Origin of the sequence: Allomuricauda sp. d1, assembly GCF_039592695.1 — a bacterium.
GTDB lineage: Bacteria > Bacteroidota > Bacteroidia > Flavobacteriales > Flavobacteriaceae > Flagellimonas_A.
Genome location: NZ_JBBUTK010000004.1, coordinates 1 through 55,344, shown reverse-complemented (window position 1 = coordinate 55,344; position 55,344 = coordinate 1). Strand labels below are relative to the sequence as shown.

At 42.9% G+C, this 55,344-nt stretch carries 63 protein-coding genes and 2 tRNA genes; 30 read left to right on the top strand and 35 right to left on the bottom strand.

Features of this window, described 5'->3' with window-relative positions; all coding sequences use genetic code 11:
• Positions 1-7 precede the first annotated feature (7 nt).
• The 3 genes from AAAH86_RS14775 (at position 8) to AAAH86_RS14765 (ending at position 2,296) form a co-directional block, all read left to right on the top strand.
• Positions 8-1,015 carry a beta-ketoacyl-ACP synthase III gene (locus tag AAAH86_RS14775; RefSeq protein ID WP_343488438.1) on the top strand — a complete coding sequence of 336 codons (1,008 nt, stop codon included), beginning with the start codon at positions 8-10 and terminating at the stop codon, positions 1,013-1,015.
• A complete protein-coding gene (locus AAAH86_RS14770; RefSeq protein ID WP_343488437.1) occupies positions 1,016-1,567 on the top strand; it encodes a pyridoxamine 5'-phosphate oxidase family protein in 552 nt (183 codons plus the stop codon). It begins immediately after the preceding gene.
• Positions 1,568-1,936: 369 nt separating this feature from the next.
• Positions 1,937-2,296 carry a CoA-binding protein gene (locus tag AAAH86_RS14765; RefSeq protein WP_343488436.1) on the top strand — a complete coding sequence of 120 codons (360 nt, stop codon included), beginning with the start codon at positions 1,937-1,939 and terminating at the stop codon, positions 2,294-2,296.
• 26 nt (positions 2,297-2,322) lie between these two features.
• Here the strand turns inward: AAAH86_RS14765 and AAAH86_RS14760 are convergent, their stop codons facing one another.
• The 7 genes from AAAH86_RS14760 to AAAH86_RS14730 form a co-directional block, all read right to left on the bottom strand.
• On the bottom strand, positions 2,323-2,949 hold the full coding sequence (locus AAAH86_RS14760) for an MBL fold metallo-hydrolase (protein WP_343488435.1): 627 nt from the start codon (positions 2,947-2,949) through the stop codon (positions 2,323-2,325).
• Positions 2,950-3,143: 194 nt separating this feature from the next.
• Positions 3,144-3,614: an SRPBCC domain-containing protein gene (locus AAAH86_RS14755; protein ID WP_343488434.1), complete on the bottom strand. Its 471-nt coding sequence runs from the start codon at positions 3,612-3,614 to the stop codon at positions 3,144-3,146.
• A gap of 39 nt (positions 3,615-3,653) precedes the next feature.
• Entirely contained in the window at positions 3,654-3,992 is a 339-nt protein-coding gene (locus AAAH86_RS14750) for a DUF1801 domain-containing protein (RefSeq protein ID WP_343488433.1), read from the bottom strand.
• Positions 3,989-4,555 (bottom strand): DUF4199 domain-containing protein, encoded by a 567-nt coding sequence (locus AAAH86_RS14745; protein ID WP_343488432.1) that lies wholly within the window; start codon positions 4,553-4,555, stop codon positions 3,989-3,991. The genes AAAH86_RS14750 and AAAH86_RS14745 overlap by 4 nt, the downstream gene beginning before the upstream one ends.
• A gap of 43 nt (positions 4,556-4,598) precedes the next feature.
• Positions 4,599-5,024 (bottom strand): helix-turn-helix transcriptional regulator, encoded by a 426-nt coding sequence (locus tag AAAH86_RS14740; RefSeq protein ID WP_343488431.1) that lies wholly within the window; start codon positions 5,022-5,024, stop codon positions 4,599-4,601.
• Positions 5,025-5,027: 3 nt separating this feature from the next.
• Entirely contained in the window at positions 5,028-5,384 is a 357-nt protein-coding gene (locus tag AAAH86_RS14735; protein WP_343488430.1) for a DoxX family protein, read from the bottom strand.
• A gap of 1 nt (position 5,385) precedes the next feature.
• Entirely contained in the window at positions 5,386-6,852 is a 1,467-nt protein-coding gene (locus tag AAAH86_RS14730; protein WP_343488429.1) for a sodium:solute symporter, read from the bottom strand.
• A 67-nt stretch (positions 6,853-6,919) separates the two neighbouring features.
• Here AAAH86_RS14730 and recR point away from each other — a divergent pair, with 67 nt between their 5' ends.
• From recR to rimO, 14 genes are all read left to right on the top strand, one after another.
• Positions 6,920-7,540, top strand: coding sequence for a recombination mediator RecR (gene recR / locus AAAH86_RS14725; protein WP_343488428.1), 621 nt, complete (start codon positions 6,920-6,922; stop codon positions 7,538-7,540).
• A 79-nt stretch (positions 7,541-7,619) separates the two neighbouring features.
• Positions 7,620-8,975, top strand: a complete 1,356-nt coding sequence (locus AAAH86_RS14720; RefSeq protein ID WP_343488427.1) for a dihydrolipoamide acetyltransferase family protein — start codon at positions 7,620-7,622, stop codon at positions 8,973-8,975.
• Positions 8,976-9,062: 87 nt separating this feature from the next.
• On the top strand, positions 9,063-9,806 hold the full coding sequence (locus AAAH86_RS14715) for an alpha/beta hydrolase-fold protein (RefSeq protein WP_343488426.1): 744 nt from the start codon (positions 9,063-9,065) through the stop codon (positions 9,804-9,806).
• A gap of 9 nt (positions 9,807-9,815) precedes the next feature.
• Complete coding sequence (locus tag AAAH86_RS14710) at positions 9,816-10,592, top strand: exonuclease domain-containing protein (protein ID WP_343488425.1); 777 nt, start codon at positions 9,816-9,818, stop codon at positions 10,590-10,592.
• A 304-nt stretch (positions 10,593-10,896) separates the two neighbouring features.
• Positions 10,897-11,508, top strand: a complete 612-nt coding sequence (locus AAAH86_RS14705) for a fumarylacetoacetate hydrolase family protein (RefSeq protein WP_343488424.1) — start codon at positions 10,897-10,899, stop codon at positions 11,506-11,508.
• Positions 11,508-11,846, top strand: coding sequence for an Hpt domain-containing protein (locus AAAH86_RS14700; RefSeq protein ID WP_343488423.1), 339 nt, complete (start codon positions 11,508-11,510; stop codon positions 11,844-11,846). The genes AAAH86_RS14705 and AAAH86_RS14700 overlap by 1 nt, the downstream gene beginning before the upstream one ends.
• 63 nt (positions 11,847-11,909) lie before the next feature.
• Positions 11,910-13,157 (top strand): competence/damage-inducible protein A, encoded by a 1,248-nt coding sequence (locus tag AAAH86_RS14695; protein WP_343488421.1) that lies wholly within the window; start codon positions 11,910-11,912, stop codon positions 13,155-13,157.
• 74 nt (positions 13,158-13,231) lie between these two features.
• On the top strand, positions 13,232-13,468 hold the full coding sequence (gene rpmB / locus AAAH86_RS14690; protein ID WP_343488420.1) for a 50S ribosomal protein L28: 237 nt from the start codon (positions 13,232-13,234) through the stop codon (positions 13,466-13,468).
• A gap of 107 nt (positions 13,469-13,575) precedes the next feature.
• Entirely contained in the window at positions 13,576-13,758 is a 183-nt protein-coding gene (rpmG, locus tag AAAH86_RS14685) for a 50S ribosomal protein L33 (RefSeq protein ID WP_343488419.1), read from the top strand.
• 37 nt (positions 13,759-13,795) lie between these two features.
• On the top strand, positions 13,796-13,945 hold the full coding sequence (locus tag AAAH86_RS14680) for a DUF4295 domain-containing protein (RefSeq protein WP_343488417.1): 150 nt from the start codon (positions 13,796-13,798) through the stop codon (positions 13,943-13,945).
• A gap of 176 nt (positions 13,946-14,121) precedes the next feature.
• Complete coding sequence (gene ftsY / locus AAAH86_RS14675; RefSeq protein WP_343488416.1) at positions 14,122-15,084, top strand: signal recognition particle-docking protein FtsY; 963 nt, start codon at positions 14,122-14,124, stop codon at positions 15,082-15,084.
• Positions 15,081-15,962 carry a DUF2911 domain-containing protein gene (locus AAAH86_RS14670; protein ID WP_343488414.1) on the top strand — a complete coding sequence of 294 codons (882 nt, stop codon included), beginning with the start codon at positions 15,081-15,083 and terminating at the stop codon, positions 15,960-15,962. The genes ftsY and AAAH86_RS14670 overlap by 4 nt, the downstream gene beginning before the upstream one ends.
• Positions 15,963-16,132: 170 nt before the next feature.
• Positions 16,133-17,794, top strand: a complete 1,662-nt coding sequence (locus tag AAAH86_RS14665; RefSeq protein WP_343488413.1) for an amidase family protein — start codon at positions 16,133-16,135, stop codon at positions 17,792-17,794.
• A 180-nt stretch (positions 17,795-17,974) separates the two neighbouring features.
• A complete protein-coding gene (gene rimO / locus AAAH86_RS14660) occupies positions 17,975-19,285 on the top strand; it encodes a 30S ribosomal protein S12 methylthiotransferase RimO (RefSeq protein WP_343488412.1) in 1,311 nt (436 codons plus the stop codon).
• A gap of 55 nt (positions 19,286-19,340) precedes the next feature.
• Here the strand turns inward: rimO and AAAH86_RS14655 are convergent, their stop codons facing one another.
• The 5 genes from AAAH86_RS14655 to AAAH86_RS14635 form a co-directional block, all read right to left on the bottom strand.
• Positions 19,341-19,985, bottom strand: a complete 645-nt coding sequence (locus AAAH86_RS14655) for an intradiol ring-cleavage dioxygenase (protein WP_343488411.1) — start codon at positions 19,983-19,985, stop codon at positions 19,341-19,343.
• 130 nt (positions 19,986-20,115) lie between these two features.
• On the bottom strand, positions 20,116-20,634 hold the full coding sequence (locus AAAH86_RS14650) for an SRPBCC domain-containing protein (protein ID WP_343488410.1): 519 nt from the start codon (positions 20,632-20,634) through the stop codon (positions 20,116-20,118).
• Positions 20,631-21,776, bottom strand: a complete 1,146-nt coding sequence (locus AAAH86_RS14645) for a serine hydrolase (RefSeq protein WP_343488409.1) — start codon at positions 21,774-21,776, stop codon at positions 20,631-20,633. The genes AAAH86_RS14650 and AAAH86_RS14645 overlap by 4 nt, the downstream gene beginning before the upstream one ends.
• The gene (locus AAAH86_RS14640; protein WP_343488408.1) at positions 21,763-22,005 is read right to left on the bottom strand and encodes a hypothetical protein; all 243 of its coding nucleotides are present in this window, start codon (positions 22,003-22,005) and stop codon (positions 21,763-21,765) included. The genes AAAH86_RS14645 and AAAH86_RS14640 overlap by 14 nt, the downstream gene beginning before the upstream one ends.
• Positions 22,006-22,017: 12 nt before the next feature.
• The gene (locus tag AAAH86_RS14635) at positions 22,018-22,473 is read right to left on the bottom strand and encodes an SRPBCC family protein (RefSeq protein ID WP_343488407.1); all 456 of its coding nucleotides are present in this window, start codon (positions 22,471-22,473) and stop codon (positions 22,018-22,020) included.
• A gap of 118 nt (positions 22,474-22,591) precedes the next feature.
• Here AAAH86_RS14635 and AAAH86_RS14630 point away from each other — a divergent pair, with 118 nt between their 5' ends.
• The 5 genes from AAAH86_RS14630 to AAAH86_RS14610 all read left to right on the top strand — a co-directional run bounded on the left by AAAH86_RS14630 (position 22,592) and on the right by AAAH86_RS14610 (position 28,846).
• Positions 22,592-23,476 carry a peptidyl-prolyl cis-trans isomerase gene (locus AAAH86_RS14630; protein WP_343488406.1) on the top strand — a complete coding sequence of 295 codons (885 nt, stop codon included), beginning with the start codon at positions 22,592-22,594 and terminating at the stop codon, positions 23,474-23,476.
• On the top strand, positions 23,460-24,890 hold the full coding sequence (locus tag AAAH86_RS14625; protein WP_343488405.1) for a peptidylprolyl isomerase: 1,431 nt from the start codon (positions 23,460-23,462) through the stop codon (positions 24,888-24,890). Before AAAH86_RS14630 ends, AAAH86_RS14625 begins: the two co-directional genes overlap by 17 nt.
• 4 nt (positions 24,891-24,894) lie before the next feature.
• Positions 24,895-25,848, top strand: a complete 954-nt coding sequence (locus AAAH86_RS14620) for a MoxR family ATPase (RefSeq protein WP_343488404.1) — start codon at positions 24,895-24,897, stop codon at positions 25,846-25,848.
• Between the two features lie 97 nt (positions 25,849-25,945).
• Positions 25,946-28,216 carry an aconitate hydratase gene (locus AAAH86_RS14615; protein WP_343488403.1) on the top strand — a complete coding sequence of 757 codons (2,271 nt, stop codon included), beginning with the start codon at positions 25,946-25,948 and terminating at the stop codon, positions 28,214-28,216.
• A gap of 69 nt (positions 28,217-28,285) precedes the next feature.
• Positions 28,286-28,846 carry a TlpA disulfide reductase family protein gene (locus tag AAAH86_RS14610; RefSeq protein WP_343488402.1) on the top strand — a complete coding sequence of 187 codons (561 nt, stop codon included), beginning with the start codon at positions 28,286-28,288 and terminating at the stop codon, positions 28,844-28,846.
• 8 nt (positions 28,847-28,854) lie between these two features.
• On the opposite strand, the gene AAAH86_RS14605 is transcribed toward AAAH86_RS14610, so the two are convergent.
• The 10 genes from AAAH86_RS14605 to AAAH86_RS14560 all read right to left on the bottom strand — a co-directional run bounded on the left by AAAH86_RS14605 (position 28,855) and on the right by AAAH86_RS14560 (position 37,147).
• Positions 28,855-29,304, bottom strand: a complete 450-nt coding sequence (locus AAAH86_RS14605; protein WP_343488401.1) for a beta-carotene hydroxylase — start codon at positions 29,302-29,304, stop codon at positions 28,855-28,857.
• Between the two features lies 1 nt (position 29,305).
• Positions 29,306-30,145 carry a phytoene/squalene synthase family protein gene (locus AAAH86_RS14600; protein WP_343488400.1) on the bottom strand — a complete coding sequence of 280 codons (840 nt, stop codon included), beginning with the start codon at positions 30,143-30,145 and terminating at the stop codon, positions 29,306-29,308.
• Entirely contained in the window at positions 30,142-31,605 is a 1,464-nt protein-coding gene (crtI, locus tag AAAH86_RS14595; RefSeq protein ID WP_343488399.1) for a phytoene desaturase family protein, read from the bottom strand. Before crtI ends, AAAH86_RS14600 begins: the two co-directional genes overlap by 4 nt.
• Before the next feature lie 7 nt (positions 31,606-31,612).
• Positions 31,613-32,509: a MerR family transcriptional regulator gene (locus AAAH86_RS14590; protein WP_343488398.1), complete on the bottom strand. Its 897-nt coding sequence runs from the start codon at positions 32,507-32,509 to the stop codon at positions 31,613-31,615.
• A gap of 135 nt (positions 32,510-32,644) precedes the next feature.
• Positions 32,645-32,728: transfer RNA gene (locus tag AAAH86_RS14585), tRNA-Leu, on the bottom strand.
• 184 nt (positions 32,729-32,912) lie between these two features.
• Positions 32,913-33,515, bottom strand: coding sequence for an SIMPL domain-containing protein (locus tag AAAH86_RS14580; RefSeq protein WP_343488397.1), 603 nt, complete (start codon positions 33,513-33,515; stop codon positions 32,913-32,915).
• A 12-nt stretch (positions 33,516-33,527) separates the two neighbouring features.
• Positions 33,528-34,157 (bottom strand): hypothetical protein, encoded by a 630-nt coding sequence (locus AAAH86_RS14575; protein WP_343488396.1) that lies wholly within the window; start codon positions 34,155-34,157, stop codon positions 33,528-33,530.
• Positions 34,141-34,794 carry a response regulator transcription factor gene (locus AAAH86_RS14570; protein WP_343488395.1) on the bottom strand — a complete coding sequence of 218 codons (654 nt, stop codon included), beginning with the start codon at positions 34,792-34,794 and terminating at the stop codon, positions 34,141-34,143. The genes AAAH86_RS14575 and AAAH86_RS14570 overlap by 17 nt, the downstream gene beginning before the upstream one ends.
• Positions 34,784-36,667 (bottom strand): ATP-binding protein, encoded by a 1,884-nt coding sequence (locus AAAH86_RS14565; RefSeq protein ID WP_343488394.1) that lies wholly within the window; start codon positions 36,665-36,667, stop codon positions 34,784-34,786. The genes AAAH86_RS14570 and AAAH86_RS14565 overlap by 11 nt, the downstream gene beginning before the upstream one ends.
• A 407-nt stretch (positions 36,668-37,074) precedes the next feature.
• Positions 37,075-37,147 (bottom strand) — tRNA-Lys (locus AAAH86_RS14560).
• 106 nt (positions 37,148-37,253) lie between these two features.
• On the opposite strand from AAAH86_RS14560, the gene AAAH86_RS14555 reads away from it, so the two are divergent.
• On the top strand, positions 37,254-37,808 hold the full coding sequence (locus tag AAAH86_RS14555; protein ID WP_343488393.1) for a shikimate kinase: 555 nt from the start codon (positions 37,254-37,256) through the stop codon (positions 37,806-37,808).
• Here AAAH86_RS14555 and AAAH86_RS14550 read toward each other — a convergent pair.
• The gene (locus tag AAAH86_RS14550; RefSeq protein WP_343488392.1) at positions 37,800-38,294 is read right to left on the bottom strand and encodes a phosphoribosyltransferase family protein; all 495 of its coding nucleotides are present in this window, start codon (positions 38,292-38,294) and stop codon (positions 37,800-37,802) included. The two genes, AAAH86_RS14555 and AAAH86_RS14550, sit on opposite strands and share 9 nt — an antisense overlap.
• A 30-nt stretch (positions 38,295-38,324) precedes the next feature.
• Positions 38,325-38,696: an RNA-binding S4 domain-containing protein gene (locus AAAH86_RS14545; protein ID WP_343488391.1), complete on the bottom strand. Its 372-nt coding sequence runs from the start codon at positions 38,694-38,696 to the stop codon at positions 38,325-38,327.
• 78 nt (positions 38,697-38,774) lie between these two features.
• Here AAAH86_RS14545 and AAAH86_RS14540 point away from each other — a divergent pair, with 78 nt between their 5' ends.
• A complete protein-coding gene (locus AAAH86_RS14540) occupies positions 38,775-39,755 on the top strand; it encodes a hypothetical protein (protein WP_343488390.1) in 981 nt (326 codons plus the stop codon).
• A gap of 74 nt (positions 39,756-39,829) precedes the next feature.
• On the opposite strand, the gene AAAH86_RS14535 is transcribed toward AAAH86_RS14540, so the two are convergent.
• From AAAH86_RS14535 to AAAH86_RS14525, 3 genes are all read right to left on the bottom strand, one after another.
• The gene (locus AAAH86_RS14535) at positions 39,830-40,417 is read right to left on the bottom strand and encodes a porin family protein (protein ID WP_343488389.1); all 588 of its coding nucleotides are present in this window, start codon (positions 40,415-40,417) and stop codon (positions 39,830-39,832) included.
• Positions 40,418-40,565: 148 nt separating this feature from the next.
• The gene (locus tag AAAH86_RS14530; RefSeq protein WP_343488388.1) at positions 40,566-41,519 is read right to left on the bottom strand and encodes a transketolase family protein; all 954 of its coding nucleotides are present in this window, start codon (positions 41,517-41,519) and stop codon (positions 40,566-40,568) included.
• A gap of 74 nt (positions 41,520-41,593) precedes the next feature.
• A complete protein-coding gene (locus AAAH86_RS14525) occupies positions 41,594-42,439 on the bottom strand; it encodes a transketolase (RefSeq protein ID WP_343488387.1) in 846 nt (281 codons plus the stop codon).
• A 166-nt stretch (positions 42,440-42,605) separates the two neighbouring features.
• Between AAAH86_RS14525 and tgt the strand changes: the two genes are divergently transcribed.
• The 5 genes from tgt to AAAH86_RS14500 all read left to right on the top strand — a co-directional run bounded on the left by tgt (position 42,606) and on the right by AAAH86_RS14500 (position 49,051).
• The gene (gene tgt / locus AAAH86_RS14520; protein WP_343488386.1) at positions 42,606-43,736 is read left to right on the top strand and encodes a tRNA guanosine(34) transglycosylase Tgt; all 1,131 of its coding nucleotides are present in this window, start codon (positions 42,606-42,608) and stop codon (positions 43,734-43,736) included.
• Positions 43,736-44,818 carry an LptF/LptG family permease gene (locus AAAH86_RS14515; RefSeq protein ID WP_343488385.1) on the top strand — a complete coding sequence of 361 codons (1,083 nt, stop codon included), beginning with the start codon at positions 43,736-43,738 and terminating at the stop codon, positions 44,816-44,818. Before tgt ends, AAAH86_RS14515 begins: the two co-directional genes overlap by 1 nt.
• A 183-nt stretch (positions 44,819-45,001) precedes the next feature.
• Positions 45,002-45,955: an acetyl-CoA carboxylase carboxyltransferase subunit alpha gene (locus AAAH86_RS14510; protein ID WP_343488384.1), complete on the top strand. Its 954-nt coding sequence runs from the start codon at positions 45,002-45,004 to the stop codon at positions 45,953-45,955.
• A 167-nt stretch (positions 45,956-46,122) separates the two neighbouring features.
• Positions 46,123-47,673, top strand: a complete 1,551-nt coding sequence (dnaB, locus tag AAAH86_RS14505; RefSeq protein WP_343488383.1) for a replicative DNA helicase — start codon at positions 46,123-46,125, stop codon at positions 47,671-47,673.
• 124 nt (positions 47,674-47,797) lie between these two features.
• The gene (locus AAAH86_RS14500; RefSeq protein WP_343488382.1) at positions 47,798-49,051 is read left to right on the top strand and encodes an asparagine synthetase B; all 1,254 of its coding nucleotides are present in this window, start codon (positions 47,798-47,800) and stop codon (positions 49,049-49,051) included.
• On the opposite strand, the gene AAAH86_RS14495 is transcribed toward AAAH86_RS14500, so the two are convergent.
• From AAAH86_RS14495 to AAAH86_RS14485, 3 genes are read right to left on the bottom strand one after another with little or no spacing between them, the layout of a single operon-like run.
• A complete protein-coding gene (locus AAAH86_RS14495) occupies positions 49,048-49,389 on the bottom strand; it encodes a DUF5615 family PIN-like protein (RefSeq protein WP_343488381.1) in 342 nt (113 codons plus the stop codon). The genes AAAH86_RS14500 and AAAH86_RS14495 overlap by 4 nt on opposite strands.
• A 1-nt stretch (position 49,390) precedes the next feature.
• Positions 49,391-49,624: a DUF433 domain-containing protein gene (locus AAAH86_RS14490; protein WP_343488380.1), complete on the bottom strand. Its 234-nt coding sequence runs from the start codon at positions 49,622-49,624 to the stop codon at positions 49,391-49,393.
• 9 nt (positions 49,625-49,633) lie between these two features.
• A complete protein-coding gene (locus tag AAAH86_RS14485; RefSeq protein WP_343488379.1) occupies positions 49,634-50,425 on the bottom strand; it encodes an HAD family hydrolase in 792 nt (263 codons plus the stop codon).
• A 169-nt stretch (positions 50,426-50,594) separates the two neighbouring features.
• On the opposite strand from AAAH86_RS14485, the gene AAAH86_RS14480 reads away from it, so the two are divergent.
• Entirely contained in the window at positions 50,595-51,017 is a 423-nt protein-coding gene (locus tag AAAH86_RS14480; protein WP_343488378.1) for a secondary thiamine-phosphate synthase enzyme YjbQ, read from the top strand.
• Here the strand turns inward: AAAH86_RS14480 and AAAH86_RS14475 are convergent.
• The 5 genes from AAAH86_RS14475 to thrS all read right to left on the bottom strand — a co-directional run bounded on the left by AAAH86_RS14475 (position 51,012) and on the right by thrS (position 54,984).
• Positions 51,012-51,671, bottom strand: a complete 660-nt coding sequence (locus tag AAAH86_RS14475; RefSeq protein ID WP_343488377.1) for a GDSL-type esterase/lipase family protein — start codon at positions 51,669-51,671, stop codon at positions 51,012-51,014. The genes AAAH86_RS14480 and AAAH86_RS14475 overlap by 6 nt on opposite strands.
• A gap of 86 nt (positions 51,672-51,757) precedes the next feature.
• The gene (gene rplT / locus AAAH86_RS14470) at positions 51,758-52,102 is read right to left on the bottom strand and encodes a 50S ribosomal protein L20 (RefSeq protein WP_343488376.1); all 345 of its coding nucleotides are present in this window, start codon (positions 52,100-52,102) and stop codon (positions 51,758-51,760) included.
• 128 nt (positions 52,103-52,230) lie between these two features.
• The gene (gene rpmI / locus AAAH86_RS14465; RefSeq protein WP_343488375.1) at positions 52,231-52,428 is read right to left on the bottom strand and encodes a 50S ribosomal protein L35; all 198 of its coding nucleotides are present in this window, start codon (positions 52,426-52,428) and stop codon (positions 52,231-52,233) included.
• A 27-nt stretch (positions 52,429-52,455) separates the two neighbouring features.
• Positions 52,456-53,007, bottom strand: a complete 552-nt coding sequence (infC, locus tag AAAH86_RS14460) for a translation initiation factor IF-3 (protein WP_343488474.1) — start codon at positions 53,005-53,007, stop codon at positions 52,456-52,458.
• A gap of 36 nt (positions 53,008-53,043) precedes the next feature.
• Entirely contained in the window at positions 53,044-54,984 is a 1,941-nt protein-coding gene (thrS, locus tag AAAH86_RS14455) for a threonine--tRNA ligase (RefSeq protein WP_343488374.1), read from the bottom strand.
• Between the last annotated feature and the right edge of the window lie 360 nt (positions 54,985-55,344).

Here is a 55,344-nt window from a genome sequence, read left to right as displayed (position 1 = left end):
TTAAATTATGTACAACTCTAGAATTACCGGTTTGGGGTATCATGTGCCCGACAGTGTGGTGACCAATGACGACCTGTCAAAAATCATGGATACCAGTGATGAATGGATACAGGAACGAACCGGGATCAAAGAACGCCGTCATGCGAAAAAAGGAAAGGATACCACCACATCCATGGGTGTTGCGGCAGCGAAAATTGCCATAGAACGGGCAGGCATTGATAAAGACGATGTTGATTTTATCATTTTTGCCACCTTGAGCCCGGATTACTACTTTCCAGGCCCTGGGGTTTTGGTGCAGCGCGACTTGGGCATCAAAACCGTTGGAGCGTTGGATGTGCGTAACCAATGTTCCGGATTTGTGTACGCGCTTTCAATTGCCGACCAGTATATCAAAAGTGGCACGTACAAACATGTTTTGGTCATAGGTTCAGAAATTCATTCCTACGGATTGGATATGACCACCCGTGGGCGTGCGGTATCCGTCATTTTTGGTGATGGTGCCGGGGCGGCCATTTTGAGCAGGGAAGAAGATACCACAAAAGGTATTCTGTCGTCACATCTTCATTCTGAAGGACAGCATGCCGAAGAACTTTCTTTGATTGCACCGGGCATGGGCAAGCGATGGGTGACCGATATTTTAGAGGATAAAGACAAGGAAGATACCTCGTACTATCCCCACATGAACGGCCAGTTTGTATTCAAAAATGCAGTGGTGCGGTTCAGCGAGGTCATTATGGAAGGCCTTCAAACAAACGGATTGAAACCCTCTGATATCGATTTATTGGTGCCGCATCAAGCCAATCTGCGTATCTCACAGTTCATTCAGAACAAACTTGGGTTGGCAGACGACCATATCTTCAACAATATTATGAGTTACGGCAACACAACTGCTGCATCCATTCCCATCGCATTGACCGAAGCTTGGGAACAAGGCAAGGTCAAAGAAGGCGATTTGGTGGTCTTGGCCGCTTTTGGTAGTGGTTTTACATGGGGCAGTGTGGTGATTCGTTGGTAAATGGGAAAAAGAGCATCAAAACTAACATCACGACAGATTTCCTTTATTGAGCAACAACAACTATTTTTTGTGGCCACTGCCATGAAGGATGGATGCATCAATCTATCTCCAAAAGGATTGGATTCGTTCAAGATTATGAACGAAAATAGAGTACTTTGGCTAAATCTCACCGGAAGTGGAAATGAAACCGGTACCCATTTGGCAAACGATGGTAGAATGACCATTATGTTTTGCGCTTTTGAAGGCCCTCCCATGATTTTACGTCTTTATGGTACTGCCGAAGTCTACCATGACTATGATGTTTTTTGGGAAGAACATATTTCGCTCTTTCCTGAAATAGCTGGCAGTAGGCAACTTATTGACATGAAAGTTGAACTTGTGCAGACCTCTTGTGGTATGGGGGTTCCTTTAATGGTTTATAAAGAGCAGCGTACGAGTCTTGTGCAATGGGCCGAAGATAAAGGTCCCGATGGTTTAAGGGAGTACTGGGAAGAAAAAAACACCTTGAGCCTAGACGGAAAGGAGACAGGCATATTAAAAAAACAACCCTGACTTCCCATGGGGAACGTCAGGGTTTCTTGATAGACCTCAAAGGAACTAACCAACCAAAATTCCATTTAAGGCACATCAATAAATGATTGTTTGGCTGTTGGTGTTATTGCAATTGCTGTTATTCGTTTGACGTTGAATCAGCACTTATGTTACGAAACCAACGCTAATTAACTGTCATGATGAAAAAAAGAAGTCCCGACGGCCAAAGCTGGCTGTCGGGACAGTTCATTGATAAGCTATACTAAACACTAACCATTAACTATAAAAATACAGGCTTACCAATGATATATGCTTTTCTATTTTCTAAAAGACGGCTTTTTTTCGAAATAGTTACAATCTTTGTGCCAGTTTAACACTAGTATTAACATTATGGGCAAGACATTGGTTTTTGGGGCATCACTGAAGCCACATCGTTATAGTAATCTGGCAATACAGCGATTGGTGGCACATCACAAAGATACGGTTGCTTTTGGATTGCGCGAAGGAAATGTCGCAGGAATTTCAGTAACCCAAGACCTGGATACTTTTAACGATATTGATACAATAACGCTGTATTTGGGCCCCCAGCACCAAAAAGAATACTATGATGCCATTATCAACTTGAAACCTCGACGGGTCATTTTTAACCCCGGTACCGAGAACCCCGAATTTTACGAAATCTTAAAAGAAAACAACATCGAGGTTGAGGTCGCTTGTACACTGGTGTTGCTGGGTACAGGGCAGTATTGAGCATCCAGATTCATGGAGATATATTTTCACAATTTTATCAGATACTCAGTCAACTTTTCCTTCGCATTTTCTTCTATTATCTCATAATGGAATGGATAAACATTCTCAAAATCATAATTCAAAAGTTTTTTACAGCTTTTTATCCTTTCTGAAGGATTTTCATAGTCCGCAGGAATTTCATCGGTGAAATCCCTTATTCCGCCCATTTTATCACCATAAAAAGTGTCTCCCGTAAAAAGTGATTTTGATGTTTTTTCTAACAAACAAATTGCTCCGTCGCTGTGTCCCGGGGTGTGAATGACTTGGATATTATCTCCGAATATGGGTATCTCAGTAAAGAAAACATCGGGTTTCATTCGCAACCAAGGATGTTTGGTGTCTGCTTTGTGAGCATAAACCACAAGCCCTATTTCACTCTGCCATTTGGTTCCATCGGAAATTCCACAAGAACCATGGGATAGTATTGCGGCCACAGGTTTATTGAATGAAGTGATGAATTTCCTTACAGCTATGGAATAGGTAGGAATATCAAAAAGCAACACGGTGTCTTCAAGTTCAATGAGATAGGTGTGAACCTTTTCACCATAGAAATATTGGTTGTTGATTTCATAGATGTTCGGTTGCAATTTTTTATAAATAGATTCCTTTTGCATGTTACAAGAACTGAGAAGGAGAAAAATACACACTGTTTGTAAAATCATTTTCATGTTCTTTAAACTCAACGTACCATTACTGTTTATCCTGCTAAGAGTATCCAAGTGTTGATTTTATCCAATACCTTAATCATTGATTTTTTTTAAACGAAAATCTCGGAAAACATTTCCTCAAATTTCAAAAGACACATTTGTTATCTGCTATCGTATTTTTCATCCATTTGTTTTAATACTTCTGGCCAAGCTTCTTTGTGCTGATTTTTTGATTCTTCGTCCAAAAAACCAGAATGTGTCAGTGTCAAATCAGTTCCCCTATTGAGTGGTTCAAACGTTACTTTTACAACTGTTTCTGCACCTTTTGTTCCATTTGGCCCAGTTATCCAAGTCAGTTCAACCAATTCATTTTCCTTGATTCTTAAAAACCGTCCGTAATGTGGTTCTCTTTGTGCTTTTTGGGATGCTTCAAATTTATATTCAGTCTCGAAAAAAAAGGTTGTATTGACTTGCCCCTCCATTATTACGGTGCCAGGCGCTGCAAACCAAGTTTCAAATTCCTGCGTCCATGCTTTAAACAAAGTACTTGGAGTACTTTTCATATTTTTCTTAACCACCAATTCAAGTAATCGATTTGAAAGATCCGGATTTCTAAAGATTTTTTCTTCCATATACGCGGTTTATACCTTTTTTCTATTGATGACTGATATTTACTCAGTTATTTCTTCTAACCATTTAGCGATTTGCTTCTTAAGATTTGCATCCAAAGAGTTGATTTTAATATGTTTTAAGGTATTGCCTTTTCCTTCCAATAAATTGTTTGGATCTTTTAGCTTTTCAATGTTGTAAAACCCTAATGTAATGTGTTTTTTTGCAAACCGCAGATAGGCAAAGTCCTTTCCATTATTGAACACGGGCATTTTCCATTTCAATTCTTCATTGACATTCTGTACCGAGGTATGCACGAGCTCCCTTAGTTCATCAAGTATAGCTATTTGCTGCTCAGATGCTTTGGCTATATATTCTGATATTTGGTTGTTGTAGTTCATTTCTTCGTGCTGGATTTGAGGAAGAAACTCAACAACAACGTGAATGCCACACCCGTTATCAAGTTTCCTACAAATGAATACAGGCTTTGTGATGATGTACTCAAATAGGCCTTTCTTTCTTCAAGTTTTTCATTGAGTTTGTCTTCAGGAACCCCCGTAATCTCCATTTTTATTTTGAGTGCATCGATAGTTTCGGCAACATAGGTCGGATACAGTAGTTCATAAAAGATAACAGTAAAAATAACACTGAAAACTGCCGTTGCTATACTGACCGTAAGACCCTGTATTGCTGCCTCTTTAAATTTAATGCTTCGTCCTAGTGCATCCTTCTTTTTCTTGATGGCGAAGTAAATCGCAAAAAGCAAGAAAAGATACAACATCAAAAAGAGGATGGTCCCCCCTGTCATTTCCGTTTCCAAAACTATTGCCTTGGGGCCAATCAATCTGAGTGCTATGAGTATCAGCATCAGCACGCTGCCAGCTAGGGCAACTACAAATCCATGAACTATGGGTGTCTTTAATTTTGCCATTTCTTTTTCAATTTCAGCTAAATTCAAAGACATTTTAGCAGTATACAACTTAGAACGGTTGGAAAATAGGGTGGATTTACTCGGTTCCAACTTTTTCTAAGACTTTTTTACCATGAAATCGCAACTCTTTTCGATTTTTCAAGCCTGTCTTTTTGTAGATTTTATTGATATGGCTCTTGATGGTCGTGATGTCGACATAAAGCTCATCTGCGATATCTTGATTCTTTTTACCTGAACAAATGAGTTCAATCACTTGTTGCTCCCGTTCTGAAAGTCGTTTTTGATATGCACTTTCGATTTCGTCTGCATTCTTGTTCGCACCCAGGGCCATTCCGAGTCCACAGACCAAGAGGATAAAGGGTACCAACAGCAGCGAATTTATATTGTTTATTTCCACTATTCCATAACTGGCAGAATAATGGAATACATTAAAAATCAGCACTCCTGCTGTTACAAGCAGTGTTAAGAAAACCAAAAGTTTATTTTTCTTGATAAAGTCCATCTTTTACACCATTGCTGTTTTTTGCAAATACACACGTGAAACGATAAGTACAACAAACAATAAAACAAGCAGCATTGAAATGCCCACAGAATCTTTATGGGCAATATGGGCCACCAAGGCGGTCAACAAAAATAGCCCAACACCGGCATAGGCCCATTCTTTGGCATACAGAGGTGCGTTGGGCAAAAGCAGCAGCACTACTGCAATGATTTTAAGAGCGGCAAGCTGAATTCTGAAAAAATCGGGGAAACCCAATTCGCGTACCCCATCAATGACCGCTTTTTGAAATAGGTAGGTATAGGCGCTCCATAAAAGAAAAAGTGCGATGATGATGGTCGATGCCCAATAGGTGATTTTCATTTCAAGCTGTTTTAGTTGTTCGAATCAGCCACAACCCTAAAAATGTCAACAATCCGTTCAACGGCAATAGCTCATACCCCAACACATAACCACCCAAATAGGGGGTTGGTATGTTGGCAAGGGCGGCCGTAATGCCCACAGACAATAGGGCGACAAGCCATACATAGGTATCCATAATTTTATGCTTGGTAAAAATACCAAAAGCAAAAAGGCCCAAGAGTGGCCCGTAGGTGTAGCCCGCAACGGTCAACAACCCATCAATGACGTTTCGGCTCAGCACATATTTAAAAATGATGATGACTACGACCAGCAGCACGCTCATGGCGACATGGGTGCGTTTTCGCAGTTTCTTTTGGTCAGCTCCGGGGCGTTTTTCCAAATCCATAAAATCAATACAGAACGAAGTGGTCAAAGAAGTAAGCGCGCTGTCGGCACTGCTGTATGCTGCTGCAATGAGCCCCAACATAAAGGTTATGGCCAATGTAATGCCCAAGCCACTGTTCAGCGCAATCTCCGGGAAGAGCAAATCGGTCTTTGGGGCGCCATCCATCAGCGGTACGGCAATGCTGTTTTTTTCGGCATAAATAAAGAGCAAGACCCCCAGCAACATGAACAAATAGGTGACCCCTACAAGCACAAAGCTGAACGAGACCATATTTGTTTGGGCATCCTTCAAGTTTTTACAGGTGAGGTTCTTTTGCATCATGTCTTGGTCCAATCCTGTCATGCAAATGGTGATGAACATGCCCCCAACAAAAGATTTCAGAAAGTGGTTGCGGGCCAAAAAATCTTCCGTAAAGAGAAATTTGTTGTATTGTTTCAGCTCTGGGGAGGCCAGAAATTCACCAAAGGTCCAATCCAATTCACGGTTGATGAAAATGATGCTCAAAATAACGGCCAAAATCATAAAGAGCGTCTGTAGGGTGTCCGTCCAAACAATGGTTTTGATTCCGCCTCGAGCGGTATAGATCCATATCAACAGAATCGATATGATTACCGTTATCTCAAACGGAACTCCAAAATCGTCAAACACAAACTGTTGCAGCACAATGGCGACCAAAAAAAGACGAAAAGCAGCACCCAACACACGTGAGATAAAAAAGAAAAAAGCCCCAGTTTTATGGCTGGTGGGCCCAAAACGGTCTAACAGGTATTCGTAGATAGAGGTCAAATTGAGCCGATAGTAAATCGGCAACAACACAAAGGCAACCACAAAATACCCTACGAGGTAGCCCAAAACCACCTGCATATAGCTGAACTCTGAAGCTTCGACCCAGCCCGGCACAGAGATAAAGGTGACCCCCGAAAGGGAAGCCCCGACCATGCCAAAGGCAACCAGATACCATGGCGATTGCCGACCTGCTTTAAAGAAATCGGCGTTTGAATCGTTCTTGCCCGTAAAATAAGAAATCAGCAATAGCACCAAGAAGTATGCTGCTATCAATAAAAGTATTTGTGTTGGCGACATGCAGAAAATTTGCCATGCAAAGTACAAAATACAATTTCATCAATGTAAAATCGTAATTTTGTTCGGTATGGAATTTTCATCAAAACTGTTGGAAAACGCAGTGTACGAAATGAGTCAATTGCCAGGTATCGGTAGGCGAACGGCGCTTCGATTGGTGTTGCACTTATTGAAACAACCTGAGGGCCAGACCCAGCATTTGGCAGCTGCACTGTCAAAACTGCGTGAGGAGGTCAACTTCTGCAAAAGTTGCCATAATATCTCTGACACCGAAATCTGTGAGATTTGTGCCAGCTCCAAGCGTGACCAAAGTCTGATCTGTGTAGTGGAGGACATCCGTGATGTGATGGCCATAGAGAACACGTCGCAATACAACGGACTCTACCATGTTTTGGGCGGAAAGATTTCACCGATGGAAGGCGTGGGGCCACAAGAACTGAATATTGCCACCTTGGTTGATAAAATCAGGGCGGGTGGCGTTCGGGAACTGATTTTTGCTTTGAGCTCAACGATGGAAGGTGATACCACCAACTTTTACATTTACAAACAGTTGGAAGGTTTAGAGGTACAGACCTCGACCATTGCCCGTGGTATCTCGGTGGGCGATGAACTCGAATATGCCGATGAGGTTACCTTGGGCCGCAGTATTTTGAACCGCGTGCCGTTTGAAAGTTCCATCAAGGCAAGCTGATGAATAAAATTCAAAAATAAGACGGTTAAATTGTTATTTTTGCAAAATAGAAACTAGAAAAAGGCCGTTAGATAAGAATATGTCAAAGTTCGAGCTGAAATTACCGCAAATGGGCGAAAGTGTTGCCGAGGCAACATTGACTGCTTGGTTGAAAGAAGTGGGCGATACCATTGAGATGGACGAACCCATTTTTGAGATTGCCACCGACAAGGTCGACTCTGAAGTGCCCAGTGAGGTAGAGGGCAAATTGGTCGAAAAAAGATTTGAGGTCGATGATGTCATCAAAGTCGGCGAGGTGGTGGCTGTAATTGAAACAGAGGGTGAGGTCGAAGATGTCAAGGATTCCATTGAAACATCCACTACAGAAAAAGTGGAAGAAAAAGAACCTGAGGCAGCAGTTGCCATTGAGAAAGACATACAAACAGCGGCAGCATCAGTGGCTGCCACACCAACACCGGATTTTTCAAGTTCAGAACGTTTTTATTCCCCACTGGTACGAAACATTGCCAAAGAAGAAGGCATATCCATGGCAGAACTCGAAACCATTCCTGGTACGGGCAAAGAAGGCCGTGTGACCAAAAATGATATTCTTTCCTTTATCGAGAACCGTGGCAGCAATGGTAGTAGAGCCACGGCCAAAACCGAAGAAAAAGCGCAATCGGAAAAACAGAGCGTTCAAACAACAACAACAGCTGCCCAACAGCCAAGTACGGTATCGGCAAAAGAGGGCGATGAGGTCATTCCGTTGACCCGAATGGGCAAACTGATTGCCCATCACATGGTAGAGAGTGTGTCAACATCAGCCCATGTACAGAGTTTTGTTGAGGTTGATGTGACCAATGTCGTCAACTGGCGCAACAAGGTCAAAAAGCGATTTGAAGAGCGAGAAGGCGAGAAACTGACCTTTACTCCAATTTTTATGGAAGCTGTTGCCACTGCGCTAAAAAAATATCCCATGATAAATATTTCTTTGGATGGCGATAGTGTCATCAAAAAGAAAAATATCAATCTGGGCATGGCAGCTGCCCTACCTGACGGAAACCTTATCGTACCCGTCATCAAGAATGCCGACCAACTCAATTTGGTGGGCATGGCCAAAACAGTGAACGATTTGGCCAACCGCGCACGAAACAACGCTTTAAAACCCGATGAGGTGAAAGATGGCACGTACACTGTGACCAATGTGGGCACTTTTGGCAGTGTATTTGGCACACCCATCATCAACCAGCCCCAAGTGGGCATTTTGGCCCTGGGTGCCATTCGAAAAATGCCCTCGGTGATTGAAACCCCAGAAGGGGATTTTATCGGCATTCGCAGCAAAATGTTCTTGTCGCACAGCTACGACCACCGCATCGTGAACGGAGCCTTAGGGGGCATGTTCGTTAAAGAGGTGGCCGACTACCTTGAGGCATGGGACGTTAACAGAGAAATCTAGAAAACCGATTCTTTTTTAGGGCTACTATTGTTACTTTTGGTTTTCAACCTATAGCCCATGAAGTTCATTTGCCCAATCTTTTTTTTGATGCTGGCATTCACCGTGAATTCGCAGGATTCGCTTTCATACCAAAAGTTGATATTTGAAGGCGAAAACGGAATCATGCCCTTTCGTTTGTTGTTGCCCGAAAATTATGACGAAACCAAAGAATACCCTTTGGTTCTGGTACTGCACGGCTCTGGAGAGCGTGGTGATGACAATGAATCCCAATTGGTGCATGGTTCCGGTTTATTTCTGAAGGATGAAGTTCGTGAAAAGTATCCTGCCATCGTGGTTTTTCCGCAGTGTGAGGCCAACAGTTCATGGGCCAAAATTGATGTAAAGGGCGAATGGGGCAAACGCGAGTTCATTTTTTATGAAGATGCCGAGCCAACACCAGACATGCTGCTATTGGAGGAATTGTTGAAACGGTTAAAAAGGAAATATTCCATAGATTCGGATAGAATGTATGTCGGGGGCCTCTCCATGGGCGGTTTCGGTACTTTTGAACTCGTACGGCGAAACCCCAAAATGTTTGCTGCCGCCTTTCCGATTTGTGGGGGTGCGAATCCTGCGATTGCAAAAAAACTGAAGAAAGTGGCTTGGTGGGTGTTTCATGGTGATGCCGATATTGTCGTACCGCCCAAGTATTCCACACAAATGGTCGATGCGCTTAAATCTGTCGGGGCAGAAGTGAAATATTCCCTTTACCCCGATGTGGAGCACAACAGCTGGGAAAACGCCTTTACAGAACCTGAGCTGCTGCCATGGCTTTTTTCAAAATCCAAATAATCCCAAATCATGAAACTGCAACTGACCAGACCTATCTGTTTTTTTGACCTTGAGACCACGGGTATCAATGTGGCCAAAGACCGCATTGTTGAGATTTCCATCCTGAAAGTGCATCCCAACGGAAACAGAGAGAGCAAGACCTGGCTCGTAAATCCTGAAATGGAAATACCCGAGGCCGTAGTGGCCGTTCATGGTATTTCAAATGAGAAGGTGGCCAATGAACCGACCTTCAAACAGCTTTCCAAAGAAATCCATAACATGATCAAGGACAGTGATCTGGCGGGCTTTAATTCAGACCGTTTTGATATTCCGCTTTTGGCGGAAGAAATGCTGCGTGCCGAAGTCGATTTTGACATGAAAAACCGTGTTTCGGTCGACGTGCAGACCATTTTTCACAAAAAAGAACAGCGCACCTTGAGCGCGGCCTACAAATTCTATTGTGATAAAAGTTTGGATGATGCCCATAGCGCTGAAGCGGATACCAATGCCACGTATGAGGTCTTATTGTCACAGTTGGAGCGATACCCCGACCTTGAAACGGATGTAAAAAAGTTGTCGAAATACACCACCCGAAAACGTACCGTTGATTTTGCCGGATTCATCATTTGGGATGAAGATGACGAACCCGCATTTTCTTTTGGGAAGCATAAGGGCAAAAAAGTGGATGTGGTACTTGAGGAAGAACCCGGCTATTTTGGCTGGATATTGAATGCCGATTTTCCACTCTACACCAAAAAAGTGCTCACACAGCTAAAGTTGCGTAAATTGAACAATAAACTGGTATAGCAAGTGTCGGTTTGAGGTTACTATTTTATTAGAAATCGAAAAAGTTTAAAGAATTACGAATTACGAATTACGAATTACGAATTACGAATTACGAATTACGAATTACGAATTACGAATTACGAATTACGAATTTTCTACTTAGGTGCTTAAGGCTTGCTATACTTGTAAATGGAATCTAGAATTAAAAAACAGGTTCAAATGCAAATTCCAAGAAGAATCAATTTCTTTTATTAACCATTAACCATTAACCATTAACCATTAACCATTAACCATTAACCATTAACCATTAACCATTAACCATTGCATGAAATTGATTTGTATCGGTAGAAACTACGCTGCCCATATTGATGAGCTGAACAATGAGCGCCCCGAAGAGCCCGTGGTCTTCATTAAACCCGATTCGGCGGTGCTTCCCAAGGAACAGGATTTCTACATTCCTGGATTTTCAAATGATGTGCATTATGAAGTCGAGGTTTTGGTGAAAATCAAAAAAGTGGGCAAACATATTGCCGAACGGTATGCACATAAATATTATGATGAAGTTGGTCTGGGCATTGACTTTACGGCTCGCGACCTGCAATCAAAACTCAAGGAAAAGGGGCTACCTTGGGAAAAGGCCAAGGGTTTTGACGGGGCGGCGGTCATCGGTAGATGGGTACCCAAGGAAAAATACCCAAATCTGAATCAGCTTAGATTTGAGCTGAAAAAAAATGGTGAGGTCGTTCAGTCAGGCGACACCGGTTTGATGCTGTGGAAAGTAGACGAACTTATCGCCTACGTCTCTACGTTTTTTATGCTCAAAAAAGGCGATGTCATTTTCACGGGCACCCCTGCCGGTGTTGGTAAAGTAGCGTCAAATGACTACCTTTCAGGTACGATTGAAGGCGAAGAACTGTTCGCGATTACCGTAAGATAATGATTTACAGTCTAGACAAGGTGAATGAAATGGCCGAAGGCGATGAAGATTTCGTCGTGTCGGTAATCTCTGTTTTTTTAGAAGAAGTGCCCGAAGATCTTTCAGGGTTGGAAACTGCCATTGCCAAAAAAAATTATGAGCAGGTATACAAATTGGCCCATAAAATAAAGCCCAATGTTGATTTATTGGGAATGGAGCAAACCCGGGCCACCGCTTTAGAAATTGAAACTTTGGGCAAAAGCGAAGCGAACATGGGCGAGATAGAACAGAAGTTTCCCCTGCTCAAAAAAGATGTGGAGCAAGTCATCTCAGAGCTGCGAAAAGATTTTGACCTCTGATTACTACAAACTACCACCCAACCCTTTTGGTTATTTTTGCCGCCAGTAAACGTTAAAAGTGCTATGCAGGCAGAAATCATTACCATTGGTGACGAAATCTTGATTGGTCAGATAATAGATTCCAATTCAGCATTTATCGCAAAAGAGCTCAATAAGATAGGAGTTTCTGTCTATCAGATCACCTCTGTTCAAGATGATCGACAACACATTCTCGATGCACTTGAAGAAGCAAATCGAAGGTCGCAGGTGGTCATCTTGACAGGTGGTTTGGGCCCGACCAAAGATGACATCACCAAGCATACATTATGCGATTTTTTTGGGGATGAACTGACACAAGATGGTGCCACGCTTGCCCATATCGAGATGCTTTTTGAAAAATTCATTTCCACACCCATTTCTGATTTGAACCGAAAGCAAGCCTTGGTGCCGACCAAGGCAATTGTGCTTAAGAATAAGTACGGGACAGCACCGGGTCTTTGGATGGAGCGTAATGGCTCGGTCTTCGTATCGCTTCCGGGGGTGCCCTTTGAAATGAAAAACTTGGTTGCTGACGAGGTCATTCCAAGAATTGTCAAAAAATACGAACGTCCGCATATCCTCCACAAGACCATCATGACATACGGATTGGGTGAAAGTGCCGTGGCCAATAAAATTGAGGGTTGGGAGAATAACCTTCCACCCTTTGTAAAATTGGCTTATTTGCCCAGTTTAGGAAGGGTTAGGCTTCGTCTGACCGCCAAGGGTTTGGACAAAGATCTGCTCTACCAGACCGTTGAAGCAGAAACCCAGAAGTTGTACCCCCTGATTGGCGACATCATTTACGGCGTTGAAGAAGATGAGAGTATCGAAGCCCTAGTTGCCAAATTGTTGACCGATAAGAACATGACCTTGTCCACCGCTGAAAGCTTTACCGGAGGTAAAATTGCGGAGCACATCACTTCGATTCCGGGCGCATCAAACTATTTTAAAGGCACGGTTGTGAGCTATGCCACGGAAACCAAAATACGGTTGTTGGGTATTGACCCTGAGCTTATTGAAAAACATTCTGTGGTGAGTGGGCAGGTGGCGGTGGCCATGGCCAAAAACGTCAAGCAAATTTTAGACACTGATTTCTCCATTGCCACTACAGGCAATGCCGGGCCCTCTAAAGGTGACTCAGATGCCGATGTTGGCACGGTCTACATTGCCATCAGCACACCCGAGCGAACCTTTGCCCAAGAATTTATAATGGGCAACCATCGCGAACGCATTGTGCAAAAGTCTGTCAACAAGGCTTTTGAGCTGTTACAAAAAGAAATTTTAAATTTCTGAGTTCGTCAGTTGTAGCATCCATAGAAAAGACCTAAATTTGCACCCGCAATTAAAATAACGCAAAGCAAAAGGCGATGTCTAAAGTTTGTGAAATAACAGGTAAGAAGGTGATGTTCGGCAACAACGTTTCCTTTTCCATCAACAAGACGAGAAGGAGATTTGATGCCAATATCTCTAAAAAAAAGTTTTATGTTCCTGAAGAGGACCGCTGGGTAACGCTCAACGTATCCGCAAAGGGCATCAAGATTATCAACAAAAGAGGTATTTCTGAAGCTTTGAAAGAGGCAAGGGCCAAAGGTTACACCAAGTAAACCACCTCTGGGTAAGCCCCAGAAGGCATTGAAATAAAACAAACCTTAGATTTCGACCATAGCGTCGGAGTATTATAAATCTCGATTATCGAGTAAGTTAGTGAAAGATGGCAAAGAAAGGCAATAGAATTCAGGTGATTTTAGAGTGTACCGAGCATAAAGACTCAGGCATGCCCGGCACTTCACGTTATATCACGACAAAGAACAAGAAAAATACGCCAGACCGAATTGAGTTGAAAAAATTCAACCCGATTCTGAAGCGCATGACAATTCACAAAGAGATAAAATAAGATATCCGCTTTCGCGGATATGAAAAAATATAGATTCATGGCAAAGAAGACAGTTGCAACGTTACAATCAAGCTCTAAGCGTTTGACCAAGGCCATCAAAATGGTCAAGTCGCCCAAAACCGGAGCCTACACTTTTGTAGAATCCGTTATGGCACCCGAAAATGTCAATGATTGGTTGAACAAGTAGTAAGACCAAACCATATATCGTATTGAAAGCCGCTTTTGAGCGGCTTTTTTTATGGCGAGGAAGAAGTGACCAAGCAATCCGTAAAAATAATTAAAAGGATTGCTTCATCTTGAATTTTCAAGATTCGCAATAAAACTGCACACTTCACTATCTTTGGCCTTCAACCGAATACAGCGATGAGTTTATTCAAAAAGATTTTCTCAAAAGACAAGAAAGAGACCCTTGATAAAGGCCTCGAAAAGAGCAAAACCAGCTTTTTTGGCAAGTTGAGCAAGGCCGTTGCAGGCAAATCCAAGGTTGATGATGAGGTGTTGGACAATCTTGAGGAAGTTCTGGTCACCTCAGATGTCGGGGTAAATACCACATTGAAAATCATTGAACGCATTGAAGAACGGGTATCCCGCGATAAATATATGGGTACCGATGAGCTGAACACTATTCTACGAGAAGAGATTGCCGCATTGCTTTCAGAGACCCATGTGGGTGAAGAACAAGAGTTTTCAATCCCTCAGGACAAGAAACCTTATGTCATCATGGTAGTGGGCGTGAACGGGGTCGGCAAGACCACAACCATTGGCAAATTGGCCCACCAATTCAAAAACCAAGGTCTCAATGTGGTACTTGGTGCCGCAGATACATTTCGTGCTGCCGCCATTGACCAGTTGCAGGTTTGGGGCGAACGGGTCGACGTGCCGATAGTAAAGCAAAAAATGGGAAGCGATCCCGCCTCTGTGGCTTTTGACACCTTAAATTCCGCAGTGGCCGAAAATGCCGATGTCGTATTGATTGATACCGCTGGCCGATTGCACAACAAGGTAAATTTGATGAACGAGCTTACCAAAGTGAAACGGGTCATGCAAAAAGTAGTGCCCGGTGCACCACACGATGTGTTGCTGGTGTTGGATGGCTCTACCGGTCAAAATGCCTTTGAACAGGCGAAGCAGTTCACCAAAGCTACCGAAGTGACCAGTTTGGCCGTGACCAAACTCGATGGCACCGCAAAAGGTGGCGTGGTCATCGGTATTTCAGACCAGTTTCAAATACCCGTAAAATATATCGGGGTAGGTGAGGGCCTAGAAGACCTACAGGTCTTTAATAAATATGAATTTGTGGATTCGTTTTTCAATCTTGAGAGTTGAAGTATTTCGTAACATTTTTGACGATTACTGTTTTTGTTATTTCTGCGAATGCCCAAATAGCGCACCCTAAAGCCAGTCCCTTTTCAAAAATTGAGCAAGAGATCGGCCTCTCAAAAATCACCGCTGAATATTCACGACCTGCGGTTCGTGGGCGTCACGTTTTTGGTCCACAAAAAGATGGGCAACAGGGTTTGGTGCCTTACGGTCGCATTTGGCGGGTTGGGGCGAATGAGAGCACCAAAATCACGGTTGATACCGATATGCAGGTCATGGAAAATGACCTACCAAAAGGAACCTATGCACTGTATGCTTTTCCCGAAGAAGGTAAGTGGCAAATTGCCTTTCATACCAATATTTCGCATTGGGGCGATGGGCGAAAAAAATACGATGCCGATGAAGATTTGTTCCGTATCACCGTTAAACCACAGACAACTCCCTATCATCAAGAGAATTTTTTAATGGCCTTTGATAGTATCACCCACCATTCTGCTAACCTGAACCTGATTTGGGCGAGTACCAAAGTCACCATTCCCTTTTTGGTGGATACGGATGCCCAGATGGAAATTGAAATTGCGAAACAAATCAACAATAATCCTACCGCCCAGACCTACTATGAGGCCGCCCGCTACTTGCAAGAGCAGGGCAAGGATTTTGAGCGGGCTTTGAAGTATTCGAACAAGGCCATTGAAATTGGGGGCGACACCTATTACTTTCACCGTGTCAAAAGTTTGGTGCAGGCAGAACTCGGTGACCATAGGGCGGCGATTGCCTCTGCCGAAAAATCACGTATCTTGGCAAATGCGCAGGACAAAGATGAGTTTGTGCGCATGAACGAAAAAAATATCAAAAAGTGGAAGGCTTTGCTTTCTGATAACTAACATAACAGCTCCCCTCCATAGTCAGGGAGGGGTGGATTATCCGCCATAAGCGGATAAGACGGAGTGGATTGCCTGTACTGAGCGCAGTCGAAGTACCACCCCCCCTTCCGTTCCCGTAAATGCGGGACCACCTTCCCCCGAATGTGGGAAGGAGTTTACTGAATTATACTATGAAAAAATTTCTCCTACCCATTTTGTTGTTGTTGCTGATTACAGCCTGCAAGCAAGAACCGAAAAGTACCAAACCTATTGTTCTATGGCAATCGTATAACGATTCTGCTGAGGTGGCAGCCAATGCGGATCACGAATCGGAACGTATGCGGTACAAATTCATACAGTCAAAGGTGTCGGACAAAAATGAGGTGTTTTTGCCCTTGTATGCCGAGGTTTCCCAATTTTCTGATTCGACATACAAAATGATGAAGCCCTTGGTGCTGGAGCAAGACATTCCATCCATCCAAAAAAGTATTTCCGTAGGAAAGTTCTCTTATGAAGATTTGGTCTTGTTTTACCTGCACCGCATCTACAAATACGAATTGCCCAATGAAACGACTCTGAATACGGTCATCGCCCTCAATCCTGATGTGCTTGAAGAAGCCCGAAAATTGGATGCCAATGCCGAAGGAAAACACCCTATTTACGGTATGCCCATTTTATTGAAGGATAATATCGGCACTGAGGGAATGAAAACTACGGCTGGAGCAATTGCCCTTATGGATAACACCACTGACGATGCTTTTATAGTGACACGTCTAAAAGAAAAAGGGGCATTGATTCTGGGGAAGGCAAATCTCAGTGAATGGGCCAATTTTATCTGTGCAGTTTGTCCAAACGGGCAGAGTGCCGTCGGCGGGCAAACGCTGAATCCGTATGGGCGCCGGGTGTTTGATACCGGTGGGTCGAGCGCGGGCAGTGGTACATCAACTGCGGCAAATTATGCCGTAGCCGCGATCGGAACCGAAACTTCGGGTTCCATACTATCACCATCGAGCCAGAATTCCGTGGTTGGGCTCAAACCTACTATTGGTTTATTGAGCAGAACGGGTATCGTGCCCATCTCAAGTACTTTAGACACCCCTGGCCCCATGACCAAGAATGTTGCCGACAACGCCATTTTGTTGGATGCCCTTTTGGGGAAGGATGCAGAAGATTCTAAATCAGTGGAGGGTTACGACGGTATGCTTTCGTCATACCTGAACCCAAAGCCTTTGAACGAATTACGCCTTGGCGCCATGAAGAGCTTGATGGAGGCCGACTCGATTTATGGGGAAACCATTGCAAGACTCAAAGAAGCGGGAGCTGAAATTGTTGAGTTTGACCCACCTGAAGTTGCTATGGATGGATTTTTGAGCGTTTTGAACATCGATATGAAAAATGACCTTCCTGCATATTTAGAATCACAAGTAAAGAATACAGATGCAGTTACCATAGGCTCTGTAGCCGATGTGGTCCGGTTCAACAGTGAGGACAGTACGGTTCGTATACCTTACGAACAGGCACGATTAGATAGCATTTTGACCGACCCAACTTCAGAGGAAGGGTTAGTTGAGATCAAAGAAAGATTGAAAAAGAACGGACAAAAGTTTTTTGATTCCGCTTTGGATGAGCATGATTTAGATGCCATACTTTCCATCAACAATTGGCATGCGGGCCATGCCGCGGTTGCGGAATATCCTGCACTGACCATCCCAATGGGGTATAAAGAAAGTGGTGAACCTATCAGTTTGACGTTTATCTCAAAACCTTTTCAAGAAGCTGAGCTATTGCGGATGGGAAAATCTTTTGAGCAACTGACCAGGGCAAGGAAAATTCCTGAAAGCTATAAAGAGTAGGCATCCACTTTTTTACAAAGCACTTTCATTTGTTTAAAATTTTTAATTCATTGAAAATGAATAAACTAAAAAATTTTGCACATTCAGTAATTCGCATAAACTTATTTTAATCATGCCGTTAAAGTATGCTCAAAAAAGTTTGTGCTCATTTCGTAATTTTGCGCACCCATAAATAAAGGTATGCGCACAAAATCCCTTAAAAAGAATAAAATCAATGTCGTCACCTTAGGTTGTAGCAAGAATGTCTACGATTCTGAGGTATTGATGGGGCAATTACGCGCCAATGACAAAGAAGTGGTGCACGAAGAAGAGGGCAATGTGGTGGTTATCAATACCTGCGGATTTATTGCCAATGCCAAGGAAGAAAGTGTCAACACGATACTAGATTTTGTTCAGAAAAAGGAAGCTGGCGAGGTTGACAGGGTTTTTGTCACCGGATGCCTCAGTGAACGCTACAAACCTGATTTAGAGAAAGAAATCCCCAATGTGGATGCCTATTTTGGCACCAGTGACCTGCCCAATCTGCTCAAAGCCCTCGGGGCTGACTACAAACATGAGCTGATTGGCGAAAGGCTTACTACCACACCAAAAAACTATGCATACCTTAAGATTGCTGAAGGCTGTGACCGACCTTGTTCTTTTTGTGCCATTCCGATTATGCGGGGCAAACACAAGAGCAAACCAATTGAAGAATTGGCAAGTGAAGCCGAAAAATTGGCTGTGAATGGTGTCAAAGAATTGATTTTGATTGCACAAGATTTAACCTATTACGGGCTCGACCTTTATAAAAAACGCAATCTCGCAGAATTGCTTCAAAGACTGGCGAAAGTAGACGGTATTGAATGGATTCGCCTTCATTATGCCTTCCCCACTGGCTTTCCGATGGATGTGTTGGATGTCATGCGAAATGATCCGAAAGTCTGTAATTATATCGATATTCCGCTTCAGCATATTTCAGACGCTATTTTGAAAAGCATGCGACGAGGCACGACCAAAGTGAAGACCACAAAACTGTTGCAAGACTTTCGAGAAGCCGCACCCGGCATGGCCATTCGCACCACCTTGATTGTGGGGTATCCTGGGGAAACGGAAGAAGATTTCCAAACCTTAAAGGATTGGGTGACCGAAATGCGTTTTGAACGCTTGGGCTGCTTTACCTACAGCCATGAAGAAAATACCCATGCCTATCATTTGGAGGATGACGTTCCTGAAACAGTAAAGCAACAACGCGCCAATGAGATTATGGAACTGCAATCACAGATTTCATGGGAACTCAACCAAGAAAAAATCGGAAAAACGTTTCGCTGCATCATCGATAGAAAAGAAGGAAACTATTTTGTAGGGCGAACAGAATTTGACTCTCCTGATGTCGACAATGAGGTACTCATCGATGCCACGAAACATTATGTTAAAATCGGTGATTTCTGCCAAATTAAAATCACGGATGCCGCAGACTTCGATTTGTATGGTGAACCTTTTTTGTCACCTTGAGCGTATTATGCTGAGCGCAGTCGAAGCACGGTCGAAAGCATACTCTTGATCTTTATTAGTAATCGGGAATATTCCTCCCCAGAAAAATATCTCGCTTAGCAATCAACAGCGAATCTTCTTTTTGAAGTTTGACGATGCCCGAACCTGCCCTATCGGATCGCTGTTTCCTTATAGTTTTGGTCAAAAGTGAATCGTCATCAAACATAATATCATCAATGTAGTATGCGTTGGTGGTCGGTTCTTTTACGGTCATGTGAATATGTTCTGGAGCGCTTCGATTGGGGTAACTGGCCGGTCGAAACGTAAAAAAAGTATACATGCCATCGTCATTGGTTTTGGCCCAACCCCTTAAATAACCATGCCTTCGAGTCCAACCCTTTTCGTCGCCTTTTTTCGGGTATATACCTTTTCTATCGGTATGGTAAACATAGATGATAACATTTTCTGCGGGAGATTTGTCGGGATTATAAACAGTTCCCACGATTTTTAACTTAGGACCTGCCATAAAAAAACTGGGTAAGGTGTCTGTGTTGGTCAATCGAACATCACCAAATTCATGTAATGCTTCACAGCCTTCACAGGGGCCTCCCACATTTCTGGCCACAGTTTTTTTAGGAGATTTTTTGTCGTTCTGAGAGCGGCAAGAAACCATAGCCAACAAGAAAAATAGCAGTACACCAAAGAAAATGGTATGTTTCATCTGTTTAAAATTTTATAGTTTGCTGAAAATGAAGAAACTAAAAATCTCTGCACATTCAGTAATTCGCATAAACTTATTTTAAACATGTCGGGTAGGGTATGCTCAAAAAAGTTTATGCTCATTTCATAACTTACATGTTCACAAAAATATGCCCCGCTTGGGGAATGTCGGTCAAGTCAAATTCGGTCTCGTTCAAAAGAATGCCATGCTCCAGATAGGCCTTGAGGTTGGCCAGCCAGAACGTCCAACCGCAGCTGCAGCCATTATAGATGTTCATTTTGGTCTCTTCATCGGTGGGCATGTCGAATTGTCTCAGGGTGAGTAAGACGGCGTCTTTATTTTCTTCTAATGTGACTGAAACTTTGCAAACGTCGCCAGCAAAAGAGAATTCAAGAAAATCGGTGCCGTTGGCCTTGAGAATGGTTCCTTTTTCTTGGCCATCCCAGTTATGCCATTCCCAAACATAGGTATCTTCCGCTTGAATTTTATCATTTTCAGCGTGTTGAGATCCATTTTTATCGGTGTAGGTGGCCTGACGCAAAAACCAGGTCTCGATACCTTCTTTGGTGGCCCAGCACCAATAGAGTTTATCCATCGGGGCTTTGATATAAATTTTTTTGATAAAAGAGTCAAAAGTAAGTGCTGTCATCGCTTTCGATTTAATTCGTGTTGATAAATTTCTCTGCCCAACTGGGCCAAAAACGGAATGCCAACCTCGTCAAATTCATATTGATCATCGTTGAAGATACTGTCACTGTTGACCAAAATGGTCGCTGTCAGCATAAAATCAATGTTGTTCTTGGTATCCTTGATGTAGGCACAATCCGTCAATGTGCCATAGGCGTAGCCCACTTTGTTATAAATTTCAATGTGTTCAGGGATGGCTTCCTTTGAATCACCGTACATAAAAAACTTTCCATAGCTATCGTAGTATTCTTCTGAGTCATAGCCAATTTTCTTTGGTAGGATTTTCATCGCATCCAAAAGAAATTTTTGCTGAGCTTCGTTGAGATTGAACTGTTCTTCTTTGGGAAAAGCTTCTGGAAAGATAATTCGCTTCAAAAGCGCATGTTGGGCTTCAACGGGATAGTAATTTTTCAAAGAGAAATCAAAGGGTTCTTGATACAGTGAATCTTGGGCATAAAACCCACTTCCTTTTTTTATTCCGTTGAAATCCAACGGTTTCGGACTTTTGCTGGTGATAGACTTTGAAATGCCCGTGGTACTGTCATTAAGATAGATGACCAATGGTTTCGCGGTTACTTCATCAGCATTTGGGGTTGAGAGGCGGTGTGAAATGCGAATGGGCTCAACCCCGCGCCGCTGCATGCGATGGTTTAGGTCATCAAACCCCAAAAATTCGACCAAGCGGTTGTTGGCCTCATTGTCACTGACCGCGAAGATTTGCAGAATCGCTTCCGAAAACGTGGTTTCCACCGAATCACCTTCCACATAAAAACGAAAATCCCTATCCAACGTATCCAGTTCATTCAGTTTTTCGAGCGCAGCCACAGCAGCAGGAAACTTTACGGTACTGGCCGGATAGAAATAGCGGTCTTCATCCACTTGAAAATCATGATCGGTGAACATCAGGCTGTCACCATTGCGGTCAATCTGTGTGTAACGGATTTGCACTTCATGCTGCCCCAAAGAATCCATCACTTTTTTAATCCGCATATCATTTGAGGCCAATACTGTTTCGAGAGGATTATCAACTTGCTTTTCAGAGCAACCGATTACGAACAGAATTATGAACGCTGAATAGAAGGCTTTTACATCAAGATTCTTCATAAACCTCTCCCCGATGGGGCTTTAGCTGATTTCTTACTTGTTTCATCTCATCATCGGTCACCACCATATAGGCAACGCTGTGCATGTTGCTGTAGTGAAGATGGCCAGTAATGTTCATCGTAAGTTGCTCTATGGCCAAAAACTCAGCAAGATGCTTTTCGTGGTGCTCGGCTGTTTTAGCGGCAGCGGGCCCCCTAAAATCCCATATCAATTTGATTTTTCGTTCCAAAAACAGAGGTATTTAATTATCATCGAGAACAGAAGCACCGTTCTCGGCAAAATTCTTGAAGTCTTGGGCATACTTCATCGATTGCTTTTTAAAGGCACTGGGCATCAAAAATGCCATCACCTTCATTCCGAGACCGGCAAATTGAAACTCGCTTTCAGAAATCCATCTCGTTTTTTCGCCCTCTTCTTTGAAGTAGTTTTTTTGAATGTTGTGAACGCCCTTTGTATCGTAGGTGGCATGAAATTCATGGGGCATGTTTCTTTTGATAATGGTCTCGACCATATCAAATTCACGTTTTCCCATTTTGAATCTCATATTGGTTCTGGCACCTTCTTGCCCGGCTTCACCAGACAGTAGTTCTTGACTTTCGAGCCCTCTGGCCCAGTGTTTCATATTATCGGGGTCATCAAGTTTTTTGATGAATTCATCCCTGGGCAAATCAATCAGAATCTCAGTTGTGTATTTCATCGGTATGGTTTTGGTTTTACTAAATGTACTAAAAAATGAAATTCTGCTGGTCTTCCTAAATATCTGTTAAGTGGCACGGCCATCTTGCCAAGCCTGAACTTATTGTTATTTTTGCCAAATGCGTTTGTACGAACGAATCAATTTTAGCTATATTTTAGGGGCTGTCACTGTAATGTTGCTATCATCTTGTGACGCACTGTTCAGCCCAAAAGACGAAAAGGAGCCCCTGGCACGTGTTGGCGATTCTTATTTGTATAAGGAAGATGTGGCCTCTTTGATACCCAATGATATGTCAGCCCAAGACAGTGCCTTTTACATGGCAAACTACGTCAATAGATGGGCTACGAAACAATTGCTGCTCACCAAGGCCAAAATCAATCTTTCTGAAGAGCGCCAGAGCGAATACAATCGACTGGTCGAAGATTATCGGGCCGATTTGTACACTAGGGCTTATATGGACGCGTTGGTACAGCAATCTAGTGATACCACCGTGAGCGAAGTACAGTTGCGCCAATTTTATGAAAATGAAAAAGACAATTTCAAGTTGGATGAGAAACTGGCCAGACTGCGTTTTGTAGAGGTTTCCAACCAATTTTTGGATAAGGAGGAAGTCGAAGAGAAAATGAGACGCTTTAACAGTAGTGATAGAAAATACCTTGACTCCATCACCGTTCAATTCAAGAAAATTCATTTTGACGATTCGGTCTGGGTCAGCACCTCACGTTTGATGGAAGAAATACGTCCGCTTGACTATCAAAACGCTGATAGGCACTTAAAAAAATCACAATTTTTTGAACTGAGGGATTCATTGGGGATATATTTGGGAAAAGTAACTGACGTGCTCAAAGAGGGTGAAGTGGCGCCGTTATCGTACATTTCCCCAAAAATCAGACAAATCATCCTCAATCGAAGACGTTTGAACTATATCAAAAATCTGGAAAAGGATATTCTTGACGAAGCCATAAAAACAAATGAATTTGAAGTATATGCAGAAGAAGATTAATCTTATTTGGTTGACATTTTTTATGGGCAACTTATTCTTATTGGGTGCCCAAGAGATAGAAGAAACCGCTACGGGCGAAGAAACCGTCGCAGAAAACATAGAAGCTGCCGACACCGTTATTACAAAGCGGGTCAAGGTAGATGGGGTTGCAGCCGTTGTGGGCGATTATGTGATATTGGACTCAGACATACAAAAAACGCTCATCGACCTAAAAAATCAAGGAGCATCAACGCAAGATATCACTGAATGCCAATTGTTGGGCAAGTTGATGGAAGACCGACTTTTTGCTCATCAGGCCGTGCAAGACAGTTTGCTGGTCTCTGATGATCAGGTGAATGCGCAAAGCGACCGCCAGATACAGCAACTCTCAAGTCAGATTGGGTCGATTGAGAAGATGCTCAACTATTACAAGAAACAAGATTTGGAATCTTTCCGTTCTGAGCTTTTTGAAATCAACAAGCTCCAAATGCTGTCAAATAAAATGCGGAGCAAGATTGTTGATGAGATTGAAGTGACCCCAGAAGAGGTGCGTCAGTTTTTCTTCAATATTCCTGAGGATGAACGACCTGTTTTTGGGGCAGAGCTTGAAATCGCCCAAATTGTCAAGCAGCCCGAGGCGCCGGAGGAGGAAAAGCAAAAGGTCATCAACCGTCTTCAAGAAATCAAACAAGATGTTGAAGAGAACGATGCCAGTTTCAATGTCAAGGCCATTTTGTATTCCCAAGACCCGGGTTCAAAATCAAAGGGTGGTTTCTATAGCATGACCCGTGAAACTCCATTTGTAAAAGAATTCAAAGATGTGGCTTTCAGTTTGCAGGAAGGGGAAATTTCCGAGCCATTTGAGTCACCGTTCGGTTATCACATCATTTATATGGAAAAGATACGGGGTCAAGAACGCGATTTGCGACACATTCTTCTGATTCCTGAAATTCCACAATCGGCCATGGAAGCAGCTATGAAAGAGCTCGATACCATTCGTCAGCAGGTGCTTGATGGCAAATACACTTTTGCCGAGGCGGCCCTGAATTTTTCAGATGAAAAGGAAACAAAATTTGATGGTGGATTATTGCGAAATCCCATCGATTTTGGTTCACGCTTTGAACTGACCAATATGGATCCCGCACTTTATAACCAGGTCAGAAACCTTAAAGACGACGAAATTTCAAGGCCACTGAAAGAAGATGACCCAAGGGGCGGTGCACCCAAGTTTAAAATCATGAAAATCTCCAATCGTTACGACGAGCACAAAGCTGATTTTGCAAAGGATTATTTGAAAATACAAGATTTGGCACTGCGTGAAAAACAGCTCAAGGCCATCAAAGAATGGATGGACGAGCATATAGAAGACACCTACGTTCATGTGAATGGCCAGCATAAAGTATGCAATTTTGCAAACAATTGGGTAAAAGAGTAAGTGCATGTCAGATGTAGCAGCCATTGAGCAACTCGTCTCTAGACACGAAACACTCAAAAAAGAAATCGCCAAGGTCATCGTTGGCCAAGAGCGGGTCATCGAACAGATTCTACTGTCAATTTATACCGGTGGGCACTCGCTTCTGATAGGGGTGCCGGGTCTTGCGAAGACGCTTATGGTCAATACCATTGCCCAGACATTGGGGCTTGACTTTAAGCGAATTCAATTTACACCCGACCTGATGCCGAGTGATATACTGGGCAGTGAGATCTTGGATCAAAATCGGGATTTTAAATTCATCAAAGGCCCGGTGTTTGCAAATATTGTGTTGGCAGATGAAATCAATAGGACCCCGCCCAAGACCCAAGCTGCGCTTTTAGAGGCCATGCAAGAACGGTCGGTGACGATAGCGGGGCAACGGCATAAATTGCCCCAACCCTATTTTGTGTTGGCCACCCAAAACCCCATTGAGCAAGAAGGTACTTATCCATTGCCAGAGGCGCAACTCGATCGCTTTATGTTCGCGATTAAATTGGGCTATCCGTCAGTGGAAGAAGAGGTGAATATTGTAAAATCGACGACCTCTGACCAATCCACCATTTTGAGCACGTTGTTCAGTGCAGATGCGCTGATTGATATACAACACCTTGTCCGCCGCATTCCGGTTGCTGACAATGTGGTCGACTACACCGTCAGATTGGTCAACAAAACACGCCCAAATACTGAGGGGGCTTCTGATTTCGTGAACAATTATGTGGATTGGGGCGCGGGCCCAAGGGCATCCCAAAATCTGATTTTGGGTGCCAAGGCGCATGCGGCGATCCATGGTAAGTTCTCACCTGATGCGGAAGATGTCAAAGCTGTGGCCGATGGAATCCTCAGACATCGCATCCTCAAGAATTACAAAGCTGAGGCCGAAGGCATATCCGAAGAAGATATCATCGCAGAATTGGTGTAGAAACTGCTTGGGCCAGATTCCTTTATCACATCCTTCTAAAATCCTCTGTATTTTAGTAATTTTACGACTTTACGAACCGCATTAAATTATAGATTCAATGGCATTTGACATAGACATGATAATAGAGGTCTATGCCTCGATAGGCGAACGGGTGAACAAGGCCCGTGAATTGGTGGGCAGACCTTTGACTTTGGCTGAAAAAATATTGTACTCACATCTTTGGGATGGCAATCCCACCAAAGTTTTCACTAGGGGTAAGGATTATGTGGATTTTGCCCCCGATCGTGTTGCCTGTCAAGATGCCACGGCCCAAATGGCCCTATTGCAGTTCATGCATGCCGGAAAGCCCAAAGTTGCCGTGCCCACTACTGTGCACTGTGACCATTTGATTCAGGCCAAAGTGGGCGCTGAAAAAGATTTGAAAAGGGCGAATGAGACCAGTAATGAGGTGTTTGACTTTTTGGAGTCGGTCTCCAATAAATACGGAATCGGTTTCTGGAAACCCGGCGCAGGGATCATTCACCAAGTGGTGCTTGAAAATTATGCCTTTCCTGGAGGGATGATGATCGGTACGGATTCACATACCGTAAATGCCGGAGGGCTGGGTATGGTCGCCATCGGTGTCGGTGGTGCCGACGCCGTTGATGTGATGGCAGGCATGCCGTGGGAATTAAAGTTTCCCAAGTTGATAGGAGTGAAGCTCACCGGGAAGCTTTCTGGATGGACAGCCCCAAAAGACGTCATCCTTAAAGTGGCCGATATTCTGACCGTCAAAGGCGGTACAGGGGCCATTATCGAATATTTCGGTGAAGGGGCCACTTCAATGTCGTGCACCGGTAAGGGTACCATCTGTAACATGGGCGCTGAGGTGGGTGCCACCACTTCCACTTTTGGTTATGACGAGTCAATGGACCGTTATCTGCGGGCGACCGATAGGGCAGATGTGGCCGATGCTGCGAAGGAAGTTGCCGAGCATTTGACCGCAGATCCTGAAGCCTATGAAAATCCAGAACAATATTTTGACCAAGTCATAGAAATTGATTTAGATACTTTAGAACCTCATTTGAACGGACCGTTTACGCCAGATTTGGCAACACCAATCTCAAAAATGAACGAGGCGGCCAGAGAGAATGATTGGCCATTGAATGTTGAGGTCGGTCTGATAGGGTCGTGTACCAACTCATCCTACGAAGATATTTCAAGGGCGGCTTCGTTGGCCAAACAGGTTTCTGACAAGAAACTGAAGATGAAATCTGAGTTTACCATAACTCCGGGGTCAGAACAGGTAAGATACACCATTGAGCGTGATGGTTTTATCGATACATTCAACAACGTCGGTGCAACGGTGTTTGCCAATGCCTGTGGCCCGTGTATCGGTATGTGGGATCGTTATGGTGATAATGCCGCCAATGGCCCAAGAAATACCATTGTGCACTCATTTAACCGAAACTTTGCCAAAAGGGCTGATGGCAACCCGAATACCTTGGCGTTTGTTGGTTCACCCGAGTTGGTCACAGCGATAGCCATTGCCGGACGATTGGATTTCAATCCCGTATCCGATAAATTGATCAATGAGGATGGTGAAGAAGTGTTGCTTGATGAGCCCAGAGGTTACGAACTGCCACCCGAAGGCTTTGCCGTTGAAGATGCTGGCTATGTTGCTCCCAGAGAAGATGGCAGCGGTGTTGAGGTAATTGTGGCTGAAGATTCAGAACGGTTGCAATTGTTGGCCCCGTTTGAGCCCATTCAACCTGAAAGCCTACAGGGGATGAAATTATTGATCAAAGCTTTTGGCAAATGTACTACAGACCATATTTCGATGGCTGGCCCTTGGTTGCGCTTTCGTGGGCATCTTGATAACATTGCCAATAACACCTTGATAGGTGCCGTGAACGCCTTCAATAAAAAGACAAACTTTGTCAAAAACCAACTGACAGATGAATATGGGGGTGTGCCAGATACACAGCGAGCCTACAAGGCCAAGGGAATCAAAACCATTGTTGTGGGTGACCACAATTACGGTGAGGGTTCTTCAAGAGAACACGCTGCCATGCAACCCAGACATTTGGGCGTTGCGGCGGTTTTGGTCAAATCATTTGCCCGTATTCATGAGACAAACCTGAAGAAACAAGGCATGTTGGCGTTGACCTTTGCCAATGAGAATGATTATGACTTGATTCAAGAGGATGACACCTTCAACTTTATCGACATTGAAGATTTTCAAGCTGACAAACCGTTGATCATTGAAGTGGTACATGCAGATGGTAGCAAAGACACCATAAAGGCCAACCATACCTACAATGCGGCACAAATCAATTGGTTTAAGGAAGGTTCGGCGCTAAACGTGATAAAAAAAGAAAACGCTTGATAGCGAAAACAGCAATCTATATCAAAACTCCTGAAGCTTTCAGGAGTTTTTAGTTTTGAAAACCTAACCATGAAATTGACCAAGAAGACCGTTCTAAATGTACTGTTGATTCTTTTTGTAGTTTCTTTTTTTGTGACCCCGTTGGGACACTATGGAAAAGTGTTGTTGAACCGTCTCTTCTCATTTTCACCATCCATTATTGAAGAAACTGCCCGTGAGCAGATAGCGGATTACGATTGGAAGCTGAAAGATGATGAATGGAACTTCTTCAGTTTTGAAAAATCAAGGGGCAAGGTAGTTTTGATTAACTTTTGGGCCTCTTGGAAACTGCCTTCAGAGGCTGAATTGGCCAGTATTCAAAAATTGTACGACAGGTACAAAGGCCAAATGGATTTTTACATCATCACCAATGAAGAACGACCCCCCGTTGAGGAATTCATGCAGAAGCACGAGTTCACTTTTCCGGTAACCTATTTGATTATTGGTGAAAAGGCACCATTCGATATTTTAGAGCCCCCTGCGTCATACCTTTTGGATAAAAAGGGAAATATTGTCATCAAAAAAGAAGGCATCTCAGATTGGGATACTGCAGAAGTACAGAAGCTTCTAGATGAATTGATTCAAGAATAGTCTCAGCTCTATTTTTTGAAGTACTTGAAAGGCACCACCAACATGCCAAAGCATTCCCCGTCTTCCTTGCCCAAATGTTTGTGATGTATTTTGTGTGCTCGACGCACTCCACGGGCGTACCAATTGTTGGCGTTTCTAAACATTTTGAACCTTTGGTGTATGAAAATATCGTGTACTGTAAAATACGCAATGCCATACGCCAGAATGCCAAAGCCCAATGGCCAGCCATACCAAAATTCAGTCTGCGCCCCTAAATAAAAAAATACCATGCTCACCACGGCGTAGAAGATGAAAAAAGCGTCATTGCGCTCAAACCAAGAATCATGGTCTTTTTTATGGTGATCTCTGTGAAGGCTCCACAGAAAACCGTGCATGATGTACTTATGGGTGAACCACGCCATAAATTCCATAAAACAAAAAGTGCCCAAAAAGATGATAATCCAAAGGAAAATATTCATTTTAAACCAATTGTAATTTGTATTTCACATAAGATCTGGCCAGAACCCCAAATTTTTGGTAGTTCGGAACCCTGACACGGGCATTTTTTATTTCTACCGGAGGTATATTCTGGAGTTTCTGCAGAAGTTTATTATAATATTTATATGCCGTGTAAACCCCAAATTTAGCCTCTACCGGCAATTTTGCGATGCCCTCGTAGCCCAAAGCAAAATCAGCTTTGATTTCGTCAACAATTCTTTTTTTGGAAATTTCGTCCAGTGCCTTCAAGTCTGTATCAGGAAAATAGGAACGCTCCAAATTTTCGTAGTCTGCTTTCAAGTCCCTCAAAAAATTGACCTTTTGAAAGGCAGAGCCCAATGCCATCGCCGAGGTCTTCAACTCTTCGTATCTCTCATCATTGCCATTGACAAAAACACGCAGGCACATCAGCCCGACAACATCGGCAGAGCCATAGATGTACTCTTTGAATTCTTCTGGGGTGCGATAGATTTTTTTGGTAAGGTCCATGCGCATACTTTTCATAAAGGCTTCCACCAGATGATGCGGTATTTTGTATTTGTGATAGGTATGCTGAAAAGAGTTCAAGATGGGATTAAGACTGATTCTATCCTTCAGGGCATCATCCAAAGACAGTTCAAATTGTTCAAAAAGCGTTTTCTTGTCGTAGTCATGAAAAGTATCTACAATCTCATCCGCAAAGCGTACAAAACCATAGATATTGTAGATATCTGAGCGGATCGAAGTGGCCAACATTTTAGTGGCCAAAGAAAACGAAGTGCTGTACGATTGGGTGACCAATCGACTGCAGTCGTAAGATACCTTGTCAAATAGCGCTTTCATTTTTCGCTGTACTGGTTGATGATAAGATTAGACGCCAATTTGCCTGAAATAAGAGCGGGCGGAACGCCAGGACCGGGCACTGTCAACTGCCCTGTAAAATAGAGATTGTCGACTTTCTTGCTCTTTAGCCGTGGCCTCAAAAAAGCCGTTTGAGATAGGGTATTGGCCATGCCATAGGCATTGCCTCCGTACGAATTGTATTCGTTCACAAAGTCTTTCACACAGAAGCTTTCTTTAAAGATAATGCTATTTTTTACTTCTTGATGGGCCAATCGCTCAAATCTGTCCATAATGATATTGAAATATTGGGCTCTCAATTCTGGAGTATCTTCGAGCCCAGTGGCGATGGGAATGAGAAAAAAACCGGTTTCACAACTCTTGGGAGCCATGGTACCATCGGTCTTTGAGGGAAAGTTGGCATAGAATAGCGGTTGGCTGGGCCATTGGGGCTCATCGTAGATTTCTATGGCGTGCTGGCCAAAATCAGTATCGAAGAAGAGGTTATGATGTTCGATGTTATCAAGTTTTTTGTCAAAGCCAACATAGAACAATAAAGAGGAGGGGGCAAATGTCTTTTTCTTCCAAAATTGTTGGGAATATTGGCGATGGTGCTCTTCAAGAAGTTGCTCGGTATGATGGTAATCGGCACCGCTCACGACAATATCAAAATCCAGTTTTTGGTCGCTTACAACGATAGCCGAAGCTTTGTTTTTTTCAACATTGATTTTTTCTACAGAATGATTTGTATGGCATTTTACCCCCAATTCTTGTGCAAGGGCCACCATGGCCTTTATGATTTCGTACATTCCCCCTTTTGGGTGCCAAGTGCCAAGACCAAAGTCGGCAAAATTCATAAAGCTGTAAAAAGCCGGGGTGTCACTCGGCTTGGCCCCAAGAAAAAGCACCGGAAACTCTAATGTGGAAACCAACTTCGGATTCTTGAACTTTTTTCGTACCTCCCCGCTGATGGTCTTGAAAAACTGGTCTACACGAAGTACGGTGTCTTTGGTGACCAATTCAAAGGGTGACAGGCCGGGCCTCAACACAATGTCATTGATGGCAATGTCATAGTTCTGCCCTGCTTTTTTGATAAATCGCTTTAGATGTTTTGAGCTTCCCGCTTCGATACGCTCGAATTCTGTGGCAATTTTTTCCATGGTATCACCGATGGTAAGTGTGTCATCATGAAAAAATATTTTATAGGCGGGATCTAATTTTTCGAGAGTGTAGTAGTCTGATGTTTTCTTTCCAAAATCGGCAAAAAAATTATCGAAGATATCCGGCATCCAGTACCAACTTGGGCCCATGTCAAAGGTGAATCCCTCTTTCTTAAATTGTCGGGCCCTGCCTCCCAATTGATTGTTTTTTTCAAAAAGATGTACGTCATATCCCGCTTTTGCCAAATAGCACGATGCAGAAAGCGAAGAAAAACCAGAGCCTATGATTGCAATCTTTTTCATGGGGGCACTACAGTTCTGCAGTTAGCTCTTCTATTGAGCTGAAAGTTTTGATTGTATTTGGAAGGATATCCTGTGAAATATGCTGAATCTGCCGCCCCAATAGCCATAGTCTTGAATTGGGTGATTCATTCAAAATAGTGGAAAACTCATGGATATACTTTTCTATCTTCTCTTTGGTCGGCGACACGGTAAAATAGGAAATGAAATTTACGGCATTATAGTATTTCACCAAGTCGTTCAGGCTTTCAATGGGCATGGTCTGCCCTAAATAAATCGATTTGTAGCCACTACGCACGATTTCGTAATTGATGTACAACAACCCAAGCTCATGAATCTCATTTTCAGGTAAGAAAAGTGCAAATACTGCGTCTTTTCTAGGGACATCATACTGCAGTTTCTCAGTCTCGGAATATATTTTCTGCTTGATAAGGTTGGTGATAAAATGCTCGTGAGATGGACTTATGGTATCAGTTTGCCATAAGAGTCCCAATTCAGTCAGTAGCGGAATGAAGACCTCATAGAAGATTTCTCTGAACGATTTTTTATTTAAAAGGCTGTCGTAGGTTCTAGTGAACAGTGATTGGTCAAAGTTGACCATTGAAAGCTTGAAGGCATTGATGGCACTGTCATTTTCATTTTTTTCAATTGTAAGATTCTTTACAATTTCAGGAATCTCATTTTCTTGAATCTTGGCAATTTTGGATATTTTGTAGCCATTGTTGTACAACAAGGTAATGTTCAACAGTTTTTGAAGGCTGCTAAGACTGTAAGTTCTGATATTGGTAGTGGTTCGTTCGGGCTGAAAGAGGTCGTAGCGTTTCTCCCAAATTCTAATGGTATGGGCCTTGATACCTGAGAGGTTTTCCATATCACGTATACTGAACGACTTTTTTACATTGTTCATGATTTAAAGAAAATCTTTAAACAAATTTACAATTTATACCATTCGGTCAACCCAATGTATCGTTAAAATTTGGCGTGAGCGGTATGTTTTGGGGGATAAAAAAAGAAAAGCCACCTATGTAGAAGGTGGCGTTTGTGCGCACGAGAAGACTCGAACTTCCACGGCCTAATGGCCACTAGCCCCTCAAGCTAGCGCGTCTACCAATTCCGCCACGTGCGCAATGAGGGTGCAAATATAGTTTGCTTTTTTAAAATGACAGGCAGTGCCTGTACTTGAATTGTATTGGTCCAATAAAAATTTGTTTTGCATCCATCTAATGATGAATGTAAAAGTTGATGGCCAACCCCTTTTGAATTTTTTTCAAAAGAATATTGGCCATCGCAACCAACTCAACCAAACTTTGCTACTTCAGGGTATACACTACGGTTAGTGTCAAATACTCATCATACTTCCGATAGGTGTTCCAAATAACGGATTCAGGTGAATAATCCGATATCGAAAGAATGCTGCCCAATTCAATTTCTGTCACCTCGCTAAGTTCTTTGGCCTTCTTGTTTGCATCATCAAAAGCCGCTTTCAAAGCGCTCTTCTTATCTGCTTCAGAGAGTTCAGACTTGTATTCGTAGGCCAAACTCACACCGGGTATGCGCACTTTGAACAATTTTCTGATTTCATCATTTGATTCAGTTTCATAGATCAGTACGGTACCGTCTTGCTGGTAACCATAAGAAAGAAACTCTGATTTATCTTCGGTGAATTTACCAGTATCGACACCCGCTTCTTGAAGCGCATCAAAATACCGTTCTTTCAATTGCTCAAGTGAGTTGCAACTTGGATCTGAGTAGTATAGCTGATCCATACTCAATGTGGCCCTGCCACGGTAGGCCGAGATTTCTCGTTCAACTTTGGCTTTGCCAGTAACGGTCAACGTTTTACTGTTGGGCTGGTTCTGGGCATTTACGCCAAAATGAACCAATGCGATGATAATAAGTGCTATTTTTTTCATGATATTTGTTATTTAGGATATTGTGAAAAGAAAGGATGCGACAATCATCCAGACACCAACGATGATGCCCAGAACTCCAAGTTTGCCTTGCTTTGGGGCAATTTTGGCTCTCAATTCAGCCGCTTTTTGTTGTGCTTCAGGGCTTTTGCCCAAAAACAATTTGTTGAAGAGGCCTGACCCCAGCATAAAGCCCAGTGTAACCTCTACCACGCTTCCTGCGGCCAGCGTAATCCACCAAATGGGTGCAGTGGTAAGCAAACCCAGATTGAGGATGCTTGAAATAATGCCCCAAGCGCCCCAGAAGCAAAAAATGAGACCGATCCAACCCTGATAAGGCTCAATCTTCTCTAAAAGCTCTTTTGCATTTGGCTTCTTTGAAAGAATCAAAGAAGGTACTGCTATGATACTGAGCAGCACAAGTGAAATTCCATAGATCATGATATAGTTTTTAAGATTATTGTTGGTGCAAAGTTGCTGTGAAATGGAGCGGCACGCAGCCCTGTTTTCCGTGGAAATGAATACCCTGAAAACAGTGATGTTGAGTTTTTTTAAACTGAAAATCAAATAGTTGACCTCAACAAATAGAGATACTCTTAAATGGACTTTAAAAAAGAAAATGTGGCAATCAATCTTGGTCTTCATCAAGAAGCCCCAATTTTATGGCATGTTTGGTGAGGCCCGCCAGGTTTCTGACCTCGAGCTTTGAAATTAGGTTTTTCCGATAGCTTTCAATCGTGTGCTTGCTCAAAAACAGTGTGTCTGCTATTTCTTGGGTCGTATATTCTTTGGCAATCAACTTTAGCACTTCTTTTTCACGCTTTGAAAGCGATTCAGCCAATGATTTTTCATTGGAAAAGACACTTTTTAGATAGGTGTCTTTGATGCTCTGTGAAAAGTATTTTTCACCTGAAAGTATGGTTTCTATGGCTTTTACAAGCTCTTCTTTTTCAGCATTTTTTGGCACATAGCCATCGACATTGTCATTTGTCAGTTTTTGTACGGTCGCTGTATCGTGCAACATACTGACCACCAATGTTTTTATTTTGGGATGCCTTTTCTTGATATGCGCATTGAGCTCAATGCCATTGAACTTTGGCATGTTGACATCGGTGATTACCAAGTCGATGTTTTCATCAGGATTAATGTCTAAGTACTTTGCCACATTTTTTGCATCATTCGAGGTCAGAATGATTTCATATTCTGGTAAATCCTTCAATATGCTCGTAAGACCATCCAAGAACATCTTGTGATCGTCAACGATGATGAGTTTATGCTTCATGATTTTCTTTGTGACTTATGGGTATTACAATGGTCACGGCAGTACCTCTATCAATTGCCGTGTCAATGTTCATGCTACCGTTGATTTTTTTGATTCGATCCATGATGCTGCTGAGACCGATTCCCTTTTGCATTTTGTTCATGTCAAAGCCAGCTCCATCATCCTCAAACAACAATTGCAATTGCTTATTATGAACGGTTAGATGAATTTCTACGGAGTCGGCATCGGCGTGCTTCAAAGTGTTGGTCATCAATTCTTGTAATACTCTATAGACTTCTACTTTGAGGTGATTGGGCAGTATATTCACTTCTTCCCTTGGATGGGGATTGAAAGAGATGTTCAGCTTAGAGGCCGAATCGAGCTTTGAAAGATATTCACTGATGAGCGAACAAAAATCATTTTGACCAAACTTCTCAGGTATCAGATCATGCGATACATCCCTGACAAGGTTATAGGTTTCGTTGATTTGTTTCATGATATTTTTGGGAAGCATACTATCACCCAGATTGGTCAATTGCAGTTTGATTCCTGCTAAATTTCCCCCAATACTATCATGTAAGGCTCTAGCTATACGGGCGCGCTCTTCTTGTTGCACCTCAAGTGATGTGCGCACCAATTTGAGTTCCTGTTCATTTAACAGTGCACCTATTTTTCGGGTATTGATTTCTTCTTGTTGAATATTGAGTTGACTTTGGGCCTGTAATTTTTGATAATACACCACCAATAGGGTGATAATCGGAACCAGCAACACCAAAAAGCCGACCAAAAAAGCGGTCTTGATGGTTTTCTGCCGGCTTATTTCCGCTTCTTTTTGAAGTTGTTCTTCCTGTAGGGCAAAAATTTCATTCTCTTTCTGTAAGGTCTGGTACTTGACCTCTAGCTCTTTTATCGCGGAACTGTTCTGTTTTTCGATAATCTCATTTGAAACAGCTTGATATTGAGTCATCAGGGCATAGGCATTCTCATAATCTCCTTTGGCCGCATAAGTATGTCTGAGTTGATTGATAATGGTCTTTTGTAGTTCAAGACGGTTCCATTGAATGGAATTTGCATAGGCGGAAGCCAGTGCAATTTCGGCAACTTGATAGCGCCCAAGTTTTGTACAGATGCTTCCGTACATTGACACGGCTTCGGTGTAAAGGTCATAAAATCCGTTTTCCAGAGTACGCTTCATAACATCTTCGAGGGAGCCAAGTGCTTTGTTGTATTCCTGTTGTGCAATTGAAATCAATGCCAGATTCAATGCTAATGTGAGCTTGAACTTCAGGTCTTTGCTATCGTTCAATTTATCTTCGGCCTTTTGATAATGGTATCTGGCATTATCAATATCTTCTCTTTTAAGGTCGAGGTCACCCTGTGCTATATGGGCCTTGGACAAAAACATAGTACTGCCTGAAAATTCCAAACATTCGTTGAATAGTTTGGTAGCAGTTTTCAATTCATTTTTTGCCAAGTAAACTTTTCCCAATCCAAGTTTAAGTTCCATTAGAACTTCTTCGCTCTTGGTGGTTTCTGCCAATGCGATTGCTTCAATATGGGTCTTCAGGGCCTCATCGGCCAAACCGTTCATTAGCTGTGCGCTGCCAATAAACCTATCAGCACTCAATTCGTAATAGATGTGGTTTGGGATGTCATTTTTTCCTGTGGCCACAGTGTTTTTCAGAAGTTTTCCATAGAACAAAAGAGAATCAGGTATTGCATACCGTTCATGTGTTTCGGCAAGTTGAAAGATGACCTTCAACCTTTTATCAATGCTTGAGGTACTTTTTAGAATTTGGTAGAGGGAGTCATTCGGTTTTTCAGGGAAATGTGCAAAAGAATGGAAACGAATGGTAGCATCTTGCGCACTCACGTAAGCCATGAATATCATCATGGATGCTGTTAGGCTTTTCATAAGGGCTTGGCCACATCGACCAGAAAAGATTTTTTTAAAGAGGATAATGGTACAGCACACTATTTTCATTGACCTGTTTTGTCAAATGGGAGGATTACGATAAATATACAAAGCATATAGCTGGGATATAATAAAATGCGAAAGATAGGAAGCGGTACAAGTTGAACATACCCTGTTTTCAGTGAATGTGAGATTTGGTGGGTGCTCCTCCTCAAAGTTTGAAAAAACAAAGGCCCAAGCATTTGTTCGGGCTTGGCAGAAAATCAGTTACCTGACTGGGGCTTACCGATGCTTTGTTGTCGCTACGATCGGGATAAACTTCTCGCCCAGATCAACTTTTACATAAAAAAAGCCTCCCGTTATCTGGGAAGCTCCTCTCAAATTAGTGACCTGACTGGGGCTCGAACCCAGGACCCTCTCCTTAAAAGGGAGATGCTCTACCAACTGAGCTATCAGGTCGTCTATGTTTATGTGTTTGGCAGGCTTGCCCACCGTAGAAAAGCACTCAGCTTTTTGTTTGAGGGTGCAAATATAAGTCCATTAATTTATTTCGCAAGGTGAAATAATGAATAAATTTGGGTTTTTAAAATCTCATATCATCAAACCTATAAAAATTGTACTTGTAGGATATATGGCCAGCGGCAAATCATCGCTTGGTACCGAATTGGCCGAGACCTTGAACATTGATTTTGTCGATTTGGATCAAACGATTGAGGCATCAGAAAAAATGAGCATTTCTGAATTGTTTGCGACCAAAGGAGAAATCTACTTCAGAAAAAAAGAAGGTATTGTTTTGGATGAGGTATTTCAAAGGGAATCTTTTGTACTGTCTACCGGTGGGGGTACACCCTGCTATGGAAAAAACATGGAGAAGATTCTTCTCAACTCGACTCACTCTTTTTATTTGAGATTATCCATCCAAAATTTGGTTGAGCGGATAAAAAGAGAAAAAGCTGACAGGCCCTTGGTACGCGATATACCAGATGAAGAGCTCGAAGAATTTATTCGAAAACACCTGTTCGAGAGAAGCTTCTTTTATACCCAAGCCAAAAAGACCATTGACTGCAACAATAAATCAGTTGCAGCGATAGTGGCTGATATTCAAAAAATGTTAGTCTAAAAAGACCGCGTCATTCTTTGCCTTGAACTGCACGCGCACATGCTCATTCAAAGAGGTTGAAAGTGAAATGCCCTTAAAATCTGCTTTCACAGGAAACTTTTTGTGGTTTCGGTTCACCAGCACCGCTGTCTTCAATTGTTTCAAGGAGGTCTTTAAAAAATGCTGTACACCATAAATCAATGTTGTGCCCGAATTGAGCACATCATCGACCAATATCACAGAACGATTTTTATATTCTTCTTCTGACAACGAGGTTGAAATACCGCTCTCCAGAGGGTTAGATTTATCCATAACTACTTTGCACAACACAATGTCAGCATCAGTAATCTGTTCAAGTACACGCATGATTTTTTTTGCAAAATACAGCCCGCCACCATCAATGCCGGCAACGATGATTTTTTCTTCATCGACATTGCTCTCATAGATTTGATAGGCGATACGCCTAATTTTGTGCTGAATCTCTTGATGGGTCAATATCCTGTCCATGTTGACGAATTTATCAAATAGTGCTGAAAGTTAGTCACCCTCATCAAGATATTCGTCTATATCGCGCCTATCTTTTTTCGTGGGCCTGCCCAAACCTTTCTTCCGATAGTGGTCTTTTGCATATTTCAACAGATCTGAATGCTCAAACGCATCTTTCGGGGTAGTGTCTTTACGGTAGATATCCACCAATTTGGCACCGACCCTATTTTCTGGAATATCCAAAACGGTCAATTGAAAATCGATTTGGTTTTTTCTGAGCACGATTTTATCCATCGGAAATACTTCACGAGAAGGTTTCACAGTACTGCCATTCACCTTGATTTGTCCTTTTTTGCAGGCTGTGGTCGCCATGTTACGGGTCTTATAATATCGGGTGCACCATAGAAACTTGTCGACACGCATGATCTGCAATTCTTTGTTAAGGCAATGGGCAAAAATAGGGGAAAATTGTATCTTGCCCGCCAAATTAAAAATTGCTACATGCGTAATATTTTATTGGTCTTGCTTGCTGTGCTGTTATCTCAAGCATGTGCAAATGATGATGATGGGCTGGGTGGAACCGTGGTGCCACCACGATTGTTGACGGAGGTAAGTGCTGAGGACGATGCTGAGATTCAAGATTTTTTGAGGACCCACACCTATAATTACGAAGAGTTTGAAAACCCTCCAGCTGATTTTGATTTTAAAATTAGAATCGATACCCTGGCAGGAGATAATGCCGATAAAACACCATTGAGTGATTTGGTGCAATCTGAAGTTGTCAATGTTTCTTCTATTCAATTTCCGTTGATTGAAGAAGAAAATGATGTGCCCCATACATTTTATTATCTCAGTGCAAAAGAGGGCGAGGGGCTTAACCCGACCACGGCAGATTCGGTTCTTGTGAAATACGAGGGTATGGTATTGAACGGTGCACCCTTTGATGCTTCGACGTCTTTTACCTGGTTCAATCAAGCTTCCAATATCAGGGGTTTTGCAAACGGGATAGCAAAATTCAGGACAGGTACTACAGGAGGTATCATTGAAAATCCAGATGGTACAACGGATTTTACCAATAGTGGTGTCGGATTAATAATAATGCCCTCTGGATTGGGTTATTTCAATGGTAATGGAGGATCAAACTTAATCTCAGCGTACTCAAGTCTTATTTTTCAGGTCAATGTCGGACTGACCATCGTTGATACCGATACCGATCAGGATGGTATACCGAATAGGTTGGAAGATTTGAATGGCAACGATTATTTTTTTGATGACAACACCGATTCACAAGTTGAAGCCAGTGCAGGTTTTCCTGCAACTGCCAACTTTAGGGACAGTGATGACGATGGGGACGGGATACCGACCCGTGAAGAGATTTCAGATGCTGATGGAAATATCATATTTCCATATCCCGACGATGATAATAACGGTATTGATGATTATTTGGATGTTGATTTCCAAAGGACTGTCGGCGATAATTAATGATGTGAGATGAATAAAAAAGGGGGCGAAACCATGGTTTCGCCCCCTTTTTTTAATGACTTACAATATTAAGCTCAGAGTTTCAAAGAGAAACTAAGAATCAACTGATCAGGTCGGGTGTCTACCCGGTCACCATTTAGTGTTGTAATGTTCGAATTAATGAAATTGACCTCATTCTCTGAAAAGCCTCTTTCATAACGTAGGTCGATACCAAATTTGCCCAAATTCACCCCAGCACCGAGATTCACGCCAACAGTGAAATCGTTTTCAATATCGTCGAATTTTACGCCATCAAATTTGGTGTTCAAAATGTATTGGAACGATGGGCCTGCAAAGACATGCAATGGGCCAATGACCTTGGTGCCCACCAGCACGGGCAAATCAAGTTTGCTGATTTTTAAATCTCCTTCGTTATAATCAGAAGTTGTATTGGTATAAACCAATTCAGGACGCAAATAAAGCCGATTGCCCAATTTGCCATAGACTCCTATATGAAATCCTGCATTTCTATCAGGATTTTCAAATGCATCACGTGTCGAGTCAAAATAATCGCCATTGCCTGCATAGTTCAGACCGGCTTTGACACCAAAACCAGAGCCTGCTTGTGCAAAAGCCGTGGCACTCACTAAAATTGCTGCTAATACTAAAAGTGTTCTTTTCATTTCGTGTTCTGTTTAATGATTATGATGAAAAGAAGCATCAAAGACGATACCAAACTCGATAATCGAGATTTAATTTACTACCAAAACTCGCCTCTAATTTTTTATGCCAATTCAGTTATAAATATTCAGGGCAACTAGCCTTGGCAGATTATTTTCTCTTCATCACTTTTAGAACGGCGGCCTCTATCGCTTTATTGTTCAAGCCATACTTCTCCATCAACAGCTCTGGGGTGCCACTTTCGCCAAAAGTATCGTTGGTGGCCACAAATTCTTGAGGGGTAGGGTGGTGCACAGCTAGGGTGCGCGCCACACTTTCACCAAGACCACCCAAAAAGTTGTGCTCCTCGGCAGTGACGACACAACCTGTTTTCTTTATGGATGTTAAAATGGCTTCCTCATCCAAGGGTTTGATGGTGTGAATGTTGATGACCTCGGCAGAGATACCTTGGTTCTCGAGGTTTTCTGCGGCCAGCAGAGATTGCCATACCAAATGGCCCGTACATAAAATGGTCACATCGCTGCCCTCGTTGAGCATTAGGGCCTTTCCGATTTCAAATTCTTGGTCCACAGGGGTGAAATTGGCCACTTTTGGCCTACCAAAACGCAAATAGACGGGTCCGTGATGGTCGGCGATGGCCAAGGTCGCTGCCTTGGTCTGGTTAAAATCACAGGGATTGATGACCGTCATGCCCGGAAGCATCTTCATCAGACCAATATCTTCCAAGATTTGGTGGGTGGCCCCATCTTCGCCCAATGTGATGCCCGCGTGTGAGGCACAGATTTTCACGTTTTTATCTGAATAGGCGATGGACTGTCGAATTTGGTCGTAGACCCTGCCTGTGGCAAAGTTGGCAAAGGTGGTCGCGAAAGGTATTTTTCCCCCAATGGTCAGGCCAGCGGCAATGCCCATCATGTTCGCCTCGGCGATGCCCACTTGAAAAAAGCGTTCTGGATTTTCATCTATAAAGGGTTGAATCTTTAGTGAACCCACCAAATCTGCACAAAGTGCGACCACATTGGGGTTTGTTCTGCCCAATTCTGTCATTCCTTCGCCGAAGCCACTCCGGGTATCTTGTTTTCCTTGGTCTGTGTATTTTTTCATTTTTATATTTTGTCATTCCCGCGAAGGCGGGAATCTCATTCATTTTTCAGTAGACTTTTAAGATTTGGGTGGGGCTAGTAATCCCCCAACGTTTCTGGATTTTGGGCCAACGCTGTTTCCAATTGTTCGTCATTGGGCGCTTTGCCATGCCATGCATGGGTGTGCATCATAAAATCGACACCATTGCCCATAACCGTATCCATCACGATACAAACGGGCTTCCCTTTGCCTGTACGGCTTTTTGCTTCTTTAAGGCAGTCGATGACCTGTTGCAGATTATTTCCATCCTTAAGTTCAAGTACATCCCAACCAAAAACCTTGAATTTTTCCGAAACATCGCCCAGGGGCAATACCTCTTCGGTCGGCCCATCAATTTGTTGTCCGTTCCTGTCAACGGTAGAAATCAAGTTGTCCACTTTATTGGCGGCAGCGAACATGATGGCTTCCCAATTTTGGCCTTCCTGCAATTCACCATCACCGTGCAGGCTGTAGACCAAATGGTCATCGCCATTCAATTTTTTGGCCAATGCCGCTCCGATGGCTACTGACATGCCCTGTCCAAGAGAGCCCGACGCCACACGAACGCCGGGTAAGCCCTCGTGGGTGGTCGGATGGCCTTGAAGACGGGAGTCAATCAATCGAAACGTGTTCAATTCCTCAATGGGAAAATACCCCTTACGTGCCAGCACACTGTAAAAAACAGGGGAGATATGTCCATTGGAAAGAAAGAAAACATCCTCACCTTTCCCATCCATATCAAAACCATCTTTCAAGTGCATGATTTCGTTGTAAAGGGCGACAAAGAATTCTGTACACCCAAGAGAACCACCGGGGTGCCCTGAATTCACGTTGTGAACCATTCGAAGAATATCGCGCCTTACTTGTACGACCAATTCTTGCAAAGCTTGTATGTCTGCCATAAACTTTTTTTTGATGGTTTCAAAAATAACCGCAATGAACGGCCCGTACAAACGCATTCGGCTTTATTTTTTACTCATTTCTCAACAGTGGTGTAGCCACAACTTTATTCTTTTGTTAAGGGCTTTCGAAATCGGGATGGTTATCTTTGCGGCTCAAAAATCGATTTTGAAATTTGAACTCCACCATACCGACCCCAAAAGCAAGGCAAGGGCTGCGACCATTGAGACCGACCATGGCAAAGTAGAGACCCCAATTTTTATGCCCGTGGGTACGGTAGCTTCTGTCAAAGGCGTGCACCAGCGTGAACTTCGTGAAGACATCAAACCCGACATTATTCTGGGCAACACGTATCACTTGTATCTGCGGCCTAGTATTGATATTTTGGAAAAAGCTGGGGGATTGCACAAATTCATGGGTTGGCAGGGCAATATTTTGACCGATAGTGGGGGCTATCAGGTTTATTCACTCTCCGACAATCGAAAAATCAACGAAGAAGGCGTTAATTTCAAGTCGCATATTGATGGATCGAGCCATTTTTTCACCCCTGAAAATGTTATGGAATTGCAGCGGAGCATCGGTGCCGATATCATCATGGCCTTTGATGAGTGCACCCCATACCCCTGTGATTATGGGTATGCAAAACGTTCAATGCATCTGACCCATCGTTGGCTCGACCGTTGTTTGGCCCATTTGGAGAAAACACCTTTCAAGCACAACTATGCTCAGACCTTTTTCCCTATTGTACAAGGCTCCACCTATAAAGATTTGCGCAAGCAGTCGGCAGAGTACATCGCTTCGGTTGATGCAGCAGGAAATGCCATTGGGGGGCTCTCGGTAGGGGAGCCTGCCGAAGAAATGTACGGAATGGCCGAAGTGGTCTGCGATATCCTTCCTGTAGACAAACCACGCTACCTTATGGGTGTGGGCACACCTATCAATATTCTCGAGAATATCGCCTTGGGCATTGATATGTTTGATTGTGTTATGCCAACACGCAATGCCCGAAATGGTATGTTGTTCACTTCAGAAGGCACGATCAACATCAAAAACAAAAAATGGGAAGCCGATTTTTCGTCAATTGATGCCATGGGCATTACATGGGTTGACACCGAGTATTCGAAGGCGTATCTGCGCCATCTTTTTGCCGCCAATGAATATTTGGGCCGGCAAATCGCAACCATACACAATCTTGGATTTTATCTTTGGTTGGTACGTGAAGCGCGGAAGCGTATTTTAGCGGGTGATTTTTTGGATTGGAAGAATAAGATGGTCAAACAAATGGACAAAAGACTTTGATGCTCACCATTCTAGATAGGTACATACTGAAACGTTATTTGATGACCTTTTTGGGCATCATGTTGTTGTTCATTCCTATTGGGATTATGATCAGTCTGGCCGAAAAAATAGGACGAATCATTGATAACGAGGCCCCGCTCGATGAGGTCATTATTTTCTATGGAAATTTCAGTTTGGTGCTCGGTAATCTGTTGATGCCCATTTTATTGTTTCTATCCATCATCTTTTTTACATCAAAACTGGCCAGCAATACTGAGATTACGGCCATTTTAAGCTCGGGAGTGTCGTATTGGCGTTTTCTTAGGCCTTATCTTATCGGTGCCAGTATCGTAGCCGTACTCATATTTTTGATGGGCATGTTCATCGTGCCCCGTGCCAGCATTGGCTTCAATGAATTTGAGTTCAAGTATTTCAAAAAGGGAAGGCAAGATCGCCAGACCACCAATATTTTTACCCAGCTCAATGAAAATGACTTCATTTATGTCAGCAGTTTTGAGCCCAAACGGCAGATTGGTTACAACTTCACCTATGAGCATTTTGGCGAAAATGATGAGTTGGACTATAAAATTTCAGCCGCAAATATTCGCTGGGTAGAAAAAGATAGCCTTTATCGCCTGACCTCCTACAAAAAGCGCAAAATCAGAAACGGAGTTGAATTGGTAGAGACCAAGCGAAGGTTGGATACCTTGTTCAGTTTCAAGATCAATGACCTGACTCCCGTATCGTATGCCGCCGATACCAAGAACCTTTTTGAATTGAATGATTTTATCAAAGACCAAAAAAGAAAAGGTGCATCAAATGTCAATGTTTATATACTGGCAAAATACAAGCGATGGGCTTTGCCCATCGCGGCGTTTATTTTAACATTGATTGCCGTAGCGGTATCGTCTGTTAAACGTAGGGGAGGCATGGGCTTTAATCTGCTGATGGGCATCGCTTTGGGCCTCGTCTATGTTTTCTTTGACCGAATTTTTGGTACCATGGCAGAGCAATCGGGGTTTTCGCCGCTATTGGCGGTTGCCATACCCAATGTGATTTTTGGTGCCCTGGCCATATACCTACTTCAAAAGGCAAAGCGATAGATCACGACCCTAGTTTTATTTCTGAATATATTTGTGGTAGACTATTTAGATAAGACTAGATTTTAGGAGATAAAACCAAACCCTTGCAATGTTGGCAAGGTCATAGATTTACATTAATCTCTAGTATTGGGTCAAAACTGTATCTTTGTCGGCAACACTTTTTAAAATCCTACTATCTATCCAATGGAGTATTTAGATTTTGAACTTCCTATCAAAGAGCTTGAAGAACAGCTTGAAAAATGTAAGGTCATCGGCGAAGAGAGCGATGTTGATGTGACCGAGACCTGCGAACAGATTGAGAAAAAACTCACCGAAACAAAAAAAGAAATCTATAAGAATTTGACCGCATGGCAGCGGGTGCAATTATCTAGACATCCCAACCGGCCATACACCATGGATTATATCAACGCCATTTGCGGTGATACTTTTTTAGAGTTGCACGGCGACAGAAACGTGAAAGACGACAAGGCTATGGTCGGCGGTCTCGGTAAAATTGGTGACCAGAGCTTCATGTTCATTGGTCAGCAAAAAGGGTACAATACCAAAACCAGACAATACCGAAATTTTGGGATGGCCAATCCTGAAGGATATCGAAAGGCATTGCGTTTGATGAAATCGGCAGAGAAATTTGGCATTCCAGTAGTTGCTTTGGTAGATACCCCCGGTGCGTATCCTGGGATTGAGGCTGAAGAGCGGGGCCAAGGCGAAGCCATTGCACGTAACATTCTTGAAATGACTAGGCTACAAGTGCCCATCATTGTGGTGATTATTGGCGAAGGTGCTTCAGGCGGTGCTTTGGGCATCGGTGTGGGCGATAAAGTGCTGATGCTTGAGAATACATGGTACTCTGTCATCTCACCGGAGTCTTGTTCTTCGATACTTTGGCGTAGCTGGGAGTATAAAGAACAAGCAGCTGAAGCTCTCAAACTAACGGCAACCGACATGAAAAAATTGAAGCTCATAGACGAAATCGTGCGCGAACCTGTTGGTGGGGCACACAGCAATCGTGAGAAAACTTTTACAACCGTTAAGAACAAGATTGCAGCCCATTACGAAGAGCTGAAAAAGTTATCCCCAAAAGAATTGGTAAAAACCCGTATGGAGAAATACGCCGATATGGGTGTGTTCAGCGGTTAACCCTTGATTTTCTGTTTGAAGAAATTTTCGCAATCTTTTTATCCTTAGTTTTTTTTCGTTGTTAACATATTTTATAAGTTATCAACAGTAACTTTGTTGAAGACCTGTTGACATCCCAACTTGAAGATTCAAAGTTAACTTAAGGTTAATTCCATACTTTCGCTCTCATGGACAAACCAAGCCCGATAGTCGGTCGTCGTCTCGACAAATCAACAATCATCAACTTAGAGCGCGGGAAAATTCCCCCTCAAGCTATTGATTTAGAGGAAGTTGTGCTTGGTGCTATGATGATTGACAGAAAAGGCGTTGATGAAGTCATTGATATTTTGCATCCTGAAGTTTTTTATAAGGATGCGCATAGATTCATCTACGAATCCATTTTCAAACTCTTCGAATCTTCTGAACCTGTGGATTTATTAACCGTTTCTGCCCAGCTAAAAAAGGATGGGCATCTAGAAGCGGTCGGCGGTGATTTCTACCTTATAAAATTGACCCAAAAGGTGGCTTCTTCGGCCCACATTGAGTTTCATGCGCGAATCATCCTTCAAAAATACATCCAAAGAAGCCTGATCAAAATTTCCAACGAAATTATAGAAGATGCCTACGACGAGGGCACTGATGTTTTTGATTTGCTGGACAATGCGGAAGCTAAACTCTACGAGGTCACGCAAGGCAACTTAAAACGCTCGGCCGAAACGGCCCAAAACCTGGTCATACAGGCCAAAAAGAAAATCGAGGAGATTGCCAATAAGGAAGGCTTGAGCGGCATCCCTTCAGGGTTTGACAAAATTGACAAGTTGACCTCGGGCTGGCAACCTAGTGATTTGGTCATTATTGCTGCCCGACCCGGTATGGGTAAAACGGCATTGGTGCTCTCGATGGCCAGAAATATTGCCGTCAATGCAGAGGTTCCGGTCGCATTCTTTTCGTTGGAAATGTCATCGGTACAGTTGATTACTCGATTGATATCCTCAGAAACCGGGTTGTCCTCAGAAAAATTGCGCACAGGCCGATTGGAAAAGCACGAATGGGAGCAATTGAACGTAAAAGTGAAATCGCTTGAAAAGGCACCATTGTTCATTGATGATACACCATCACTGTCCATATTTGATTTGCGGGCAAAAGCAAGACGCTTGGCCTCACAGCACAAGATTAAACTGATAGTCATCGATTATCTGCAGTTGATGACCTCTGGGGCTAGCCAGAAAGGAGGTAACCGAGAGCAAGAAATCTCTACCATTTCACGAAACCTTAAGGCGTTGGCCAAAGAACTGAATGTACCTGTTATTGCACTTTCACAGTTGTCTAGGGCGGTTGAGACCCGTGGGGGCAGCAAGCGCCCGATTCTTTCCGATCTTCGTGAGTCAGGGGCCATCGAGCAAGATGCTGATATCGTTTCTTTTATTTATCGCCCCGAGTACTATAAAATTGATGAGTGGGACGATGAAGAACGTACGCCCACACAGGGTCAGGCGGAGTTTATCGTGGCCAAACACCGTAATGGAGGGCTCGATAACATTAGGTTAAAGTTCATTGGGGCTTTGGGTAAATTTGATAATTTAGATGACTTTGATTCGCCCTTTGAGTTTCAATCAAAGATGAATGCGGATGAAGAAAACCCTTTTATCACAAAAAATCTGCCCGATGTCAATGAAGCCTTTGGCAGTACAATGAACGATGACGAATCTCCAGACGAAGACAACGACATTCCTTTCTAAATTTTTATGTAAAGTTTCTTATTCAGATTTTCTGCTTAAAGATGTCACCCTGAGCGCAGTCGAAGGGCTAGGGGTGTCAAAACAAAAAACAAAGCTTTTTTTGGCTCTTAGTTTTAAGTATAAAATGATACTGTCTTGCGTCTTATGTCTAGTCTCTAGCATTTACTTATCCGCCTCGGTCATCCTCATTCCTATGGACGCCGAGGGGCAGAAGAATCACCTTAAAGCTTATGGAATTACCTATTGGGTATTGACCAAGCAACAAAAAGTACAGTGGTTGCTCAACTATCGTGGTGGTTCTTTTTTATTGCCCGATGGGGATGCCATCCGTAAAGAATGCCAAATTCGTGGAGTTTCGTTTGAGGTGCTTTCAGATGCCCAGGCGGAAGCCATTTTGGATGATATCAGCAGTCCGTCACAAAATCAAGATGCCGTGATTTTGGAAAAAGCGCCCAAGATTGCTGTCTACTCCCCAAAAGATAACCAACCCTGGGACGATGCCGTGACCATGGTACTGACCTATGCCGAGATTCCGTATGTCACCTTGTATGATGAAGAAGTATTGGATGATAAACTGGCACTTTACGATTGGTTGCACCTGCACCATGAAGATTTTACGGGCCAATATGGAAAATTTTACGGGGCCTACCGTGCGGCTCCTTGGTATATTGAAGGCAAGCGTTTAGCCGAAGAAAGGGCTGCCAAATTGGGGTATACCAAAGTCTCGGATCAAAAAAGTGCCGTAGCGGAGAAAATACGACGTTATGTCATTGGCGGCGGCTTTATGTTTGCCATGTGCTCGGCTACCGATAGTTTTGACATTGCGCTGGCTGCCAAAGATGTTGACATCTGTGAACCCATGTTCGACGGCGACCCCTCTGAGGCCAACTACCAGGGGAAACTCGATTTCAACAGGACTTTTGCTTTCACCGGCTTCAATTTGGAGCGGAATCCGCTGCGGTATGAATTTTCATCCATTGACATGACGGGCAAGCGCAAAATCCCTAAGGAGTCCGATTATTTTTCGTTGATGGAGTTTTCTGCCAAATGGGATCCCGTACCCACCATGCTGACCCAGAACCACACCACATTGGTCAAGGGGTTTATGGGGCAAACCACTTCTTTTGAGCGAGATGAGGTAAAGCCGACAGTCATGGTGTTGGGTGAAAGCAAATTAAATGGCGAAGCCCGCTACATTCATGGAATAAAAGGCAAAGGGTTTTTTACTTTTTATGGCGGCCACGACCCTGAAGATTACCAACATCGTGTGGGCGATCCCAAAACGGAACTGGAACTGCACCCGACTTCGCCCGGCTATCGGTTGATCCTGAACAATGTGTTGTTTCCAGCGGCAAGAAAGAAAAAGCAGAAGACTTAACGAAGAGCTTCGATTTTATCTGGATAAATATTTACAAGCTTATGGGTCTCAATAAGCTCAAGAGCTTGAGGCCATACAGAATTTAAGTACTCATGTAATTTTTGAATCCTCATGTTTCCAACCTTCACATGAATAATTTTCGGCGGAGGGTTTGCAAATAATATTCTGTTTGAGAAATCAGAATCTTTAGTTACTATGGTCAGATTTTTTTCTTTGGCATAATCCCAAATTGTATTATCTGATGCCGTATCATCTAAATCTGATTGATGGATATAAGATGCACTTTTCCAAAGTGAGAACCTTTTAGGTAGATTTACATCAATCAAAAACTTTTTCATGCTATGCAGCAGTGCCCTTAATGGTCATCTTACCTAAAAAACTTGAAGCGAATTTTAGACTCTCATAAATATCTTCCTTTTCCAAAGATGGGTAGTTTTTGAGAATGTCATCAATAGAATCACCTGCACTCAGAAAATCCAGAATTGTTTCAACAGTGATTCGTTTACCTCTGATGGTGGGTTTCCCATTACAAATGGATTCATCAACCGTTATTCTATCGTTTAGATATTTCATACAATAAAATTAAATTATTTTTTCCAAAATAGCTTCTACACCACCCTCATCATTGCTTCCTGTTTCAAATTTGGCCACTTTTTTCACATTTGGGTGTGCATTGGCCATGGCAAAGCTATGGTTCGAAAGTTGCAACATTTCGATGTCATTATTGTAATCTCCAAAAACAATGATTTCATGAGATTGAACGCCATATTTTTCCATCACTTTTTTCAGGGCATAACCTTTATGGGCTTTTAGATTGGAGACGTCAACCCAATTTTCACCCGAAACCTTGACCTTGAGTTGGCCTTCCAGATGTTTGACCGCTGGGTAGATGTATTTCTCAGAATCTTCAAAATGGTACACCGCAATCTTCAAGATTTCCTCATTGGAGGACTTCAAATCTTTGATGACTTCAAATCGGGTATAATATTCCCTGAGCATCTTCTCAAATTTTGGTGAGCTATCGGAAATAAAGGCCGAGTGTTTGCCACAGAGCACGGGGTAGTTATCCCCCACATTTTTTAGAATATCCAAGACATCATTTCGAGTAGCAATCGGTAGGGGAGTGGACACAATCTCTTTGCCTTTGTCAATCGCAAAGCCACCATTTTCAGCGATGACGATGATATCGTTTTTGATAGGTTGCAATTTATTGACGATGCTGTGATATTGTCTGCCACTGGCGGCAACAAAACAGATATCTTTCTTGTTGAGCAGTTCAAAAAGTTCGAAAAAGCGTTTGCTGACCTCATGGTTTGAGTTGAGCAAGGTGCCATCCATATCGGTGACGACCATTTTGATGTTCGAAAAATCCATACAAATAAATAAGCTGCAAAGGTAAAGATTGTGAGTCAGGTTTATTTTCCTAGTGTTGGTATTAAAATTATCTTATCATTTTACGTCGCTAAAAATCTGTTATTTTGGATACCCGTCTTTACCGAAACAAGTTCGGCACAGACGCGGGAATGACAAATTGTGTGTTTTTATGAAATTCTATCAAGCCGAAATACAGTTGAAACCTTTCACTAGGGGGTTTCATTTGATCACTGAAGATATTTTGAAATCCATCCCAGAAATCAAAACAGTTCATACAGGAATCTTGCAGGTGTTTATCAAACATACGTCGGCCAGTTTGACCATCAATGAAAATGCAGATTCAACGGTTCGCTCTGATTTCGAGAGCCATATCAATGAGATGGTTCCTGAAAACGCACCATATTATGTTCACAATTATGAAGGCCCTGACGATATGCCCGCACATATCAAGGCCTCTTTGATGGGCAGTTCGGTTCAGATACCCATCACAAATGGTAAACCCAATTTAGGTATCTGGCAGGGTATTTATCTCTGTGAGCATCGAAACCACGCATCAGGCAGGAAGTTGGTCTTGACGGCATTTGGGTTATAGGGTTTTTAATAACTCCCTTCCCACTTTTTTTGCCCAGATTCGATACATTTTTTTTGAAGGATGTAAGCTGTCAGTAGCAATCAGCGTCTTGTCAATCGCCATGTTTTTAGAAGCTGGCGTGACGTCAACAAAAAGGGCACCATTTTTTTTAGCTTCGGTTTGAATGAATGTATTGTAGTTTTTTAGTTCTTTGGTGATTTTGGCTTTGTTCTTGAACTTGGCAAAGGGGGTGACGCTCCAATCTGGTACCGAAACTACAACCACATGTGAGGCATCTCCGCCAGTGAATGTGATACTCTTTTGCAATAATTTTAAGAACTCTTTTTTAAACCCATCGAAATCAAGCCCACGATACTGGTTGTTGACCCCAATCATCAATGATACCAGCCCAAAATCGTTGCCCAACCCTTTCTTTTGAACCTCGTCCAACAATTTTTCTGTGGTCCATCCAGGTCCTGCAATAACAAGTGGGTCTTTTACATCAATCTTTTTCTTGTTGAGATACGTTACCAATTGCTGCGGCCATCCGTTCTGTGGAAGTTCACTTGTGGCTGCCGTATAACTATCACCAAGCGCCAAATAAGACAGCGCATCATTCTGACAAAAGCAAAAGGAGCAGCAAATAAAAAATCCCCAAAAGAGAAATCTTTTCATAAAAGTGTCATTATAAACATAAAGTACAAAAAAAATCCCGCTGAAAAGCGGGATTTAAATAAGCGGGGTAAAGTTTATGTAAATTCTTATTTGACTTTCTCGACGATGGCCTTGAATGCCTCTGGGTGGTTCATGGCCAAATCGGCGAGCACCTTGCGGTTCAATTCGATGCCATTGGCTTTTACCCTTCCCATGAACTGTGAATATGACATCCCATGCAGGCGTGCACCGGCATTGATACGTGTAATCCAAAGTGCTCTGAAAGTTCGTTTTTTGTTTCTTCTGTCGCGGTATGCGTAAAGCATTGCCTTTTCTACCGCATTTTTGGCTACTGTCCAGACATTTTTTCGTCTTCCGAAGTAACCTTTGGCTTGCTTCATCACCTTTTTTCTTCTGGCTCTAGAAGCAACTGAGTTTACTGATCTTGGCATTTGTTTTCTTTTTTTGTAGCAGGCGGACGATAATCGCCACTTTTTGTGATTCTCAAATCGTAAATCTACAATCGTCAATCATTTGGCCCGACTCCAGGGTTAAACATTAAAATAAACCGAAAGAACGATTACTTTAAACGCAATTGTTCTTTGATGCTGCTTTCGTCCGCAGGGTGTACCAGCGTTGAATGTGTCAGCCTTAGCTTACGCTTTTTAGATTTCTTGGTCAAAATGTGACTTTTAAAAGCGTGCTTTCTTTTGATTTTACCGGTGCCCGTAAGCTTGAACCGCTTTTTGGCACTGGATTTTGTCTTCTGTTTAGGCATTTTCCTAAGTTAATTTATCTCCGCTTATTATTTTTTACTTGTCTTTGGGGCGATGAACATGGTCATTCGCTTCCCTTCCAACTTGGGCATTTGTTCAACCTTGCCCAGTTCTTCCAATTCTTGTGCCAATCGCAACAAAAGAATTTCTCCTTGGTCTTTGTACACGATTGAACGCCCCTTGAAAAATACGTATGCCTTCAATTTGGCACCATCCTTCAGAAACTTTTCTGCATGGCGCTTTTTGAATTCGTAATCGTGGTCGTCTGTGTTCGGCCCAAACCGAATTTCTTTGACCACCACTTTACTGGCCTTGGCCTTCATGGCCTTCTCGCGTTTCTTTTGTTCGTAAAGAAACTTTTTGTAATCCATGATTTTGCAGACGGGTGGCTTTGCATTTGGTGAGATTTCTACCAAATCAAGCTCCAGTTCCCCTGCTTTTTCAAGAGCCTTCTTGATGGGGTACACGCCCATCTCTACATTATCTCCCACCAATCGAACTTCGGGAGCGGTTATTTTTTCATTGATATTATGGGGATTTTTATTCTCCCTTTTAGGTTGGGGCCTAAATCTTCTTCGTATTGCTATGGTATCAAAATTTTAATTAAACAAACTTTTCTAGAACGACTTTAAGGTAGCACTTATTTCGTTAGCTACCAAGTCAGCGAATTCACCATCAGACATACTGCCCAAATCATCCCCGCCATGCCTTCGCACCGATATGGTCTCAGAACTTTCTTCGTTCTCACCAACAATGAGCATGAATGGAATTTTCTTCAATTCTGCCTCACGTATTTTCTTGCCGACCGTCTCGTTGCGATTATCAATGAGCGCGCGAATTTCGTGATTTTCTAGGGAATTCAAAACTTTTTCGGCATATTTTTCGTGTTTCTCACTGACAGGCAATACAATAGCCTGATCAGGAATCAACCACAATGGGAAATTACCTCCCGTATGTTCCAACAACAGTGCCACAAATCGCTCCATACTTCCAAACGGAGCTCTGTGTATCATCACGGGGCGGTGCAGTTCATTATCAGAACCTTTGTAGGTCAGGTCAAAACGTTTTGGCAGGTTGTAATCTACCTGTATGGTGCCCAATTGCCACTGTCTTCCCAAAGCATCTTTGACCATAAAGTCGAGTTTTGGGCCATAAAAAGCAGCCTCCCCAGGTTCTATGACATAATCCAATCCTTTTTCATCTGCGGCATTGATGATGGCCTGCTCGGCCTTGCCCCAGTCGGCGGCATCTCCAATATACTTTTCAGGTTTGTCCTTATCCCTAACAGAAACTTGTGCGGTGAAGTTTTCGAATCCCAAAGAACCCAATACATATAATGATAGGTCAATCACATTTTTGAATTCGTCGTTCAGCTGCTCGTTAGTGCAAAAAATATGGGCGTCATCTTGGGTGAAACCACGCACCCGGGTCAGACCATGCAATTCACCGCTTTGTTCATAGCGGTAAACCGTACCGAACTCTGCATACCTTTTTGGTAGGTCTTTATAGCTGAACGGGCTGCTGTTGTAAATTTCGCAATGGTGGGGGCAGTTCATGGGCTTTAACAAGAACTCTTCATCTTCTTTTGGGGTGTGTATGGGTTGAAAACTATCCTCACCATATTTGGCATAGTGCCCCGAGGTGACATACAGTTCTTTTTGGCCTATGTGTGGAGTTACGACCATCTCGTAACCTGCTTTTTTCTGTGCTTTTTTTAGGAAGGACTCCAATCGTTCACGAAGTGCCGCACCTTTGGGAAGCCATAATGGTAACCCCTGACCTACCTTTTGTGAAAAGGTGAACAACTCCAATTCCCTGCCCAGTTTTCTGTGGTCACGTTTTTTGGCCTCCTCCAGCAATTCTAAGTATTCGGTAAGTTCTTTTTGTTTGGGGAAGGAAATGCCATACACCCGGGTCAATTGAGGATTGTTCTCATCACCACGCCAATAGGCACCGGCAACATTCAATATTTTGATGGCCTTTATGATTCCGGTATTCGGAATATGGCCACCACGACAGAGATCGGTAAACGTACTGTGGTCACAAAAAGTGATTTCACCGTCGTTCAGGTTTTCTATGAGCTCAACCTTGTATTCATTGCCATGATTCTTGTAATAATGCAGGGCATCGGCTTTTGAAACTTGACGCATTTTAAAATCGTGCTTGCCCCGGGCTATTTCCAAGGCCTTCTTTTCTATCTCAGGGAAGTCTTTTTCTGAGATGGTGTGACTGCCGAAGTCCACATCATAATAAAACCCATTTTCAATAGCTGGCCCAATGGTCAATTTGATGCCCGGATACAATTCTTCCAAAGCCTGTGCGACCACATGTGATGAAGAATGCCAAAACGCTTTTTTTCCTGCTTTGTCATTCCATGTATATAAAGTAAGGCTGCCATCCTCATACAAAGGCGTCGTACTCTCTACAGTCTCATCGTTGAATTCTGCAGAAATAACATTGCGGGCGAGGCCTTCACTGATGTTTTTGGCAATATCAAGAGGTGAAGATCCTTTTTCAACTTCTTTGACGGCCCCATCGGGCAGCGTGATTTTTATCATCCAATCTTTGTTAAAAACAGCTGCAAAGATAATATGTTGTGATGATGCGACAATGGCAGCATAACGATGTTCATTTTAACGCCGTTACTTTTATATAAGGTATTCTTCGGATGGTGTACAGAAAAAATATGGGATAAAGTCGGAAATACCAATAAAACTATCTGATTTTCAGGGTATTGATTTTTTTTGAAATTTTTATTGAAAAGAATTTTGTCGGGTGAAAAAAAGCTTTCTATATTTGCACCCGCTTTGCTGGTAAGCGAGGTGGAATTGGGGCAGTTTTTTGGAGGTCGGGAGGCCTTATTTTATGCCCCTGTTTTTTTGAAAAGTTCATGTACATATCGGAAAATTGACAGCGTA

What these genes read in the sequence shown, in the direction of transcription:
- rimO (WP_343488412.1), top strand. Translation starts at nt 17,975, where the DNA reads ATGCGCACAAAATCCCTTAAAAAGAATAAAATCAATGTCGTCACCTTA.
- AAAH86_RS14590 (WP_343488398.1), bottom strand. Translation starts at nt 32,509, where the DNA reads ATGAACAATGTAAAAAAGTCGTTCAGTATACGTGATATGGAAAACCTC.
- AAAH86_RS14635 (WP_343488407.1), bottom strand. Translation starts at nt 22,473, where the DNA reads ATGAAATACACAACTGAGATTCTGATTGATTTGCCCAGGGATGAATTC.
- AAAH86_RS14480 (WP_343488378.1), top strand. Translation starts at nt 50,595, where the DNA reads ATGAAATTCTATCAAGCCGAAATACAGTTGAAACCTTTCACTAGGGGG.
- AAAH86_RS14770 (WP_343488437.1), top strand. Translation starts at nt 1,016, where the DNA reads ATGGGAAAAAGAGCATCAAAACTAACATCACGACAGATTTCCTTTATT.
- AAAH86_RS14620 (WP_343488404.1), top strand. Translation starts at nt 24,895, where the DNA reads ATGTCAGATGTAGCAGCCATTGAGCAACTCGTCTCTAGACACGAAACA.
- AAAH86_RS14680 (WP_343488417.1), top strand. Translation starts at nt 13,796, where the DNA reads ATGGCAAAGAAGACAGTTGCAACGTTACAATCAAGCTCTAAGCGTTTG.
- AAAH86_RS14545 (WP_343488391.1), bottom strand. Translation starts at nt 38,696, where the DNA reads ATGCGTGTCGACAAGTTTCTATGGTGCACCCGATATTATAAGACCCGT.
- thrS (WP_343488374.1), bottom strand. Translation starts at nt 54,984, where the DNA reads ATGATAAAAATCACGCTGCCCGATGGGGCCGTCAAAGAAGTTGAAAAA.
- AAAH86_RS14600 (WP_343488400.1), bottom strand. Translation starts at nt 30,145, where the DNA reads ATGAAAGCGCTATTTGACAAGGTATCTTACGACTGCAGTCGATTGGTC.
- AAAH86_RS14715 (WP_343488426.1), top strand. Translation starts at nt 9,063, where the DNA reads ATGCTGGCATTCACCGTGAATTCGCAGGATTCGCTTTCATACCAAAAG.
- AAAH86_RS14740 (WP_343488431.1), bottom strand. Translation starts at nt 5,024, where the DNA reads ATGGACTTTATCAAGAAAAATAAACTTTTGGTTTTCTTAACACTGCTT.
- rpmI (WP_343488375.1), bottom strand. Translation starts at nt 52,428, where the DNA reads ATGCCTAAACAGAAGACAAAATCCAGTGCCAAAAAGCGGTTCAAGCTT.
- AAAH86_RS14555 (WP_343488393.1), top strand. Translation starts at nt 37,254, where the DNA reads ATGAATAAATTTGGGTTTTTAAAATCTCATATCATCAAACCTATAAAA.
- AAAH86_RS14730 (WP_343488429.1), bottom strand. Translation starts at nt 6,852, where the DNA reads ATGTCGCCAACACAAATACTTTTATTGATAGCAGCATACTTCTTGGTG.
- AAAH86_RS14485 (WP_343488379.1), bottom strand. Translation starts at nt 50,425, where the DNA reads ATGGATTTTTCGAACATCAAAATGGTCGTCACCGATATGGATGGCACC.
- recR (WP_343488428.1), top strand. Translation starts at nt 6,920, where the DNA reads ATGGAATTTTCATCAAAACTGTTGGAAAACGCAGTGTACGAAATGAGT.
- AAAH86_RS14700 (WP_343488423.1), top strand. Translation starts at nt 11,508, where the DNA reads ATGATTTACAGTCTAGACAAGGTGAATGAAATGGCCGAAGGCGATGAA.
- rpmG (WP_343488419.1), top strand. Translation starts at nt 13,576, where the DNA reads ATGGCAAAGAAAGGCAATAGAATTCAGGTGATTTTAGAGTGTACCGAG.
- rpmB (WP_343488420.1), top strand. Translation starts at nt 13,232, where the DNA reads ATGTCTAAAGTTTGTGAAATAACAGGTAAGAAGGTGATGTTCGGCAAC.
- dnaB (WP_343488383.1), top strand. Translation starts at nt 46,123, where the DNA reads ATGGACAAACCAAGCCCGATAGTCGGTCGTCGTCTCGACAAATCAACA.
- AAAH86_RS14525 (WP_343488387.1), bottom strand. Translation starts at nt 42,439, where the DNA reads ATGGCAGACATACAAGCTTTGCAAGAATTGGTCGTACAAGTAAGGCGC.
- AAAH86_RS14645 (WP_343488409.1), bottom strand. Translation starts at nt 21,776, where the DNA reads ATGAAGAATCTTGATGTAAAAGCCTTCTATTCAGCGTTCATAATTCTG.
- ftsY (WP_343488416.1), top strand. Translation starts at nt 14,122, where the DNA reads ATGAGTTTATTCAAAAAGATTTTCTCAAAAGACAAGAAAGAGACCCTT.
- AAAH86_RS14735 (WP_343488430.1), bottom strand. Translation starts at nt 5,384, where the DNA reads ATGAAAATCACCTATTGGGCATCGACCATCATCATCGCACTTTTTCTT.
- AAAH86_RS14515 (WP_343488385.1), top strand. Translation starts at nt 43,736, where the DNA reads ATGCTCACCATTCTAGATAGGTACATACTGAAACGTTATTTGATGACC.
- AAAH86_RS14720 (WP_343488427.1), top strand. Translation starts at nt 7,620, where the DNA reads ATGTCAAAGTTCGAGCTGAAATTACCGCAAATGGGCGAAAGTGTTGCC.
- AAAH86_RS14575 (WP_343488396.1), bottom strand. Translation starts at nt 34,157, where the DNA reads ATGAAGACCAAGATTGATTGCCACATTTTCTTTTTTAAAGTCCATTTA.
- AAAH86_RS14755 (WP_343488434.1), bottom strand. Translation starts at nt 3,614, where the DNA reads ATGGAAGAAAAAATCTTTAGAAATCCGGATCTTTCAAATCGATTACTT.
- AAAH86_RS14610 (WP_343488402.1), top strand. Translation starts at nt 28,286, where the DNA reads ATGAAATTGACCAAGAAGACCGTTCTAAATGTACTGTTGATTCTTTTT.
- AAAH86_RS14745 (WP_343488432.1), bottom strand. Translation starts at nt 4,555, where the DNA reads ATGTCTTTGAATTTAGCTGAAATTGAAAAAGAAATGGCAAAATTAAAG.
- AAAH86_RS14530 (WP_343488388.1), bottom strand. Translation starts at nt 41,519, where the DNA reads ATGAAAAAATACACAGACCAAGGAAAACAAGATACCCGGAGTGGCTTC.
- AAAH86_RS14695 (WP_343488421.1), top strand. Translation starts at nt 11,910, where the DNA reads ATGCAGGCAGAAATCATTACCATTGGTGACGAAATCTTGATTGGTCAG.
- AAAH86_RS14500 (WP_343488382.1), top strand. Translation starts at nt 47,798, where the DNA reads ATGATACTGTCTTGCGTCTTATGTCTAGTCTCTAGCATTTACTTATCC.
- AAAH86_RS14760 (WP_343488435.1), bottom strand. Translation starts at nt 2,949, where the DNA reads ATGCAAAAGGAATCTATTTATAAAAAATTGCAACCGAACATCTATGAA.
- AAAH86_RS14495 (WP_343488381.1), bottom strand. Translation starts at nt 49,389, where the DNA reads ATGAAAAAGTTTTTGATTGATGTAAATCTACCTAAAAGGTTCTCACTT.
- AAAH86_RS14565 (WP_343488394.1), bottom strand. Translation starts at nt 36,667, where the DNA reads ATGATGATATTCATGGCTTACGTGAGTGCGCAAGATGCTACCATTCGT.
- AAAH86_RS14710 (WP_343488425.1), top strand. Translation starts at nt 9,816, where the DNA reads ATGAAACTGCAACTGACCAGACCTATCTGTTTTTTTGACCTTGAGACC.
- AAAH86_RS14775 (WP_343488438.1), top strand. Translation starts at nt 8, where the DNA reads ATGTACAACTCTAGAATTACCGGTTTGGGGTATCATGTGCCCGACAGT.
- AAAH86_RS14705 (WP_343488424.1), top strand. Translation starts at nt 10,897, where the DNA reads ATGAAATTGATTTGTATCGGTAGAAACTACGCTGCCCATATTGATGAG.
- AAAH86_RS14665 (WP_343488413.1), top strand. Translation starts at nt 16,133, where the DNA reads ATGAAAAAATTTCTCCTACCCATTTTGTTGTTGTTGCTGATTACAGCC.
- AAAH86_RS14540 (WP_343488390.1), top strand. Translation starts at nt 38,775, where the DNA reads ATGCGTAATATTTTATTGGTCTTGCTTGCTGTGCTGTTATCTCAAGCA.
- AAAH86_RS14550 (WP_343488392.1), bottom strand. Translation starts at nt 38,294, where the DNA reads ATGGACAGGATATTGACCCATCAAGAGATTCAGCACAAAATTAGGCGT.
- AAAH86_RS14655 (WP_343488411.1), bottom strand. Translation starts at nt 19,985, where the DNA reads ATGAAACATACCATTTTCTTTGGTGTACTGCTATTTTTCTTGTTGGCT.
- AAAH86_RS14605 (WP_343488401.1), bottom strand. Translation starts at nt 29,304, where the DNA reads ATGAATATTTTCCTTTGGATTATCATCTTTTTGGGCACTTTTTGTTTT.
- AAAH86_RS14630 (WP_343488406.1), top strand. Translation starts at nt 22,592, where the DNA reads ATGCGTTTGTACGAACGAATCAATTTTAGCTATATTTTAGGGGCTGTC.
- AAAH86_RS14570 (WP_343488395.1), bottom strand. Translation starts at nt 34,794, where the DNA reads ATGAAGCATAAACTCATCATCGTTGACGATCACAAGATGTTCTTGGAT.
- AAAH86_RS14580 (WP_343488397.1), bottom strand. Translation starts at nt 33,515, where the DNA reads ATGAAAAAAATAGCACTTATTATCATCGCATTGGTTCATTTTGGCGTA.
- AAAH86_RS14650 (WP_343488410.1), bottom strand. Translation starts at nt 20,634, where the DNA reads ATGACAGCACTTACTTTTGACTCTTTTATCAAAAAAATTTATATCAAA.
- rplT (WP_343488376.1), bottom strand. Translation starts at nt 52,102, where the DNA reads ATGCCAAGATCAGTAAACTCAGTTGCTTCTAGAGCCAGAAGAAAAAAG.
- AAAH86_RS14615 (WP_343488403.1), top strand. Translation starts at nt 25,946, where the DNA reads ATGGCATTTGACATAGACATGATAATAGAGGTCTATGCCTCGATAGGC.
- AAAH86_RS14765 (WP_343488436.1), top strand. Translation starts at nt 1,937, where the DNA reads ATGGGCAAGACATTGGTTTTTGGGGCATCACTGAAGCCACATCGTTAT.
- AAAH86_RS14475 (WP_343488377.1), bottom strand. Translation starts at nt 51,671, where the DNA reads ATGAAAAGATTTCTCTTTTGGGGATTTTTTATTTGCTGCTCCTTTTGC.
- AAAH86_RS14490 (WP_343488380.1), bottom strand. Translation starts at nt 49,624, where the DNA reads ATGAAATATCTAAACGATAGAATAACGGTTGATGAATCCATTTGTAAT.
- AAAH86_RS14750 (WP_343488433.1), bottom strand. Translation starts at nt 3,992, where the DNA reads ATGAACTACAACAACCAAATATCAGAATATATAGCCAAAGCATCTGAG.
- AAAH86_RS14510 (WP_343488384.1), top strand. Translation starts at nt 45,002, where the DNA reads ATGGAGTATTTAGATTTTGAACTTCCTATCAAAGAGCTTGAAGAACAG.
- AAAH86_RS14625 (WP_343488405.1), top strand. Translation starts at nt 23,460, where the DNA reads ATGCAGAAGAAGATTAATCTTATTTGGTTGACATTTTTTATGGGCAAC.
- AAAH86_RS14535 (WP_343488389.1), bottom strand. Translation starts at nt 40,417, where the DNA reads ATGAAAAGAACACTTTTAGTATTAGCAGCAATTTTAGTGAGTGCCACG.
- crtI (WP_343488399.1), bottom strand. Translation starts at nt 31,605, where the DNA reads ATGAAAAAGATTGCAATCATAGGCTCTGGTTTTTCTTCGCTTTCTGCA.